Annotated in this window: 46 protein-coding genes and 1 tRNA gene (2 of these 47 only partly in view); 32 read left to right on the top strand and 15 right to left on the bottom strand. The window is 66.4% G+C overall.

Annotated elements, in window-relative coordinates:
- Positions 1 to 506, bottom strand: partial view of a carbonic anhydrase gene (locus WHH00_RS12910; RefSeq protein ID WP_406633321.1) — the 5' portion only. It extends 109 nt beyond the left edge of the window; 506 of the gene's 615 nt are visible here — the first part of the coding sequence; its start codon is at positions 504 to 506; its stop codon lies off the left edge, out of view.
- Positions 507 to 515: 9 nt separating this feature from the next.
- On the bottom strand, positions 516 to 1,196 hold the full coding sequence (locus WHH00_RS12905) for a DUF4245 domain-containing protein (protein WP_406633319.1): 681 nt from the start codon (positions 1,194 to 1,196) through the stop codon (positions 516 to 518).
- Positions 1,197 to 1,420: 224 nt separating this feature from the next.
- On the opposite strand from WHH00_RS12905, the gene glpX reads away from it, so the two are divergent.
- Together glpX and WHH00_RS12895 are read left to right on the top strand one after the other, a co-directional pair.
- Positions 1,421 to 2,443, top strand: coding sequence for a class II fructose-bisphosphatase (gene glpX / locus WHH00_RS12900; protein ID WP_174175542.1), 1,023 nt, complete (start codon positions 1,421 to 1,423; stop codon positions 2,441 to 2,443).
- Positions 2,444 to 2,532: 89 nt separating this feature from the next.
- On the top strand, positions 2,533 to 3,588 hold the full coding sequence (locus WHH00_RS12895; protein WP_350003809.1) for a peptidoglycan bridge formation glycyltransferase FemA/FemB family protein: 1,056 nt from the start codon (positions 2,533 to 2,535) through the stop codon (positions 3,586 to 3,588).
- Positions 3,589 to 3,684: 96 nt separating this feature from the next.
- Here the strand turns inward: WHH00_RS12895 and manA are convergent, their stop codons facing one another.
- The 4 genes from manA to WHH00_RS12875 are packed head-to-tail and all read right to left on the bottom strand — an operon-like array spanning position 3,685 to position 8,407.
- Positions 3,685 to 4,932 carry a mannose-6-phosphate isomerase, class I gene (manA, locus tag WHH00_RS12890; RefSeq protein ID WP_406633316.1) on the bottom strand — a complete coding sequence of 416 codons (1,248 nt, stop codon included), beginning with the start codon at positions 4,930 to 4,932 and terminating at the stop codon, positions 3,685 to 3,687.
- A gap of 41 nt (positions 4,933 to 4,973) precedes the next feature.
- A complete protein-coding gene (locus WHH00_RS12885) occupies positions 4,974 to 6,620 on the bottom strand; it encodes an LCP family protein (RefSeq protein ID WP_406633314.1) in 1,647 nt (548 codons plus the stop codon).
- 9 nt (positions 6,621 to 6,629) lie between these two features.
- The gene (gene purE, locus WHH00_RS12880) at positions 6,630 to 7,214 is read right to left on the bottom strand and encodes a 5-(carboxyamino)imidazole ribonucleotide mutase (RefSeq protein WP_231457274.1); all 585 of its coding nucleotides are present in this window, start codon (positions 7,212 to 7,214) and stop codon (positions 6,630 to 6,632) included.
- Positions 7,211 to 8,407 carry a 5-(carboxyamino)imidazole ribonucleotide synthase gene (locus tag WHH00_RS12875; protein ID WP_406633312.1) on the bottom strand — a complete coding sequence of 399 codons (1,197 nt, stop codon included), beginning with the start codon at positions 8,405 to 8,407 and terminating at the stop codon, positions 7,211 to 7,213. The genes purE and WHH00_RS12875 overlap by 4 nt, the downstream gene beginning before the upstream one ends.
- 173 nt (positions 8,408 to 8,580) lie before the next feature.
- On the opposite strand from WHH00_RS12875, the gene WHH00_RS12870 reads away from it, so the two are divergent.
- The gene (locus WHH00_RS12870; protein WP_350003805.1) at positions 8,581 to 9,150 is read left to right on the top strand and encodes a GtrA family protein; all 570 of its coding nucleotides are present in this window, start codon (positions 8,581 to 8,583) and stop codon (positions 9,148 to 9,150) included.
- A 47-nt stretch (positions 9,151 to 9,197) separates the two neighbouring features.
- Here WHH00_RS12870 and WHH00_RS12865 read toward each other — a convergent pair whose 3' ends face one another.
- The gene (locus WHH00_RS12865; RefSeq protein ID WP_406633309.1) at positions 9,198 to 9,896 is read right to left on the bottom strand and encodes a TIGR03089 family protein; all 699 of its coding nucleotides are present in this window, start codon (positions 9,894 to 9,896) and stop codon (positions 9,198 to 9,200) included.
- Between the two features lie 417 nt (positions 9,897 to 10,313).
- On the opposite strand from WHH00_RS12865, the gene WHH00_RS12860 reads away from it, so the two are divergent.
- Genes WHH00_RS12860 through WHH00_RS12850 form a run of 3 tightly spaced genes read left to right on the top strand, consistent with a single transcriptional unit; the run spans position 10,314 to position 15,938 of the window.
- On the top strand, positions 10,314 to 10,847 hold the full coding sequence (locus WHH00_RS12860; protein ID WP_350003803.1) for a WhiB family transcriptional regulator: 534 nt from the start codon (positions 10,314 to 10,316) through the stop codon (positions 10,845 to 10,847).
- Between the two features lie 29 nt (positions 10,848 to 10,876).
- Positions 10,877 to 14,254, top strand: a complete 3,378-nt coding sequence (locus tag WHH00_RS12855) for a glycosyltransferase family 2 protein (RefSeq protein ID WP_406633307.1) — start codon at positions 10,877 to 10,879, stop codon at positions 14,252 to 14,254.
- Positions 14,247 to 15,938: a DUF5719 family protein gene (locus WHH00_RS12850; protein ID WP_406633305.1), complete on the top strand. Its 1,692-nt coding sequence runs from the start codon at positions 14,247 to 14,249 to the stop codon at positions 15,936 to 15,938. Before WHH00_RS12855 ends, WHH00_RS12850 begins: the two co-directional genes overlap by 8 nt.
- A gap of 43 nt (positions 15,939 to 15,981) precedes the next feature.
- Here the strand turns inward: WHH00_RS12850 and WHH00_RS12845 are convergent, their stop codons facing one another.
- Entirely contained in the window at positions 15,982 to 16,494 is a 513-nt protein-coding gene (locus WHH00_RS12845; protein ID WP_231457268.1) for a metallopeptidase family protein, read from the bottom strand.
- A 118-nt stretch (positions 16,495 to 16,612) separates the two neighbouring features.
- On the opposite strand from WHH00_RS12845, the gene WHH00_RS12840 reads away from it, so the two are divergent.
- The 4 genes from WHH00_RS12840 (at position 16,613) to WHH00_RS12825 (ending at position 20,194) form a co-directional block, all read left to right on the top strand.
- Entirely contained in the window at positions 16,613 to 17,002 is a 390-nt protein-coding gene (locus WHH00_RS12840; RefSeq protein WP_231457267.1) for a DUF3499 domain-containing protein, read from the top strand.
- A gap of 76 nt (positions 17,003 to 17,078) precedes the next feature.
- Entirely contained in the window at positions 17,079 to 17,315 is a 237-nt protein-coding gene (locus WHH00_RS12835) for a hypothetical protein (protein ID WP_350003800.1), read from the top strand.
- 98 nt (positions 17,316 to 17,413) lie between these two features.
- Positions 17,414 to 18,892, top strand: coding sequence for an adenosylhomocysteinase (gene ahcY, locus WHH00_RS12830; protein ID WP_406633302.1), 1,479 nt, complete (start codon positions 17,414 to 17,416; stop codon positions 18,890 to 18,892).
- 63 nt (positions 18,893 to 18,955) lie between these two features.
- Positions 18,956 to 20,194 carry an Ig-like domain-containing protein gene (locus tag WHH00_RS12825; protein ID WP_406633300.1) on the top strand — a complete coding sequence of 413 codons (1,239 nt, stop codon included), beginning with the start codon at positions 18,956 to 18,958 and terminating at the stop codon, positions 20,192 to 20,194.
- Position 20,195: 1 nt separating this feature from the next.
- On the opposite strand, the gene WHH00_RS12820 is transcribed toward WHH00_RS12825, so the two are convergent.
- On the bottom strand, positions 20,196 to 20,996 hold the full coding sequence (locus tag WHH00_RS12820) for an RDD family protein (RefSeq protein ID WP_406633298.1): 801 nt from the start codon (positions 20,994 to 20,996) through the stop codon (positions 20,196 to 20,198).
- Between the two features lie 71 nt (positions 20,997 to 21,067).
- Between WHH00_RS12820 and WHH00_RS12815 the strand changes: the two genes are divergently transcribed.
- Positions 21,068 to 22,060, top strand: coding sequence for a stage II sporulation protein M (locus tag WHH00_RS12815; RefSeq protein ID WP_406633296.1), 993 nt, complete (start codon positions 21,068 to 21,070; stop codon positions 22,058 to 22,060).
- Between the two features lie 124 nt (positions 22,061 to 22,184).
- On the top strand, positions 22,185 to 23,387 hold the full coding sequence (locus WHH00_RS12810; protein ID WP_406633294.1) for a TIGR01906 family membrane protein: 1,203 nt from the start codon (positions 22,185 to 22,187) through the stop codon (positions 23,385 to 23,387).
- Between the two features lie 69 nt (positions 23,388 to 23,456).
- On the opposite strand, the gene WHH00_RS12805 is transcribed toward WHH00_RS12810, so the two are convergent.
- On the bottom strand, positions 23,457 to 25,286 hold the full coding sequence (locus WHH00_RS12805) for an AMP-dependent synthetase/ligase (protein WP_406633292.1): 1,830 nt from the start codon (positions 25,284 to 25,286) through the stop codon (positions 23,457 to 23,459).
- Positions 25,287 to 25,352: 66 nt separating this feature from the next.
- Positions 25,353 to 27,071 (bottom strand): dolichyl-phosphate-mannose--protein mannosyltransferase, encoded by a 1,719-nt coding sequence (locus tag WHH00_RS12800; protein ID WP_406633290.1) that lies wholly within the window; start codon positions 27,069 to 27,071, stop codon positions 25,353 to 25,355.
- A gap of 54 nt (positions 27,072 to 27,125) precedes the next feature.
- On the opposite strand from WHH00_RS12800, the gene rsmI reads away from it, so the two are divergent.
- Together rsmI and WHH00_RS12790 are read left to right on the top strand one after the other, a co-directional pair.
- Positions 27,126 to 28,001, top strand: a complete 876-nt coding sequence (gene rsmI, locus WHH00_RS12795; protein WP_406633288.1) for a 16S rRNA (cytidine(1402)-2'-O)-methyltransferase — start codon at positions 27,126 to 27,128, stop codon at positions 27,999 to 28,001.
- 184 nt (positions 28,002 to 28,185) lie between these two features.
- A complete protein-coding gene (locus tag WHH00_RS12790) occupies positions 28,186 to 29,685 on the top strand; it encodes an NAD-dependent succinate-semialdehyde dehydrogenase (protein WP_231457256.1) in 1,500 nt (499 codons plus the stop codon).
- A 15-nt stretch (positions 29,686 to 29,700) separates the two neighbouring features.
- Here the strand turns inward: WHH00_RS12790 and WHH00_RS12785 are convergent, their stop codons facing one another.
- Genes WHH00_RS12785 through WHH00_RS12775 form a run of 3 tightly spaced genes read right to left on the bottom strand, consistent with a single transcriptional unit; the run spans position 29,701 to position 34,802 of the window.
- Positions 29,701 to 32,223, bottom strand: coding sequence for a transglutaminaseTgpA domain-containing protein (locus tag WHH00_RS12785; protein WP_406633285.1), 2,523 nt, complete (start codon positions 32,221 to 32,223; stop codon positions 29,701 to 29,703).
- On the bottom strand, positions 32,220 to 33,665 hold the full coding sequence (locus WHH00_RS12780) for a DUF58 domain-containing protein (protein WP_406633283.1): 1,446 nt from the start codon (positions 33,663 to 33,665) through the stop codon (positions 32,220 to 32,222). Before WHH00_RS12780 ends, WHH00_RS12785 begins: the two co-directional genes overlap by 4 nt.
- Positions 33,666 to 33,674: 9 nt before the next feature.
- Positions 33,675 to 34,802, bottom strand: coding sequence for an AAA family ATPase (locus WHH00_RS12775; RefSeq protein WP_406633281.1), 1,128 nt, complete (start codon positions 34,800 to 34,802; stop codon positions 33,675 to 33,677).
- A 162-nt stretch (positions 34,803 to 34,964) separates the two neighbouring features.
- Between WHH00_RS12775 and WHH00_RS12770 the strand changes: the two genes are divergently transcribed.
- The 5 genes from WHH00_RS12770 (at position 34,965) to WHH00_RS12750 (ending at position 41,266) form a co-directional block, all read left to right on the top strand.
- Positions 34,965 to 35,870, top strand: coding sequence for a TatD family hydrolase (locus WHH00_RS12770; RefSeq protein WP_406633279.1), 906 nt, complete (start codon positions 34,965 to 34,967; stop codon positions 35,868 to 35,870).
- Between the two features lie 279 nt (positions 35,871 to 36,149).
- Positions 36,150 to 37,328: a transglycosylase family protein gene (locus WHH00_RS12765; RefSeq protein ID WP_406633277.1), complete on the top strand. Its 1,179-nt coding sequence runs from the start codon at positions 36,150 to 36,152 to the stop codon at positions 37,326 to 37,328.
- A gap of 240 nt (positions 37,329 to 37,568) precedes the next feature.
- Entirely contained in the window at positions 37,569 to 38,438 is an 870-nt protein-coding gene (gene rsmA, locus WHH00_RS12760) for a 16S rRNA (adenine(1518)-N(6)/adenine(1519)-N(6))-dimethyltransferase RsmA (RefSeq protein WP_406633275.1), read from the top strand.
- Positions 38,435 to 39,397, top strand: coding sequence for a 4-(cytidine 5'-diphospho)-2-C-methyl-D-erythritol kinase (locus tag WHH00_RS12755; protein WP_406633273.1), 963 nt, complete (start codon positions 38,435 to 38,437; stop codon positions 39,395 to 39,397). Before rsmA ends, WHH00_RS12755 begins: the two co-directional genes overlap by 4 nt.
- Positions 39,398 to 39,436: 39 nt before the next feature.
- Positions 39,437 to 41,266 (top strand): ABC-F family ATP-binding cassette domain-containing protein, encoded by a 1,830-nt coding sequence (locus WHH00_RS12750; RefSeq protein ID WP_350003783.1) that lies wholly within the window; start codon positions 39,437 to 39,439, stop codon positions 41,264 to 41,266.
- 534 nt (positions 41,267 to 41,800) lie between these two features.
- Here the strand turns inward: WHH00_RS12750 and WHH00_RS12745 are convergent.
- A complete protein-coding gene (locus tag WHH00_RS12745) occupies positions 41,801 to 42,427 on the bottom strand; it encodes a TetR/AcrR family transcriptional regulator (RefSeq protein WP_231457522.1) in 627 nt (208 codons plus the stop codon).
- A 9-nt stretch (positions 42,428 to 42,436) separates the two neighbouring features.
- Here WHH00_RS12745 and WHH00_RS12740 point away from each other — a divergent pair, with 9 nt between their 5' ends.
- From WHH00_RS12740 to WHH00_RS12680, 13 genes are all read left to right on the top strand, one after another.
- Entirely contained in the window at positions 42,437 to 42,562 is a 126-nt protein-coding gene (locus WHH00_RS12740; protein WP_406633271.1) for a hypothetical protein, read from the top strand.
- 32 nt (positions 42,563 to 42,594) lie between these two features.
- Positions 42,595 to 42,666 (top strand) — tRNA-Gln (locus WHH00_RS12735).
- 100 nt (positions 42,667 to 42,766) lie between these two features.
- Complete coding sequence (glmU, locus tag WHH00_RS12730; protein WP_406633269.1) at positions 42,767 to 44,251, top strand: bifunctional UDP-N-acetylglucosamine diphosphorylase/glucosamine-1-phosphate N-acetyltransferase GlmU; 1,485 nt, start codon at positions 42,767 to 42,769, stop codon at positions 44,249 to 44,251.
- Positions 44,248 to 45,228 (top strand): ribose-phosphate diphosphokinase, encoded by a 981-nt coding sequence (locus WHH00_RS12725; protein ID WP_104185336.1) that lies wholly within the window; start codon positions 44,248 to 44,250, stop codon positions 45,226 to 45,228. Before glmU ends, WHH00_RS12725 begins: the two co-directional genes overlap by 4 nt.
- A 247-nt stretch (positions 45,229 to 45,475) precedes the next feature.
- Positions 45,476 to 46,096, top strand: a complete 621-nt coding sequence (locus WHH00_RS12720) for a 50S ribosomal protein L25/general stress protein Ctc (RefSeq protein WP_231457526.1) — start codon at positions 45,476 to 45,478, stop codon at positions 46,094 to 46,096.
- A gap of 111 nt (positions 46,097 to 46,207) precedes the next feature.
- The gene (gene pth, locus WHH00_RS12715) at positions 46,208 to 46,798 is read left to right on the top strand and encodes an aminoacyl-tRNA hydrolase (protein ID WP_406633266.1); all 591 of its coding nucleotides are present in this window, start codon (positions 46,208 to 46,210) and stop codon (positions 46,796 to 46,798) included.
- 122 nt (positions 46,799 to 46,920) lie between these two features.
- The gene (locus WHH00_RS12710) at positions 46,921 to 49,656 is read left to right on the top strand and encodes a LuxR C-terminal-related transcriptional regulator (protein ID WP_406633264.1); all 2,736 of its coding nucleotides are present in this window, start codon (positions 46,921 to 46,923) and stop codon (positions 49,654 to 49,656) included.
- A gap of 70 nt (positions 49,657 to 49,726) precedes the next feature.
- On the top strand, positions 49,727 to 52,303 hold the full coding sequence (locus tag WHH00_RS12705) for a LuxR C-terminal-related transcriptional regulator (protein ID WP_406633262.1): 2,577 nt from the start codon (positions 49,727 to 49,729) through the stop codon (positions 52,301 to 52,303).
- A gap of 467 nt (positions 52,304 to 52,770) precedes the next feature.
- A complete protein-coding gene (locus WHH00_RS12700; protein ID WP_406633260.1) occupies positions 52,771 to 54,096 on the top strand; it encodes a SufS family cysteine desulfurase in 1,326 nt (441 codons plus the stop codon).
- Between the two features lie 23 nt (positions 54,097 to 54,119).
- Positions 54,120 to 54,569 (top strand): Fe-S cluster assembly sulfur transfer protein SufU, encoded by a 450-nt coding sequence (gene sufU / locus WHH00_RS12695; protein WP_406633258.1) that lies wholly within the window; start codon positions 54,120 to 54,122, stop codon positions 54,567 to 54,569.
- Positions 54,570 to 55,090: 521 nt separating this feature from the next.
- Positions 55,091 to 55,594, top strand: a complete 504-nt coding sequence (locus WHH00_RS12690) for an adenylyltransferase/cytidyltransferase family protein (protein ID WP_406633256.1) — start codon at positions 55,091 to 55,093, stop codon at positions 55,592 to 55,594.
- Entirely contained in the window at positions 55,581 to 56,399 is an 819-nt protein-coding gene (locus WHH00_RS12685; RefSeq protein ID WP_406633254.1) for a WecB/TagA/CpsF family glycosyltransferase, read from the top strand. Before WHH00_RS12690 ends, WHH00_RS12685 begins: the two co-directional genes overlap by 14 nt.
- Positions 56,400 to 56,509: 110 nt before the next feature.
- On the top strand, positions 56,510 to 57,671 hold the 5' portion of the coding sequence (locus WHH00_RS12680) for a hypothetical protein (protein ID WP_406633252.1). Its footprint extends 77 nt past the window's final position; the window shows 1,162 of its 1,239 coding nt (coding positions 1-1,162); the start codon lies at positions 56,510 to 56,512; its stop codon lies beyond the right edge, outside the window.

The raw sequence follows: 57,671 nt of genomic DNA, 5'->3' as shown, positions 1-57,671 counted from the left end.
GAGCTGTCCACCAGCCGTTCAGAGGTCTGCTTGACGTGCTCCACCACCATGTCGTTGACATCGGTTTGGTCGTTGCGCAGGGACGTCAGGACGGAGGGCGTGATGCGTTCCACGAGGTCCCGGATGAAGCCTGCCGGCATCTGTCCCGTCTCCACGGCTGACTTTGTGGCAGAGACGGCGCCGCAGCTGTCGTGCCCGAGGATGACGATCAGCGGCACCCCCAGAACGCCGATGCTGTATTCGAGGGACCCCAGGACGGCGTCGTCGATCACCTGGCCAGCAGTCCTGACCACGAAGACGTCGCCCAGGCCGACGTCGAAAATGATTTCCGCGGCGAGCCGGGAATCGGAGCACCCGAAGATCACGGCGAAAGGGTGCTGGTTTTCCACCAGCGAAGACCGGCGTGAGGCATCCTGGTTGGGGTGCGAGGTCTCACCGTTGACAAAACGTTCATTGCCTTCGCGCAGCCGGCGCCAGGCAAGTGCTGGGGTCAGGTAGGTAGTCACGCGCCTACCTTACGGGGCCGCGGCGGGGGAGGGCGAAACTGTGACAGCCGGGTTGCTCTCCAGGGATTTGACGACGGCGTCAGCGAGGGCTGCGAACTCGTCCAGCTGGGCTTCCCCGGACAAAACGACGGTGGTCCCGCGGTAGTCCAGCACCATGGACTTCTCGCCTTTGCCGGTGTCCCGAAGCTCCCATTCCTGCCCGCCGGCGTTCCGGGAACCGGTGACAGCTGCGTTGCGCGTCTGCTGAAGCAGCCAGGTGGGGTTCGCGTTCCTGGTCTGGACCAGGCCGATGAAGGACTCCTTGGGGGTCAGGTAACCAACTTCCCAGGTGGGTACGCCGTTGCCGGTTCCGGCCTCCCACCGGGCGTAGTTGGGGCGGAAGCTGTTGCCGGTCTCCGGCGCGACGGGTGTGAATCCTGCCACATCCGTGGCATTGCGCGAGACGGCCGCGACGTCGATGTCCGGGCGGTAGCCGTCGCTCTTGGGCAGCGGATTCATGAGGATGATGGGCAGGAACGCGGCAATGCTCACCACCAGGGCGATGATCATTCCGATGACCGAGGCGTTGGCGCGTTTGGCTGCGGCAGCCGGAATGACAGGCTTTACCGGCCCATTTCCTGCCGCGCCGCTGGACCCGCCGCTGCCCTCGGATCCGGCCGGCTCGGGGCTGGGACTGGTCTTTTCCTGCATGTCATTCACCCCTCTATAGTCGCCCATCCCGGCAGTCAACTTCCATTTGGGCCCCGCCGGCTCCTGCCGCCGTCGCCCGGTACATTGCGCGGGCGCGTCATCCGCCGCCCCGTTGAGCGGCTCGCGACTATGATCGGTAGCAGAGGAATCACCGCGCTGCTGCACCGGCGGGGCGGGTTTAATGATCGCCACTCGAAGAAGAGGTTCACGTGTCACCAGCGTCCATGACCCAGAAGTACTCCACGATTTCCCCGTCGCTTGCCGTAGGCATTGACGAGCCGGACCGCAACCTCGCCCTCGAGCTTGTCCGCGTGACCGAAGCCGCAGCTATTGCCGGGGGCCACTGGGTGGGCTTCGGCGACAAGAACAAGGCCGACGGCGCCGCGGTTGACGCCATGCGCTCCTTCCTGCAGACCGTCCACTTCAACGGCGTCGTGGTCATCGGTGAAGGCGAGAAGGACGAAGCTCCCATGCTCTTCAACGGGGAGCGCGTAGGTGACGGCACCGGCCCCGAGTGCGACGTCGCCGTCGACCCCATCGACGGAACCCGCCTGACTGCCCTGGGCATCAACAACGCCCTGGCCGTCCTCGCCGTGGCCGAGCGCGGCTCCATGTTTGATCCTTCCGCCGTGTTCTACATGGAGAAGCTTGTCACCGGTCCCGAAGCCGCGGACATGGTGGACCTCCGCCTCCCGGTCAAGCAGAACCTGCACCTCATCGCCAAGGCCAAGGGCGTCAAGGTCAACCAGCTCAACGTCATGATCCTCGACCGCGACCGCCACAAGCCGCTGGTGGAGGAAATCCGTGAAGCCGGCGCGCGCACCAAGTTCATCATGGACGGCGACGTCGCCGGCGCCATCGCTGCGGCCCGTACCGGGACGGGCGTCGACGCGCTGATGGGCATCGGCGGCACCCCCGAGGGCATCGTGGCGGCATGCGCCATCAAGTCCCTGGGCGGTGTCATCCAGGGCCGCCTCTGGCCCACGAGCGACGAAGAGAAGCAGAAAGCCATCGACGCCGGCCACGACCTGGAGCGGGTCCTCTCCACCAACGACCTCGTCTCCAGCGACAACTGCTACTTCGCGGCCACGGGCATCACCGACGGCGACCTGCTGAAGGGCGTGCGGTACTCCAAGGACAAGGTCCTCACCCAGTCCATCGTCATGCGCTCCAAGTCCGGCACCATCCGCTTCGTTGACGGCGAGCACCGCGCTGACAAGTGGGAAGGCTACGCCCGCAAGAGCTGACGCCCGGCGCGCTTTGAATGTCAGGCCCCCGGAGTGCGCAGCGCTCTCCGGGGGCCTGGCGTTTAAGCCGTTGGTATAGGGTTGAAGCCATGATTCCTGCTGTTGTGCCCTGTACTGACCGCGCCCTCTGGGACGACCACGTTGACCGGTTCCAGGGACATCCGCAACAGTTGTGGGGCTGGGGCGAAACCAAGGCCATGCATGGCTGGTCCGTGGACCGCGTGCTGATCAACGACGCCGGCAGCACGATCGGCTGCGCCCAGTTGCTGGTCCGCCGCCTTCCGCTTCCCTTCCGGGCTTTGGTCTACATTCCGCGCGGCCCCATGTGCGCCCCGGAACACGCGCAGGCTGTCCTGAACAGCCTGGCCGAGCATGCGGCTGTCCGCCACCGTGGAGTTGCCCTGAGCATCGAGCCCGACTGGGACCAGGACTCCGTCTTCGCGGGAGCCGTGGCTGCCGCGGGATTCCGTCCGTCCGCCAATACGGTGCTGATCCCGCGCACGCTGATCCTTGACCTCACCAGGAACGACGACGAGCTCATGGCGGACATGTCCAAGTCCACGCGTGCCAACATCCGCAAGGCGATGCGCAGCGACGTGGAGTTCCGCAAGGTGAAGAACGACACTGAACTGGAGCAGGTGCTCGCGATCTACCACGAGACCGCTGAACGCGCCGGGTTCGGGATCCACGAGGACCAGTACTACCGGGACATTTTCCGGAACATGGGGGACGGCTCACCCATCATCGGGGCGTTCGACGGCGAACAGCTCCTGGCGTTCGTCTGGCTCGCCAGGAGCGGCTCCACTGCCTTTGAGCTCTACGGCGGCGTGTCCGCGGAGGGACAGAAACAGCGCGTCAACTACGGCGTGAAATGGGCGGCGCTCCAGGCGATGCGGGAGGACGGCTGCCGCCGGTATGACTTCAACGGACTCCTGAACGACGGCATCTCCGACTTCAAAAAGCAGTTCGCCAAGCACGAAAACATGCTCCTGGGAACCTGGGAGAAGCCGCTTTCGCCGCTTTACCCCGCCTATGCCCAGGCCATGCCCCTGGCGCGCCGGGGACTGCAGACCGGGCGGCGCGTCCTGAAGGCCGCTGCCGGCCGGGTGCAGCCTGTGCTTCAGCGGCTGCGCCCCGGCAGCTAGCTGCACCCACCAGCTGCGCTGTGCAATGGGCGACGGCGGCACCCGCCGGGGTGCCGCCGTCGCCCTTTGCCGTTGCTGCCTGAAGCGCGCCGGCTGCTAAAGGCCGGTGGTCACGGCGAAAGCGAGTGCAGGCTCCGTGCTTCCGGCCACGGGGTGGACGTTGACCGGAGCTTCGGCGGCGGCCAGGAAGGCGCTGCCGCCGCGGGAGAGCTGCAGGTCGCCCTTGGGCGAGTCCAGGTAGATATCTCCGGCCACAACGATGACCACGGCCGCCCCGGACTGTGCCAGCGGAACGGGGGCTGCCCCAGGCGCGAGGTCGATGCGCTGGAGCTGGAATTCCTCGAACGGCGGGCGGAACACTTCCTGGTCCAGGACAGTCCGCTCGGCGGCAAGCCTGGGCACCGCAACAGGCTGGAAATCAACGGTGCGGAGCAGTTCGGGTACATCCACGAACTTGGGGGTAAGACCGCCGCGCAGGACGTTGTCCGAGGACGCCATCACCTCTACGCCGAGGCCGTGCAGGTAGGCATGGACATTTCCGGCCGGCAGGTACACCGCTTCGCCCGGTGCCAGTGAGACGCGGTTCAGCAGCAGGGAAATCAGGACACCTGGATCGCCGGGGTACTTCTCGTTGAGGCTAATGACGGTTTTCAGCTCGGACTCATAAGGGGCAAGGCCGGGCGCGGACAGGAGTGCTGCCACCACCAGCGCCGTATCATCGGCCACGGACTGGCCTCCGGTGATCAGGCGCTCGAAGGCCCTCCGGATGCCCTGGCCCTCATCGGCTGCATCAAGGTCCTCCTGCAGCGCTCCGACCAGGGCCGGAACCCCGGCTTCGCTGGAGCCGCATGCCGAGGCCACGTGTGCCAGGATCTGCCGCGTTTCCGGAGCCGGGCGGAACCCGCACAGCGCCTCAAACGGGGTCAGGGCGAGAATCATCTCGGGTTTGTGGTTGTCGTCCCGGTAATTGCGGTTCGGGGCGCCAGCCGGCACACCTTCCGCGTTTTCGCGGGCAAAACCGGCCCGCGCCTGTTCCAGGCTGGGGTGTACCTGCAGGGAGAGTGGCTGGGCTGCGGCGAGGATCTTGGCAAGGAACGGAAGCCTGGGGCCAAAGCGGGCCACTGATTCCGCTCCGAGGAAATGGCCCGGATCGCGGGAGATCAGGGCATCCAGCGGCGTCGCCGCTCCGTCCCCGGGGATGCGGGCGGTGGACGGTGAATCGGGGTGCGCGCCGATCCACAGTTCGGCTTCCGGGCGGCCGGACTCGGGCCGTCCCAGGAGGGCCGCGATGGCCGTCGTCGAACCCCAGGCATAGTCGCGCAGGACGTTCTCAATCTCGTACAAAACCGGTTCCGTTCCCTAGGTCTGCTGGATAATGTGTGCGGCTACAGCGGCGCGCACTGGCCGTTGGTTGCCACGAGCTCGGCGATTGCCTGCTCGTTGCCCTCGAGCTTGAGCTGGGTCAGCATCTCTTCGGTGATCAGCTCGCCATCCGGCGTGGTGGTTACCGGAGTGAAGTCCGACGGCGCGGGCGACTGCTGTGCCCGAACGGCGCCGGCAAGGGGGAAGACGCCGGAGGCCCTGGCTGCCGCGGCCTGGACACGGCCCGGTGCGGTGCCCGTTTCCACCATGGTGTCGTCCTGCACGCCCGCCTGGGGCGAGGACGCGGAGGCCAACAGCTGGTCCACGCGCTCGTGGATCTCATCGAAGTTCGGAACCGTGGAGAACGAGGCGTCAAAGTCCGGCGGGCCGATGGTGAGCCGTCGGACCTCCTGGCCCTTGGCCTTCATGGCAAGGTCCACGAAGCTGCCAAGCTGCGAGGAGGAAATGTTGGAGTCCACCACCTTGGTGCCGGCGTCGGCGATGTCCTCGAACTTGGCCAGCAGGGTGGCCGGGTCCAGCTGCTTGAGCATGGCCTGCTGCACGCACTGCTGGCGCTGGATGCGCGAATAGTCGTCCACATACTCCCGCGACCTTCCGTACCACAGTGCCTGGTTGCCGTCGAGGGTTTGTTCACCGGCCGGAATCCAGCCCAGCGGCATGCCGTGGGTCTGGCTGAAATCGTCGAAGTAGCCGCTCATGGGAACCCAGCCGCCGGCTTTGATCCTGATGCCGCCCATCGCGTCGATGAGCCGGGAGAAACCGTCCATGTCCACCAGGACGTAAGCCTGCACCGTGATTCCAAGCGTCCCGGAAACTGCCTCCAGGGTGGCCTGCGCCCCGGGGTCGGCCACGCCGGGGTAGAGGTCGGCGTACTCGTTCGTCACTTCGGTGTTGATGGCGTTGATCAAGCACTCATCACCGCAGTCGTAGCCGTCGGGGTAGATCGCCCGCATGGGGGAGTCCTCACTGAACTGGGCATTCTGGAGGTTCCGGGGCACTGAGATGATGGCGGTCTGCCCCGACTCGGCGTCCACGCTGAGGACGGAAAGGCTGTCCGGGCGCCTGCCCGTGCGGTCCTCGCCTGCATCCCCTCCCATCATCAGGAAGTTGTAGCGGCCTTCCACGGGATCAATGCTGGGGCCGGAGGAGAAGATGCTGCCGATGGCGTTGCGCCCCACGTTGAGCAGGTAGGCAGCATAACCAAGGGACCCGCTGCCCAGGACCATGGCCAGTACCAGGGCTATGCCGACTGCCGGCCGTGCCCGGGGTGCCAGCAGTATGGGGCGGATGAGCCGGAGGGTGTTGAGGAACAGCAATGCCCAGGCCACGGCCAGGGCTGCCAGCAGGACGACGATGACCAGTGAAGCGAAGGGGCTGGTGATGAGGTTGATCAGCAGGGTCCGGTTGAAGAGCAGCAGGAGCACGGCGGCAGCCACTGCCGCCCAGACGACTAGCGTTACGCGCAAAGCGGCGCGCCCGAGTCTGCGGTCGCCGGCCACGATCTGGGCGCTGCCCGGAACCAGGAGGGTCAGGAGGATCAGGACAAAGGCCCGTTTTGTGCGTACCGGGGAGGAAGCGCTGGCAGGGTAACGGACCGGGTCCGTCATGGACGTGCCGGGGGCGGTCTGCTGCACTTTGCTGCTGGACATACGCGCCGCCTAGCGGCCGCCCCGCAGGGCGCCGTTGCCGTCCGCAAACACCTCGGTGACTTTCTGGCGCAGGTTGGCACCCTTGCGGGCCGCAACCGCGTTGAGGTCTGCTGCAAAATCAAGGAGGTCCGCGCGAAGCGACGCTGCGAGCTCGTCCGTGCCCGCAGCGAGTATCCGCACGGCCAGGAGCCCGGCGTTGCGGGCCCCGGCGATGGACACGGTGGCCACCGGAACGCCGGCGGGCATCTGGACGATCGACAGCAGGGAGTCCATTCCGTCCAGGGTTTTGAGGGGAACGGGGACGCCGATGACCGGGAGCGGGGTGACACTGGCCAGCATGCCCGGCAGGTGGGCTGCGCCGCCGGCCCCGGCGATGATGACCCGCAGCCCGCGCTCATGGGCCGTCTGCCCGTAGCGGATCATTTCGGTGGGCATCCGGTGGGCTGATACGACGTCGGCCTCGAAGGGAATGCCGAACTCCGCCAGCGCATCCGCCGCGGCTTCCATGACGGGCCAGTCCGAGTCTGATCCCATGACCAGTCCAACCAGCGGTGCGGCCTCCGAGGCGGCGGCGGGAGTGGTTTGGTCGCTCATGGCTTCTCCTCGAAAGTGCTTGGCAGTTCTTCTGCCGGTCCCCGGCCGTCGCGGATGATGCTTGCAACCATCGTGGCACGGCGGCGGACGGAATCAACGTCTGCGGTGGACGAACCCACCAGGTTCACGTGGCCGATCTTGCGGCCCGGGCGGACGGACTTGCCGTAGCAGTGCACCTTTGCGGCAGGTTCACTGGCAAGCGCCATCGGGTACGCGGAGAACAGGTCCTGGTTGTCGCCGCCCAGGAAGTTCTTCATCACCACCACGGGGCCCAGGACGTCGGTGGCGCCCAGGGGAAGGTTCAGTACCGCCCTCAGGTGCTGCTCGAACTGGCTTGTCACCGAACCGTCCTGCGTCCAATGCCCTGTGTTGTGGGGTCGCATGGCAAGTTCGTTGATCAGGAACCCTGCGCCCACGCCGGGGGTCTCGAACAGCTCAACGGCCAGCACTCCCGTAACGCCAAGCTCGCCGGCGATCCGGAGGGCAGCGTCCTCTGCGGCAGCAGCGACCTCCACCGGGATATCCAGGGCAGGAGCAATCACTTCATCACAGACACCATCCACCTGGATGGTGTGCACCACCGGCCAGGCGCGGGCTTCGCCGTCGGGCGTCCTGGCAACGAGTGCCGAAAGCTCCCGGGTGAATTCCACCTTGGCCTCGGCGAGGAGGGGGCTCATGGCCTCAAACCACTCGGTAGTGTCAGCGGCTTCTTCCGCCGAGGCGACGATCCTGACGCCCTTGCCGTCGTAGCCGCCGCGCGGCATCTTCAGCACAACCGGCCACCCTGTCTCCTCGCCGAAGCTGACCAGGGCAGCGACGTCGGGGATGGAGGCCCATGCAGGGTTGGGAAGCTCCAGACGGTCGATGGCAGCGCGCATGACCAGTTTGTCCTGGGCGTTCACGAGTGCATCAGGCCCGGGCTGGACGTTGACGCCGGCGTCCTGCAGTGCGCGGAGGTGGTCCGTCGGGACGTGTTCGTGGTCGAAAGTCATAACGTCCAGGCCTTGGGCAAAGTCCAGGAGCGTCTGCAGGTCCTTGTAGTCGCCCACCGGAGAGGAGGGCACTGCCGATACGGCGGAGACGTCCTCCCCTTCGACGAGGACACGGAGTTCGAAGCCGAGTGCTGTTGCGGCCGGGGCCATCATTCGGGCAAGCTGGCCGCCGCCAACAACGCCTATTACTGGAAAAGTCACGTAGGCCAGCCTACCGAAGACCGTCCGGTATCCCGCGTTCCGGTCCGGCGGGCCGGGAGTATTTCGGCGCCTCGAGTACCCCTGTAAGGCCGTTGGGACGGCCCGCTCACAGGTTTGGGGGCTAAAATAGCCTGTGGCCCAATGGCCCACAGTTCACACAGCCATGGAGGGCCATGTTCACCACACTTGCAGACCGTATCCGGGGGCTCGCCTCGCTGTTTTGGCGCGAAGTGGCCAAGTTCGGAGCCGTGGGCGGTGTGGCCTTCGTGATCGACAACGGACTCACGTACTACCTGATGCACGGCCCGATGACCGACAGTGAGGCCAAGGCGCGGTTTGTCGGCGCCTCCGTGGCCACGGTCTTCTCCTGGATCGCCAACCGGCTCTGGACGTTCCGGCACCGCCGGCAGGCCAACGTCCTCCGGGAATTCCTGATGTTCGTCCTCATCAACGGAATAGGCATCGGTATCTCCACGGGCTTCACCGCCCTCGCGAAATACGGGCTGGGCGTCACGGACAAGAACATGCTGTTCCTGGCCGGCGTGGCAGGCATTCTTGTGGCTACCGTGGTCCGCTTCTTCGCGTACCGGTTCCTGGTTTTTAACCAGGAACTGGACCAGGAGCCGGAGTTCTCGCACGACCACGAGCTCATCGAGCTTCACCACCACCACAAGGAGCAGGGCCCGGGGGTGGAGCGCGAAGCGGAGCGTGCACCTTCGAGGGACGGCCGCGCCAAGCCATAGCTGGACAGCTCAAGGCGGACAGGTTGGCCGCAGTGGGCCCCGCTTTCTTAGCTGCCGTGGATCCGCTCCGCTGCGAGCAGCTTGTCAGTCAGTTCCACATCCGGATGCGTCATGACCACCGATCCATCGTGCCGCCACGCGCCCAAAGCATTGGACAGCGCCCCTTCCAGCCCATTCCCGGCCGGTACATGAAGGCGGACGCCTTCGTCGTGGCGCGCGGCGAAGCCATTGAGCAGGTCCTGGTGGGAGTACGCGCGGCCGTTTCCGGCCACCACCGCGCACCCCGACGGGTCCGGTTCGGCGTGCGCCATGAAGACGTCCCCGTGCGAGCGGACTTCCGCAGCATAGTCCAGGAAGCCGGCAGCAAGCGTACCCGGCCACCGCATCGCCAGTGCGGGCAGGGCGACGGCGATGACGGCGTCGTAATTCCCCTCAGCTGACTCCGGATCGGCGGTAACCATGTAGTCCGCTGCACCGTCATCAAGCACGGTTTGCATCCCCACCTGCCAGGCAGCCAGCGCCCAGACCATGGATTTCCAGTGGGCGGGCAGTTCCATGCGCAGGCGCATGCCGGGGGCCGCGTCCAACTCGTCCTGAAGCAGGTTGGACGTTTTGGCGACCCAGTTGTCCAGGACCCTGCCGGAGAGCTCCACCCGTTCAGCGTCGGGGCCATACCAGGTGAGCCGGGGAGCCGTTGAATTGCCCGAACGGAGCGTTGACATCAGATCAGATAGCGGGTTGCCCATGGCACCATCCTGCCACCGGCGCCGGTGGCAGTCACCGTTGACTCCGGACCGTCGTTTCCGGACAGTCGTTGAGGGAGGAAACAGCAGTACACGCCGGAGTGAGATATATCACAATAGATACTCAGCCTGCTTGCTATTTAGGGTCTTTGCAGGTATTTTCCCCGCCGTTGGGGGCGATCCGAGCGGTACCCGGTCGCGATTCCGATGTCCCGGTGAGCCACGCCGTGCATCCGTAATAAATTCCCGGGCGTGGCGTACGCGGCCTTCGCCGTCCGGAGTGATTATTATCCGGCGGCGGCTTGACTCGCCCAAGTTACACACGTGTAATTAGAGATAACTAAAGGCAACTGCGTAAATGCCGGCACACAACCGAGTGCCGCGTATCCAGGCAGTTGCTGCAAATCAGGAGGGTCGCCGATGGGGCAAGCAGAGCGTATCCAGGAAGATGCCGTCGTAGCCGGTCAGGCAACGGCAAAGTACCGTGCCAGGGGGGTACCGAGCGATTGGTACGTGGACCCCGCCGATCCTGATGCTGCCGACCGGTACAACAAAAATGCGGATGGGCTTCTTGAAGACCAGGCCACTGCCTTCCTCGCCGCCCACGAGGCACTTCTTGACGGTGGCGCGGAGTCGGAGGATGACCTCGACCCGCCCATGGAACTGGCTGCGGGCGGCGCAAGCCAGCCTGTGTGGATAGGGCTTCCCTTCCAGCAGGATTTCGACGACGAAGGCGAACTGGGCTGGCAGACAGACGCCCTGTGCGCCCAGACGGACCCCGAGGCTTTTTTCCCTGAAAAGGGCGGCTCCACGCGGGATGCGAAAAAAGTCTGCGGGGCCTGCAACGTGCGCTCCCAGTGCCTTGAATACGCTCTGGCAAACGATGAACGGTTCGGCATTTGGGGAGGCCTTTCCGAGCGTGAGCGCCGGCGGCTGAGGAAGCGAGCAATCTAATTCACCAGGAAGTTCATGTCACTGCCGTTGTGGTCGCCCACAACGGCAGTGCCTATCTGCCCAGAACACTTGCCGCCCTGGCGTCCCAGACCAGGCCTGCCGACTACGCCATCGGTATTGATGCCGGGTCCCTGGATGACTCCAAGGTCCTCCTGGAGCGGGCCTTGGGCGAACCAAACGTCACCAGCCAGCCGCGCGGCAAGGGCGGTATGGGCGCAGCTGTTTCCGCCGTACTGGCGGAGCTGGCCCCATGGCGGGGGACCGCGGCCCCGGACAGGGCGGAGTGGATCTGGCTGCTGCACGATGATGCAGCACCGGCTCCGCAAGCACTCGCCGAACTGCTCAGCGCCGTTGAACGGGCGCCGTCGGTCACTGTCGCAGGGTGCAAACAGCTGGACTGGCACGCGGAACGCAAGCTCATCGACGTCGGCCTGTCCACCAGCCGGTGGGCAGAACGGCTCACCCTGATCGATGCCGACGAGCTCGACCAGGGGCAGTACGACGGCCGCAGCGATACCTTCGCCGTCAACTCCGCCGGCATGCTTGTCCGCCGTGACATCTGGGAGCAACTGGGCGGCTTCGATCCCGCATTGCCGGGCAGCGGCGACGACGTCGACTTTTGCTGGCGCAACCGGCTGGCGGGGCACCGCGTCGTCGTGGTGCCTGCAGCGCGCATGTTCCACGTTGCCCACAGGCCACACGCCCTGGGCAACGCGGCGGCGGCCCGGAAAGCCCAGGTCCATCTGCGCCTGAAGCATTCCACGCCATGGATGGTGCCGGTCCATGGAGCCGGGGCGCTCCTGGGCAGCCTCTTCAAACTGGTGCTGAGCATCCTGGTTAAGGATCCTGCGCACGGCCTGTCACAGCTGGTTGCCACCTGCGCGGCTCTCGGAAGGCCGCGCGCAGTGGCTAAGGCGCGCCGCAGTGCCCGCCGGACCCGCCGCATCCGCCGGTCGGTGATCCGTAAGCTCCAAACCCCCAGGCGCGAGGTTTGGAGCCACAGGCGGTCCCTGATGGAAGCGCTCGGCTCGGACAATTCGCCATCGGACGAGCTTGAACAGGATCCTTTGGCGCACCAGCCCACTGGCGACGCATCGGACGATTTCGCGGCTTTGGCCACCACAAAACGTGGATGGGTGGGCAGCGGAGCCCTTGCCGTGGTCATTGTTGCATCCGTGGCGTCGCTGCTGGCCCTGACAGGTCTCTTCCGGGCCGACGCCGTTTCCGGCGGTGCACTCATTCCTGTCGCTGCAAGCCTCGGCGACATCTGGCACCACGCTTCCAGCTGGTGGATCACCCTGGGGGCAGGGCTGCCCGGGCGGGGAGACCCCTTCGGATACGTCCTGTGGATCCTGGGAGTCCTGGGCGGAGGTGACGCCAACCCGGCCATGGCCTGGCTGCTGCTGCTCGCCACGCCGCTGTCCGGACTCACGGCATGGTTCGCCGCCGGGGGGCTGACCGTCCGCCGCCGGCTCCGGCTTGCCGCGGCCCTCCTGTGGGCCGCCGCGCCCGCACTCCAGGTTGCGCTCAACCAGGGCAGGGCCGGAGCACTGATTGCGCACATCATGCTTCCCCTGGTGGCCCTGGCGCTGCTGCGGGCCACCGGCTCCGCAGTGGGACACGGCCGTTATACGTTGCCTTCCCCTGCCGAAGGCCGTCCCGGCGAGAGGCCCCCCATCAGGCCCGGTATCAACGGCACGCCGTCCTGGACCGCCGCGGCCGCAGCCGGCCTTGCGCTGGCGGTTGTTGTTGCGTCGGCACCCTCACTCCTCGTGCCGGCCGTCGTGGTGGTCGTGCTCTGCGGCTTCCTGCCCGGACGCCGCGGCCGCACGGTCTGGTGGGCCCTGCTTCCCACAGCGGCCCTGTTCATTCCCTTCGGCCTCTCCGTCCTCGACAGGCCGAGGTCATTACTGGCCGACCCCGGCCTGCCGCTTGCCTTTGAAGCGGCTCCGCTGTGGCAGCAGTTGCTGGGACAGCCGTTGCGGTTCGATCCGCAAGGGGGACTCGCAGGACTTCCCGCTTTTGCCGGCGGAAGTGCACCGTGGGCGTTGCTGCTGGCACTCCTGGTCGCTGCACCGGTACTGGCACTGGCTGTCGCCGGACTCGCCGTGCCCGGGCACCGCGCCGCCATGGCGAGGGTTTTTTGGGTGTCCGCCGTGCTTGTCCTTGCAGGCGGCTGGCTGGCCGGCCACGTGGCCAGTGGATTGAACGCCCAAAAGCTCGTGACCCCGTTTTCCGGGCCGGCAGTGTCTGCTGCGGCCTTCGCCCTCCTGGCGGCAGGCATCCTGGGAGCGGAACATCTCCTGGCCATGGCGCACAGGGGAGCGGCCACCGGCAGCGCCAAGCGCCGGGCTGCCCTCCAATCCGCCACCGCCGTGGGAATGGCCATCCTGCTCGCGGGGCCCCTGGCCGGTATGGCTGCCTGGTCAGCCCAAAACCTGCTGCGCCCTGCCACGGCCTCCGCCGCCACAGGTGCCGCCACGCCGGGCGCCGAGACCGCGGGCACAGCCACCCCCGATGACGACGCCGGCTCACTTGGTACGCCCCGGCTGGTGGAGCCCGCCAACCCGCGCACCCTGCCTGCCACGGCCATTGACCGCGGCACCGGGCCTGAGCAAACACGCACGCTGCTGATTGGCACCCGGGACAACGGGACGTTTGACGCCTCCCTGATGCGCGGTGCCGGAACCACGCTGGACAGCCTCTCCACGATTGCTTCCGCGCGGAACATCATCGGAAGCCCGGGCGCCGAATCCATCCGCGACGACGACGATGTCACCGCTGCCGTCCGTCGCGTGGTTGCCACAATCGTCGCCGGCCAGGGCGTTGACCCCCGGAACGATCTCGAACAGCTGGGCGTGGGCTTTGTTGTCCTCCGCTCCGCTGATACCGCGGCCCAGCTGACGGCCAGCCGGGTGGACGCAGTACCGGGCCTTGTTGCCGTGGGCCAGACCGATGTGGGCTGGCTCTGGCGGATCACTCCGCTGAACCAGCCGGCGCTGCAGGCTGCAGACATTGCGCACCGCGTGCGGATCGTCGATGGAAGCGGTGCTGCCATCGGGCTGGTTCCCTCCGGCTACAGCGACGTGGATGCCCCCGTTCCGGCCGGTCCTGAGGGCCGCCTTGTGGTGCTGGCCGAACGAGCGGACGCCGGCTGGACCGCCTGGCTTGACGGCCGCAAACTGACTGCAACTACTTCCGGCTGGTCGCAGGCCTTCACGCTTCCCGCATCAGGAGGCCAGCTCACCATCCGCTACGAGAACCCCTGGGCCTTGGGGGCGGCCATTGCACAGATCACGGTGATCGGCCTGACAGTCCTGCTCGCCATACCGATGCCGGCCAGGAGGCCACGGACGGGCATCTCCCGGGATGAGGGCTCCCTGCGTAAGGAACACCAGAATGCATGAGCACACCACGCCGTCGCCAGCGCCGCAGATCAAGTCCTCCGGCGACGCCGGCAAACCGCTGGACGACGCAAACACAGTGCGCCCGGACACCGGGGATTCCGGGCAGCGGCCCCAGCGGCAGGGACGCAAAACCACGTTCGTGGGGCTCGCGTCCGCTGCAATGATCCTCGCCGGCGCAGGGGCGGTCGTGGCAGGGGGATCACTGTTGCCACCGCCGGAATCGAGCCGTGAGGTAGCCGCAGCCGCGGCAGCCGTCCCTGCCGGGGCCAGCCTGGGCGTTTGTCCTGGCCCTGCCCGGCTGCTGGAGGGCACCGAAGCCGGCGTGGACCCCCAGTTCAGCCCGGTATCAGCCACCGCGGCCAGCGCCGTGACGGGCGCGGTCCTCGGCGCGGCAGGAATACTGCCGGCCAGCCGGCTGTCCCAGCTGGACGGGACAACCGCCGTCGAAATCTCCGAAGGGCCCGGCCAGGGCACTTCTGCCGGGGCGCCCCAGGAACTCCTGGCAGGCGTTGTGGCGGCCCGTCCCGTGCAGCAGGTGAGCGTGCTGAGCGCCGACGCACTGGCAAACCAAAAAGCCTCGGCTGCTGCGGCGATGAAGTTTACCGCCACTGACGGGGATCTTCAGGGCACCGCAGCATCCAACTGCCACCAGCCCTCGAACGACCAGTGGATCGCGGGGGCAAGCACCACCGTGGGCCGGGCGTCAGTACTGCTGTTAACCAACGCCTCCAGCACCCCCGCCACCGTCAGCCTGGAGCTCTTCGGTGCACAGGGCCAGATCCAGGCACCCGGCAGCAGGGGGCTGCTGGTTGCGCCGGGCAGTTCGCGGGCCGTGGTCCTCGCTGGGCTGGCGCCGGGGGAGGAGCAGCTGAGCGTCCGCGTCCGGAGTGCCGGCGGGCCCGTTGCCGCGGTCATCCAGCAGAGCGTCCTGCGGGGCCTCACGCCCGGAGGCGTTGACTTCATAGCCCCGGGAGCGGCTCCGGCCGTGCGGCAGGTCATGACAGGAGTGGATATCCAGGACCCCGCCGGGCTGTCCCAGTTAACCGGAAAGCCGGGATATGGGGACGGTGGACCGGCACTGCACCTGACAGTTCCGGGTCCATCGGATGCGGTGGTGGAAGTCCGGATTTACGGCCGGGACGGGCAGGTTGCCCTTCCCTCGGGCGGGGTCATCACTGCAAAGGCGGGAGCCGTCACCGAAATCTCCCTCGCGGGTGTCCCGGCCGGGCAGTACACGGTGGCGGCATCCTCGGACGTTTCGTTCGTCGCCGCGACCCGGGTCACCCGCGGGCTCCAGGATGGCCAGCCAACGGATGTTGCCTGGGCCGCGTCCGGAGTGCGGCTGGGCAGCCAGCACGTCGTTCCGGTGCCGCAGGGCGGGATCCGCAGCCTGGTGTTCGGTGCCCTGGATACCAGGGCAACCATCACGTACGCCGCCATTACGTCGGACGGGAAAGTCCGGGCACCGGCCACCGCCGATATCGCAGGCGGAACCACGTCCTCGATCGCTGTTCCGGAGAAGGAGGGTGACGCCGACGTGGTGGGATACGTGGTGTCCGCGTCAGGGGATGCCGCCTACGGTGCCGTCCTGATCCAGCAGGATGGCAGGAGCGACGTCTCAACCCTGGCGTTCCTGGCAGCGGCGGCGGGCCAGGAGACTGTGCCCGTTACCCTGAGCCACTAGGAGCCCTCAGCCGCTGGTTTGACCCCCGGTAAACCCCGGAAGGTCAGTACCTGCGGCGGTAGACCGGGTCCAGGGTTTCGGGAGCCACTCCCAGCATCTCAGCGGTGTGCTCCACCACAACGTCATGGACCAGGTCCTGGAGCTCTTCGGGGCCGGGGCAGCCCTGCTCCACCACGCGCCGGTACACCGTGATCATTGGCCCTTCGCCGTCCGCGGCTGGAGTGTAGGAGCCCATCGGCGCCGACGCGGAGTTGGCTGCAAGCTGTTCGAGGTCGGGAGGGATTTCATCGACGCCGAACCGCACGCCGTCCAGCGTCTTGCCCCAAATGTCGTGCAGCCTCTGTGCGGAGTCCATCACCATGTCATCAAAGCGGTCCGAGCGTGTCCGGTAGCCGGGGTGCGTGGGGAGCATGACCTCCCCGCGGAGTCCGCGTCCGTGGCGGTTCCGGCGGCGCATCATGAAGCTTTTGCCGGAGGAGCCGGTACCCGGATTACCGGGGGCATCCGGACCAGCCAACCGGACCGTGAAACCTGATTTCTGGTTCGATGACTGCATACATCGACTCTAAACCCGGGGGAACATTTATGCGATACATTCCCCCGTCGGCCGGGACGCGTCGGGTCGGGCGGGCAATGCAGGGTTTTGGTGCGGACACGGAGTAGTCTGTGATGTCGTGGGAGCTATCCGTCAGTGTTCAAGATCTGCCTGCCGCCAGTCAGCGGTGGCTACCCTGACGTATGTCTACGCAGATTCCACCGCGGTCCTTGGCCCGCTGGCTACCTTTGCGGAGCCGCATTGCTACGACCTGTGCGAGCAGCACGCCGACTCACTGACCGTTCCCCGCGGCTGGGAAGTCCTGCGGCTGGCCATGCCGACAACACCGCAGCAGCCGGGCCCCGACGACCTCCTGGCCCTCGCCAATGCGGTGCGGGACGCAGCGGCCCTGCCGGCCCAGGGCCAGCAGCCGCCTGCGCAGCGCGCGCCCCATTCGGCGCTGGAAGCACCGGCCGGCGCCGAGGGTACACGCAGGGGACACCTGCGCGTCCTGCGTGAACCCTCCTGACATCCTCTGGCGGTAGGCTGGTAACTGCACACCAGTCCGCTACCGGCGCGAGCGCGCCCGCCAGGGAGCACCAAAAATGCCACATGTCAGTCCTGAGCTGCTGTCCGTCCTCCGCTGTCCCGTGACGGGTTCAGCCCTGGTGCAGGAAGGCGAGGAACTGGTGGCGGCCGTTGCCGGGGACTCCGGAGTGAAGCCGCGCTACGCCATCGAGGACGGCATACCGCTCCTCCTGCCGCCCGAGCTGCTGGCAGCGGCCACCGCGGCAGGTTCGGACCAGCACGATTCAGCCCGCGGAACGGGCCAGACCGCATAGCAGCGCTGCCCGCCCGGACGCAGGCGCCACGGCCGCCGTCGAACTTTACACAGCAGAACCGAAGGCACAGCACTTTCGGACAGGACGAAGGACTACCCATGACTTTTGATTACAAGGTTGCCGACATCACCCTGGCGGAAGCCGGGCGGCACCAGATCCGCCTTGCCGAACACGAGATGCCGGGCCTGATGTCGCTCCGCGCCGAGTTTGGCCCCACGCAGCCGCTCAAGGGCGCCCGGATCGCCGGATCCCTGCATATGACCGTGCAGACCGCGGTGCTGATCGAGACGCTCACGGCGCTTGGCGCCGAGGTCCGCTGGGCCTCCTGCAACATCTTCTCCACCCAGGACGAGGCCGCCGCGGCCGTAGTGGTCGGAAACGGAACCGTCGAGGACCCCCAGGGCGTTCCCGTGTTTGCCTGGAAGGGTGAGACGTTGGATGAATACTGGTGGACTGCCGAGCAGATCCTCACGTGGCCCGGCGCGGACACTAACCCGGACCTCGGCCCGAACATGATCCTCGACGACGGCGGAGACGCCACCATGCTGGTCCACAAGGGCGCCGAATTCGAAGCCCTTGGTGCCGTCCCGGCAGCCGCCGACGACGAGTCCGAGGAAGGCCGCGTCTTCCTCGAGGTGCTGCGCGCTTCGCTGCAGGCGGATCCGCAGAAGTGGACCCGGATCGGGTCCCGCCTGCTGGGCGTCACGGAGGAAACCACCACCGGCGTGCACCGCCTCTACCAGCTCGCGGAGCAGGGCAAGCTGCTGTTCCCGGCCATCAACGTCAACGACTCCGTCACCAAGAGCAAGTTCGACAACAAGTACGGCATCCGGCACTCCCTGCCGGACGGCATCAACCGCGCAACGGATGTCCTGATGGGCGGCAAGATCGCCGTCGTCTGCGGTTACGGCGACGTGGGCAAGGGTGCAGCGGAGGCTTTCCGTGGACAGGGCTCCCGCGTCATCGTCACGGAAATCGATCCCATCTGCGCGCTCCAGGCAGCGATGGACGGCTACCAGGTGGCAAAACTGGAATCCGTCCTCAGCGAGGGCCACATCTTCATCACCACTACCGGCAACAAGGACGTCATCCTGGCCGAGCATATGGCCGGGATGCGGGACAAGGCGATCGTTGGCAACATCGGTCACTTCGACAACGAGATCGACATGGCGGGACTGGCCCGCATCCCCGGCATCAAGAAGATCGAAATCAAGCCGCAGGTGCACGAGTGGGTACTCGACGAGGGAACAGACCGGGAGCGCTCCCTCATCGTGCTGTCCGAAGGACGCCTGCTGAACCTCGGAAACGCGACCGGACACCCGTCATTCGTGATGAGCAACTCCTTCGCCAACCAGACGATCGCGCAGATCGAGCTCTTCACCAAGAGCAACCAGCCGGAAGGGGAACGGGAGTACGGGAACCAGGTGTACGTGCTGCCCAAGATCCTCGACGAGAAGGTCGCCCGGCTGCACCTCGACGCCCTCGGCGTGGAACTGACCGAGCTGTCAAAGGAGCAGGCTGCGTACCTCGACCTCGACGTCGCCGGTCCCTACAAGCCCGAGCACTATCGTTACTAAGAAGTAAAGTGCCCGGGTGCCCAGCGCGCCCGGGCCGTTACTTTCTGCGCCTAGGATCAAAATATGGAGCCTGAAGTCCCGTCCCGCCGTCCCGGTCGAATGAAGAAGGTCCTTGTGGTGGCCGCCGTCTGCCTCCTCGCTGCCGTGGGAGGCGTCTTCGCCGCTGTGGCGCCGGACATCGCCCGCGGTGCCATCGAATCCGAGGCCAGCTCCGCGGTGAGGACGTCCCCGGGCATCGCAGCTCCGGTGGTGGCTCCGGTAACCTTCGACGCCGCACCGGCAGACGGCGCGAAGCAGGTCAATCCTGCAGCGCCGGTGTCCCTGAAGGTCGCTAACGGGACCATCGAACGCGTCACCCTCACCAGCACCGGCGGCGAGACCGTGGAGGGCTCCATCGATTCCCAGGGAACCGGCTGGACCGCCGCCGGCCCCTTGAAGTTCAACACTGACTACAGCTACACATACGTGGTCAAGGACGGCGCGGGACGGGAGAGCAGTACCACGCAGTCCTTCAGTACCGTCTCCAGCTCCCATGAGGCCGACGCCGCCATCTACCCCCTGGACGGCATGAAAGTCGGCGTGGGCCAGCCGTTGCAGGTCATTTTCAGCGAGCCCGTGGTCAACCGCGAGGCCGTGGAGAAAGCCATCAGCATTACGAGCAGTGCAGGCCAGACGGGCGCCTTCCACTGGCACAGCGACACCATGGTCAGGTACCGGCCGGAGAACTTCTGGGCGGCCAACTCCACGATTGCCATGGACATGAAGCTGTTCGGGGTTGACCTCGGCAATGGGCAGATCGCCAACTTCAACAAGAAGGTGAACATCTCCATCGGGGACAAGAAGGTGGCGGTGGCGGATTCCGCCGCGCACACGTTTACGCTGAGCGTCAATGACCAGGTGGTCAAGACACTCCCCGTCAGCATGGGGGACAAGCGCTTCCCGTCAGCCCGCGGCTACGGGGTACTGATGGAAAAGAAGCGCTACGACCACTTCCGGGCCTCAAGCATCGGGCTCAAGCCGGACGATCCTGCCTACTACGGGGATGTTGACGTGGAATACACCATCCGCCTCACCCTCAGCGGCGCCTACATCCACCAGGCGCTTGAGTCTGCCTATCCGTTTATCGGCAACGCGAACGTCTCGCATGGCTGCATTGGGTTCGCTCCCGACGGCGCTGCCTGGGTCTTCGACAACATGGGCACCGGCGACGTTGTGCAGATCGTGAACACCGAGGGCGACTACGCCGCCCATGATGACGGGTTCGGCGACTGGAACATCCCGTGGAGCGAGTACGACAACTAGCTCAGCTGCCGAACGGAAGCCGCTGCAGCCGCTCACCGATATCGGTGTTGCGCCGGCGTGCTTCCATCAGCCGGGCCAGTTCCCGGCTTCGGCGTTCAGCAACGACGGCGGCAAGGAAGTCGTCCGCGCTGGTTCCCGCCGGCGGGGGAGGGGCCACATGGGCGGACAGTTCCGTGGCGATCGATGCGGCCATCTCTGACCGGGACGCCGGCGCCATCCGCCCCGCCTGCCGGAGGAACTGGGAAGCCCTGCGCGCCGTCGGGTCGGGAATCCGTCCAATGTCCGCGGCGGCAGCCCAGGCGCGGAGCCGCGGCGGTACAAACACCGGAACCGGCTGCTCCACGGGCACGCGGGTGCGGACCGCGTAGGTTCCGGCCATCAGGTCTCCGAGCCGCCGCGACCTGTCATTGAACAGCGCAACGGTCAGCGCCACCCCGCCGAAGGTAAGGTAGATCTCCAGGAATCCGGTCAGTCCCCGGATGACGGCGTGGCGGAAACGGATAGCACCGCCGTCGTCCCTGACCACCCGAAGGCCGGTGGCCAGCTTCCCCAGGGAGCGGCCGCGGCTCAGCGTTTCAACTGCTACGGGGACGATGACCAGGCAGAAGACCACGCTGGCCAGGGTTAGGGCACGGGCAGCAGCCCCATCCAGGTCCGCTCCCGCAGCGGCAAGCCCGATCAGGATCGCAATAAGCAGGATGATGTTGAAGGCGACATCCAGGACCAGCCCAAGGGCGCGGGCCGCGAAAGATGCCGGCCGCAGCTCCAGGACCACGGCCTCGCCTGTGATGATCGAACTCACTGTTCTTCCCCATTCCGCCGCCCCTCCGGTGCGTCGCTCAAAGTCTAGTGCGGTGGCGCTAGGCTGGTCGCGTGGATATGGACGCCTTTTCCGCAGCCAACGCGGACAAATGGGCACGGCTGCACGAGCTCGCCGCCAAGGGCAGGCTCTCCGGCCGCGAGGCCGATGAGCTGCTGGCGCTGTACCAGTCCACGTCCGCCCATCTCTCCCTGATCAGGTCAGTTGCGCCCGAGAGCGGGCTTTCCGCCTCGCTGTCCGCCACCCTGGCGCAGGCCCGGACCCGCTTCACCGGGGCCAGGTCCAACGTGCCTGCGGACCTGGCACGGTTTTTTGTGGTGGCCCTTCCGGCGGCGTTTTACCGGTTGACGTGGCTCACGCTGGCCTGCGGAGCTGCCTTCATCCTCATAGGCGCGGCCTACGCACTGTGGATCGGCACGTCCCCCGAGGCGCTGCGGGCAGTGGCCACCGAGGCAGCGGCCAGGCAGTACGTCGAGGAAGACTTCATCGATTACTACTCTGAAAACCCCGCGGCGTCTTTTGCCGGTGCCGTGTGGACCAACAACGCCTGGATCAGCGCCCAGGCTGTAGCCCTGGGGATTACGGGGTTCTGGGTACCGATGATCCTGTTCAGCAACGCGCAGGGCGTGGGCATCGCGGCCGGAATTTTCGCCGCCGCGGGCAAAAGCGACGTCTTCTTCAGCTACATCCTGCCGCACGGCCTGATGGAACTCACGGCCGTGTTCATCGCCTGCGCGGCCGGCCTTCGGATCTTCTGGGCCATGGTGTCGCCGGGCCGGATGACCAGGGGACGGGCTGTTGCGGAGGAGGGCAGGTCCCTGATCACTGTTGCCCTGGGCCTTGTCCTTGTGCTGTTTGTTTCGGGCCTGGTTGAAGGATTCGTGACCCCCAGCGCGCTGCCGGTGTGGGCCAAGATCGGGATCGGAGCCGCTGTCCTGGCGGCGTACTGGTTCTATGTGCTGAGGTGGGGCAGGCCCGCCTACCTCGCGGGAGAACGCGGGGATCTTCGGCGCGAGGACGCGGGCTACACCGAAATCGCTGCCTGAATCGTTGTAATTCCGCCGGGGTGGTTCCTCGTCCAGCCCAAGGCCCGGACGGTAGGCTCGACACCAGATAAGTGCGCCGGCTGAGCCCGGCCCGGCGCAGGAACACGACGGAAGTGACGCTGCTGTGAAAGACGAAAAACCGGCCCGCGCCAAGAGCGCCGAGCCGCAGCCGGAACCTCATCTGGACACGTCCGGGGACTCCGACGAGCCCGCGTTTTCCTGGCTGACCCCCGCAGGGAAGGGCTCCAGCACAGCAGCGGGGTCCTCCGCCGCGCCTGCTGTTTCCGCCCCGCCTGCTGCTTCCTCCTCTGAGGACAGCTCGGCCGCTGGCTCTTCCACCGTTGACGGCGAACCCTCACGCCAGGGCGCTGGCGCTCCTTCCGCAGCTGCGCGGAGCTCTGCCGTTGCGGGGGGCGCAGGAACCGCCCCGGCCCACCGGGACGGGTCCCTCCAGCCGGAGAGCAGGGCCGACCGAAAAGCCGCTGAAGCTGCCGCTGAGGCTCCCGGGGAGGACAGTTCGCCGGTCTTCAAGGAACCGCTCCCTACCTCCGCGCTGCAGGTCCGCCCGCCGGAGGAAGAGGTTGAACGCCGCAACGCCCAGCGGGAGAGCGCCGCCAACGCCAAACCAGTGGCGCCCCGGGTTATGCAGGTCCTGCTCGCCATCTTTTTCCCGCTGGTCTTGCTGATCCTGGCTGTCCGGGCGGTGACCAGCCCGCTGTTCCTCTGGGTGGAGTACAACCGGCCGGGGTTCCCCGGCGACGGGTACGGCTTCAGCACGGATGACCGGATGACTTACGGCTCCTACGCCGTGGATTACCTGAGCAACTGGTCCGGCCCGCGCTACCTCGGGGACCTGGTGCACCGCGGCGGCGACAAGCTGTTCAAGGACGGCGAGGTCAGCCACATGGCGGACGTCAAACTGGTGATCCTGTCCACGTTCGGCGCCGGTCTCGTGCTGGTCCTGTTCAGCATTATCGCCATCCTTTACCTCCGGAAGCGAAGCACCGGCGGAGTCCGGAGGGGCCTTTTCGCGGGTTCCATCATCACCCTGGTGACCATCCTCGGCCTGGGCACGCTGGCCGTCCTGGGCTGGCAGCAGTTCTTTACCGAGTTCCACCGCATTTTCTTCGCCGACGGGTCCTGGACGTTCAGCCTGGACGACACCCTCATCCGGTTGTTCCCCGGCCAGTTCTGGATTGATGCCGGCATCGTGATTGCGGGCCTGGTGCTGCTGGCCGCACTCGTGACACTGGTCCTCACCTGGCCCACCCGCCGGCGGCGCGGCCTGGCCAAGGACGGGGAGGCACCCGCCACAGGCACGGAATAGGGCGGGGAGGCACCCGCCGCCGGCACGGAATAAGGCACGAAACGTGCCAGGCAGCCGGGGGACTGCGCCCTAGGCGTACAGTTCGGTGATCTCCTCGGCGTAGTCGCGCACGACGGCGGCCCGCTTCAGTTTGAGGGACGGCGTCAGATGGCCTGACTCCACAGTGAACTGGGCGTCCAGGAGCGAGAAGCTGCGGATGGACTCCGCCTTGGACACGAGCAGGTTGGCGTGGTCCACCGCTTCCTGGACCGCCGCGAGGACGTCCGGATCGCCGACCGCTTCGCCCACTGCAAGGGCGGGCAGGCCCCGTTCGGAGCGCCAGTTGTCCACGCCTTCCGGGTCCAGGGTCACCAGCGCCGAGACGAAGGGCTTGCCGTCGCCCACCACCACGGCATGGCCTACAAGCTGGTGGGCGCGGATCTTTTCCTCGAGCGGACCCGGCGCCACGTTCTTGCCGCCCGCGGTGACCAGCAGGTCCTTCTTGCGCCCGGTGACGGTGAGGAACCCCTGCGCGTCAAGTTCCCCGAGGTCGCCGGTCCGGAAGAATCCGTCTACAAAGGCCTCTGCGTTCGCGGCCGGGTTGTTGTGGTAGCCCTTGAACACCCCGATCCCCTTGACCAGGATCTCGCCGTCCCCTGCCACCCGGATGGTGGTGCCCGGGACCGGTATGCCCACTGAGCCAACGCGGGTCCGGGCAGGGGTGTTGGCCGTGCACGGTGCCGTGGTTTCGGTCAGGCCGTAGCCCTCCAGCACGGGTATCCCCACGCCACGGAAAAAGTGGGCGTCATCGGGGGACAGGGGGCTGGCACCGGATACGGTGTACCCCACCTGCCCGCCCAGGGCCTGCCGAAGCCGGGGATACAGGAGCCGGTCAAAGAGCGCGTGCCGGGCGCGGCAGAGCAGCCCCGGCCCGTCGCCCTGGCCGCGGTTGCGCCGGTCCTCCTCCCGCGAGTACTCAATCGCGGCGTTTGATGCCGCCGTGAAAAGCCGTGCCTTGCCCGCCAGCGCCGCCTTGTGGGCGGCGGTGGCCCGGACTTTTTCGAAGATCCGCGGCACCACCAGCAGGAACGTGGGCCGGAAGGTTCCCAGGTCCTCCAGGAGCTGGGCCGCTCCCGGCGTGTGGCCCAGGGTGGCCCCGGCGGTAAGGCAGACCACCTGCACAGCGCGGGCCAGCACGTGTGCCAGCGGCAGGAACATCAGGGTGCGCGCCTGGTCCTGCAGCAGCAGCTCCGGAAGGAACGCCACGATGTTCTTTGCCACCAAGGCGAAATTCCCGTGGGTGATCTCGCAGCCCTTGGGATTGCCCGTGGTGCCTGAGGTGTAAACCAGGGAGGCAATGTCATCCAGCCCGGCCTGGCTGCGGTGCCGCTCAAGCTCCGCGTCCGTGACCCCGGCGCCGGCGGCGGCGAGGCTGGCAAGGTCGGGCGCGTCGCCGTCGTAATCCATCCTCACAACGTTGACCAGCCGGTCCCGAAGGACGTCGGACCCGGCCACGACACCTGTTACCAGGGCGGCAAGGCCGCGGTCCCCGGCGAAGACGCGGCGCACCCCCGCGTCCTGGATGATCCATTCCACCTGCCGCGCGGAGGACGTTTCGTAGATGGGGACCGTCACCCCGCCGGCGAACCAGATGGCGAAGTCCACCAGGGTCCACTCATAGGAGGTGGGGGACATGACCGCCACCTTGTCGCCGGGCTCGATGCCGCCGGCGATCAGGCCCTTGGCCAGGGCGCTGACGTCCTGCAGGAATTTTGCGGCCGTGACGTCCACCCAGCCGTTCGGCCCCTTCCGCCGGTAGAGGGCATGGGCCGGGTTGGCGGCATGCTGCTCCAGCAGCAGGTCAGTGACGTTGCTGGCGGCGTCAAGCTCAACCAGCAGTTCCGTGCTCGCTTCTCTCACAGCAGGTCTCCGTTCCGCTGCCACGCCGCGGCAGCGGCTCTGTTGGGGGTCTGATGCCATCCTGCCCTAGATCCAGGACGGCATCCACATCCGGACTTTCCAGGCGTCGTAGGGAATCGTTTCGGCCGCCCAGACAGGATAGAAGAAGGCGGACAGCAGGATGGCGGCAGCAACGAACAGTGCTACCAGGTACAGCCCCGACCTGCGGCGCCAGGGCGGGTCGGAGGCCCTGCCCAGGACGAGGCCCAGGCAGTACACGAGCGCCAGGATGAGGAAAGGCTCGAAGGAGACTGCGTAGAAGTAGAACATGGTCCGCTCGGGGTACAGGAACCACGGCAGGTAGCCTGCACCCACACCGGCCAGAATGGCGCCGGCGCGCCAGTCCCGCCGTCCGGCCCACCAGAACAACAGGACCACCAGGGAAATGACGGCGCCCCACCAGATCAGCGGATTTCCCACGGACAGGATCGCGGAGGTGCATTTTTCCACCGCGCAGCCCGGGCTGCCCTGCGGCGGCGTTTCGTAGAAGAACGACGTCGGCCTGCCGAGTACCAGCCAGCTCCAGGCGCTCGCCTCATACGGGTGGTCCGATCCAAGGCCCTGGTGGAAGGTGTAGGCCTCCCGGTGATAGTGGGCCAGCGAGCGCACAGCGTCCGGCAGCCAGCCCCACTGGGCCGACGGGTTGCTTTCCGCCCAGCTGCGGAAGTACGCGTTTTCGGACCGGAACCAGCCTGTCCACGATGCCGCGTACACGAGCGCAGCCACCGGCACCATGCTCAGGAACGCGGGGACTCCGTCCTTGATGACGCCGCCGCTGATCCAGCCGCGGATGCCCGCAACACGCCGGGCGTTGAGGTCCCACAAAACCGTGAGGAGCCCGAAGCCGGCAAGGAAGAAGAGCCCCGACCATTTGGTTCCGACGGCAAACCCCAGGCACACCCCCGCTGCCACGCGCCACCAGCGGATGCCCAGCCAGGGACCGGACAGCAGCTGGACCGCCGTCGGACGCCCCCCGTTGTCCGCGGCGGCCCGTGCCAGCCGCAGGGCCAGCCGCCGCCGGCCGCTGTCCCGGTCCAGCAGCAGGGCCCCGAACGCGGCCAGGACCCAGAACATCAGGAAGATATCCAGCAGCGACGTGCGGGACATGACCAGGTGGTGGCCGTCCACCGCCAGGAGGAGTCCGGCGGCCCCTGCCAGGGGCAGCGACCGGAAGAGCTTCAGGGCGATCAGGGACAGGAGCAGGATGGACAGTGTTCCGGTCAGTGCTGCAGCGAACCGCCAGCCAAAAGGGTTCTCCGGGCCGAAGAGTCCCATGCCGGCGGCAATCATCCACTTGCCCACGGGCGGATGGACTACATACTCGGGGGAGTCCAGCAGCACCCCGGGGTTTCCGGCGTTGAACGCGTCATTGGCTTTGTCCGGCCAGCCGCGCTCATAACCGCTGACCAGGTAGGAGTAAGCGTCCTTGACGTAATACGTTTCGTCGAAGACAAGTTTGGGCGGCGCCTCAAGCCGGACGAACCTGAGGATCCCGCCGGTGACGGCGGTCAGGACGGGGACCAGAAGGAACCACAGCCTCAGCGACGGCGGGTAGTCACGCCATCCGCGGGCGTTGCCCACGAGCCGTGCCAGCAGGGCTTCGAGGGTGAAGGCCTCGGCGGGGCGGCTGACCCAGGGCCGCAGGGGGGAAGCGCCCGAACCGATAGCTGTCCCCCCGGTTTCATCGCCGGATGCCGCGGGGGCGGCCTGTCCGGCCCCGCCCGGCCGCGTCGAGGTCTGCGTCACCAGCCCATGCTACCGTTTGCGGCCGGCGGTCCCCGGCAGCAGTAGGCTGGTGGCGTGGACCCTAACCCCAGCACCCTTCCTGATTCCGGCCCGGCACCTGCGGGGCGCATCGTGCTTGCCGCCACCCCGATCGGAAACACCGGTGACGCTTCCGCGCGGCTGGTGGAACTGCTGGGAACCGCCGACATCGTGGCTGCCGAGGACACCCGCCGCCTGCATCGGCTGGTCCAGAGCCTGGGCGTCACCGTGGCCGGGCGGGTCATCAGCTACCACGAGCACAATGAGGCCACCAAGACGGCCGAGCTGCTGGCACAGGTGCAGGCAGGAAGCACCCTGGTAATGGTCACCGACGCCGGGATGCCCTCAGTCTCGGATCCGGGTTTCCGCCTGGTTGAAGGGGCGGTCGCGGCCGGGCTCACCGTAACGGCGGTCCCGGGGCCGTCAGCGGTGCTCACCGCCCTGGCATTATCCGGCCTGCCGACGGACCGCTTCTGCTTTGAGGGATTCCTTCCGCGGAAGGCCGGTGAGCGGGCGTCACGGCTGGCCGAGCTTGCCGGGGAGCGCAGGACCACGGTGTTCTTCGAGGCGCCGCACCGGCTGGAGGTGATGCTCCGGGCACTGCGCGAACGGTTCGGGCCGGACCGTCCCGTTGCCGTATGCCGTGAGCTGACCAAGACGTATGAAGAGGTCATCCGCGGCACCCTCAGTGAGCTTCTGGTGTGGGCGGAAAGCACGGAGATCAGGGGCGAGATCGCTGTTGTCCTGGGCGGGGCGCCGGAAAAGGCGGCCGGGACGCCGGAGGACCATGTGGCAGCGGTGAACGAACTCGTGGCCCAGGGCATCCGGCTCAAGGAGGCAGTGGCAGCGGTGGCCGAGGATGTCCGGGTGAGCAAGCGGGAGCTCTACTCCGCCGTCCTGGCGGCCCGCTGACGTTCGCGCGCAACGTGCCGGACCGCTGTGCAGCTGCACAGCAACGCCATGACGCGGCAGTGCGCAACGGCGTAGACCTGCCGGAAGCCGCCGCAGTAGTCTGGCAGTAATTCAGCCTGTATGGGCCCGGTCACTCCGGCCGCCGCCAAAGGGCTGCACCAACCCTACTGACGAGGGAGTCATCGTGACTGTCACTGCACAGCCGGCCGTTTCCGCAGACCGCGAAAGCGCCCTTCTGGCCTCTGTCCCCACTGGCCTGCTGATCAACGGCGAATGGCGGGATGCCATTTCCGGGAAGACCTTCGACGTCGAGGATCCGGCCACCGGCAAGGTCCTGCTCAGCATCGCCGACGCCGGTGCCGAGGACGGTGCGGCCGCGCTGGATGCCGCCGCTGCGGCGCAGGAGTCGTGGGCGAAGGTCCCGCCGCGTGAACGGGGCGAGATCCTGCGCCGGGCGTTTGACCTCGTGACCGAGCGGGCCGAGGACTTCGCGCTGCTGATGACGATGGAAATGGGCAAGCCGCTGGCCGAGGCCCGCGGTGAGGTCACCTATGGTGCCGAGTTCCTGCGCTGGTTCTCCGAGGAAGCCGTCCGCGCCTTTGGCCGCTACTCGGTATCCCCGGACGGCAAGTCCCGGCTGCTGGTGACCAAGAAGCCGGTGGGCCCGTGCCTGCTGATCACGCCGTGGAACTTCCCCCTGGCCATGGCAACCCGCAAGATCGCCCCGGCCGTCGCCGCAGGCTGCACCATGGTCCTGAAGTCCGCGAACCTGACCCCGTTGACCTCGCAGCTGTTCGCCGCCGTCATGATGGAAGCCGGCCTGCCCGCCGGTGTCCTGAACGTCATCCCCACCTCCACCGCGGGCGCCACCACCGGGCCGCTGATCAAGGACTCCCGGCTGCGGAAGCTCTCCTTCACCGGCTCCACCGAGGTAGGCCGCCGGCTGCTCTCGGACGCGTCCGAAACGGTCCTGCGCACCTCCATGGAACTGGGCGGGAACGCCCCGTTCCTCGTCTTCGAGGACGCTGACCTGGACGCCGCTGTCGCCGGTGCGATGCTCGCCAAGCTCCGGAACATGGGCGAGGCCTGCACCGCGGCGAACCGGTTCATCGTCCACGAGTCCGTCGCGGCCGAGTTCGCCGAGAAGTTCGCCGCGAAGATGAAGGACATGACCACCGCCCGCGGCACCGAGCCCGAATCCAAGGTGGGCCCGCTGATTGATGCCAAGAGCCGGGACAAGGTCCACGAACTGGTCTCTGACGCCGTCGCCTCCGGCGCCAAAGCCGTCCTGGGCGGCGGGCCGGTGGACGGGCCGGGCTACTTCTACCAGCCCACCATCCTCTCCGGCGTCACCGAAGGCACCCGCATCCTGTCCGAGGAAATCTTCGGACCCGTGGCCCCGATCATCACCTTCAGCACCGAAGACGACGCCGTGCGCCTGGCCAACAACACCGAATATGGTTTGGTGGCTTACGTCTTCACCAAGGACCTGAACCGCGGGATCCGGATGGGCGAAAAACTCGAAACCGGCATGCTCGGCCTGAACGCCGGGGTCATCTCCAACGCCGCGGCACCCTTCGGCGGCGTCAAGCAGTCCGGCCTCGGACGCGAAGGCGGCCTCGAAGGCATCGAGGAATACCTCTACACCCAGTACATCGGCATCGCCGACCCCTACGCCGGATAACTCCGGCAGCGGCAATCAGCTGCCGCTCTGCCTCCGGACGCCGTCGCGCGCTCCCTGCCTGGAAAGTCCAAGGCGGGAGTGCGCGGCGGCTTTTGCCGTCCTGCGCAGGATCCGGCCCGTGGCCAGGAACGGTGCAGCAAGCAGCCTGCCCAGCCGTCCCATGACCGACGGCGGGAGCCAGGCTGCCTGAAGCCGGCGCGCCAACCCCGCGTTGGCATGCAGCGACGATTCCACCGCCGCGACCTGCGCCGCCACGGTGCCGCCGGTGCCGCGCGCGGAACCGGGCTGTCCGCCGTCGGCCGCCCCTTCAGGGAGGGCACCGGACGGAGGGCCATAGCTGTGGCGTTCGAAGCCGGCCGTAAGTGCCACGACGGCCTGGTGTGCCGCCTGGTCCAGGCCGCCGGCATCGCCCAGCAGTCCGCCGCGCAGCCGGGCTGAGTAAGCGCGCGGCGTTTCACTCGATCCAGGGGCAAGGCCATAATCGGTGCCGAGGTCCAGCAGCTCACGCCAGCCCAGGGGCAAGGCGCTGCCAGGGTCCCGGGGCCGCAGCCGCCGGGCCCTGATGCCCGCACGGATGAGCCGGGGCGTGGCCAGCAAAAGCGCTATCCCCAGGACTCCTGCCGTCCCCAGCAGCCACGGCAGGAGTTGCACACCCGAATCGGCACTTCCGCCGCCGCCGGGGGCAGGGGCCGCGCTGGCGCTCGGCGCGGGGGTGGGAGCCGGGGTGGCATCGGGCAGCAGGTCTTCATTGTTGTCCAGCACGTCGGGGGCGGCGGAGGTGGATGACTCCGTGGCGTAGTCGGGAACCACGCCGCGGGAGGGTGTGGGTTCGAAAGGCACCCAGCCCAGGCCCTGGAAGTAGAGTTCCGGCCAGGCGTGGGCGTCGCGCGCGTCCACCTCATATTCCGGCAGTGCTCCCTGACCGGCCACCGACACCGTGGCACCGGTGAGCCTGCCGGGTGCGTAGCCCACCGCGATGCGGCTGGGGATGCCTTCGAGCCTCGCCATAACAGCCATCGCGGACGCGTAGTGGATGCAGTAGCCGCTCTTTTGCTCCAGGAAGTCGGCCAGGACCGACAGGCCGTTGCCGTCGTAGCCGCCCTGCACCGGAGACTGCAGGGAATAGGTGAACTCCGCCGAACGGAGGTACTTCTGGATGGCCATCGCCTTCGCATAGGGGGTGCCCGTCCCCGCAACGGTATCGGCGGTGCTGCGGACAATGTCCGGAACGTTGCCGGGAATCCTGGTGAAGTCCTCCGGGATGCCCTGGACGGCGGAAGAGGACTGTGCCAGGAGCCCTGCAGTCAGCCTGGGGATGGTGGACGTGACCAGGTACTCCTGGCGCCGCGACGTGGTGGTGTCCGAACCTTTGATGCTCAGGGTTGCCGGGTCCCAGGTCCACCGCCCGTTGAGTCCGCGGACTGATTCCGGGGCATAAGGAGCAGGAAGGTAGGGGCTGCTGAAGGTGCCGGCGTCGATGGCGGTGACCAGACGTTGCTGTTCGTCCGCCAGGACCGTGTAACCGGGATCAATGCGGCCGCCCAGGGGCAGCCGGGAAGCGTCACGGTCGTCCGGGCCCCAGGAGTCGCCGTCGAAGTGGTCCACGGTGACCGAGCGCAGGTACAACGGGGTGGACGCATTCGTGGCGTACGTGATCCGGCCGCTGCCGTCCGGTGTCCGCAGGCTGTTACCCAGGGTGATCATGGGGTTCAGGCCAGTGGACGTGCCCCATGGGTTGAGCCGGGAACCTTGCGGAAATGTTCCCTGGTCAAAGCCGGGAATTGCCATGGGCACCACCAGGGTGGCGGCGAGGGCCACAGATCCCGTCAGCACAGCGCGCTTCAGCTGGCCCGGACTCCTGGCGGAATCCGTCTGGAACCGGACGCCGGGGGCGAAGTACTGGCTGCAGGCGAGGATCGCCAGGTATCCAGCCACCGTGAAGGCGAATCCCCAGAATCCCACGCTTTGCGGCTTGATCATGGCCGGCACCACCAGGATGGCCAGCAGCCCCACTCCGGCAGCAGCGGGTATTCCGAGCGGCACTGCCAAGGCGTCCACCAGGATCACCGCCAGGCCCAGGACAGCGCAGATGACCATGACGATTCCCACGTTGGGTGCCACGGGCGCCGTCTCGGAAAGTACGGTTTCGCTGGCCCTTCGGATGAGGCGGTCCAGCTCCACCAGGGTTCCGCCGGTGGGGATGAATCCGGCGACGCTGGAGCCGCGGAAAAATGTCAGGGTCAGGATGGTGGCCAGCGAGATGAATCCCCCGGCCGTCACCAGCAGGGGCTGGGCCCGCACGGAGCGAAGGGCAGCCAGTGTCAGGCTGACCACCAGCACGGTGGTCAGGACAGGCCAGTACCAGCCCCAGCCGCGGAGCACCCCGTTCAGTGAAAGGGCGGCACCGCAGACAGCCAGGGCGATGGCGCCCGCCATGGCCCAGGGGTACGCGCCAACCCGGCGCCGGGCGGTGGTTTTCTCCTGCCGGCTGCCGGATTGCCGGCTGGCTCCCGGGCTGCGTGTTGGTGCCGCGGTCACCGCGCGGCCCCGGTTCCGCGGCGGACCTCCGCTGAGGGAGCGGGCACTGCCACGTCCTGGTCGAACTGGCTCCAGGCTGACGCCACGGGGACAGCGGGCGCAACGGCCACCGCACGCCAGCCTCCCTGCCGGAGGACTTCCAGGACCTCCGCAGCCTCGCCGGGCTTTTCCGTGACGATGACGGCGAAAGCATTGGTGGCGTAGCCGGCGGCCGGGGCAAGGGCTAGGGCTTCCATGCGCGAGAGTATTCCGAGGACCGCGATCACCGGCCCCCTCATCCGGTGTGCGGAAAGTTTGTCCATGAGCAGGTCATCAAACGCCTCAGGTCCCGCGTCGAGGGCGCTGGGGTCGCTGGCTCCGTTGACCCTGCCCGCCCACGGGCGAAGAACATTGTCACGGTGTGTATGGCGTGGGCCGGTCAGCTGGATGGCGGCAAGGCTTTCGGCGATGGACTGGAGACCGGCTGCGCCGATGTATTCCTCGGCCTCAGGCTCCGGAGCAGACGGTGAGTGCAGGAAGGCGGGTCCGCCCCTGGTGTCCAGCAGCCGAAGGGCATAGTTCCGTTCCGCCAGGTGTGCGCTGATGGACATGACCGCCACGACCGACCATTCGAAGGTTCCGCTGCTGGCCATGGGGTGCCCGTCCGGGCCCGCCTGCCCGTCTGGCCGGCTGCCCGAACCTCCGGAATACGCAGCATACCTGTGGTCCATGATGACCGTGGCTTCCGGTGTGGTGACGGATTCCTCCTGGCGCACCATGAGGTTTCCGTGGCGTGCCGTGGCGGCCCAGTGCACCCGCCGCATCGGGTCGCCGTGGCGGTACTCGCGGGTCATCACATCGTCGTCGCTGGGATTGGCGCGGATCCTGGTTGCCGTCACGCCGTCGTTGCCCCGCGCGCCGGCCAGTCCCGTGAGGGGAAGGACGACGGCGGCAGGCGTCACGGTGAGGATGTCGCCGTCGTCTATCGCCTGCCGGTGCAGTGACAAGCCGAAGGGATCCGTGAATTCTGCGGTCACCGGGCCAATGAGGAACTGGCCGCGCCGGGCTGAACGGAGGTGGTACTCATAGCGGCTGGTGCCCCCGGTGGCAGCCCGGGAAGGGAACCGGAAAGCCGGCGACTCGCCAAAACGGGCAGGCAGTTGCTCCTCCATGGTGGCGCTGCCGCTGCCGCTGCCCGTCCGTGCCACTGCGAGGCGCACGGTGGTGGGTGCGGACGTTTCCACGGGAGACGGAGTGAATTCGCGGTATACCCGGAACCGGGGCTTGACCAGCCGGATCCCGGCGAGGGAAACCAGGGGGAGGACAACCAGCAGTACGCCCAGGGTCAGCAGGTCCCTGCGGCCCATGACATATGCGGCGCCCACCGCGGCACCGCCGGCGGCGATCATGCCCCACCCGCGTTGGGTGAAGAGATGCCGCGGCACCCTGTCCAGCAGCGCCATGGGCACCGCCTACTGGTTCCTGCTCAGCCCGGTGACCGGGGTGGCCGTCCTGCCGGCAGGTGCCGTATTCCTGGCACCGGTTCCGGCGGCCTCAGAAGCTATGGGCAGGCGCGACAGGATGCCCCTCAGGACGCTGTGCGGGGTTTCCCCCGACCCTGCAGCCTTGCGGTCCAGGATGATCCGGTGCGCCAGGACGGCTTCGGCAACATGAACGACGTCGTCCGGCAGGACGAAGTCCCGGGCGTCAAGGGCTGCGGTGGCTTTCGCTGCCCGCAGCAGCTGCAGCATGGACCGGGGGCTGGCGCCGAGCCGGAGCAGCGGACTTTCCCTGGTGGCCCGGCCGAGCGATACGGTGTACTCCTTGACGGCCTGGGACACGTAAACCTGCTGGACAGTGGTGATCATGGCAGCCACCTCCGCCGAGGTGACCACGGCGGAGACCTTGGCCAGGGGCGAGGTGGCCTGATGCGTTTCGAGCATCTCTATCTCGGCGTCCTTGTCCGGGTAGCCCATGGAGATCCGGGCCATGAACCGGTCCCGCTGGGCCTCGGGCAGCGGGTACGTCCCTTCCATCTCGATTGGATTCTGGGTGGCAACCACCATGAACGGCTCATCGAGCCGGTATGAGGTGCCGTCAACAGTGACCTGGTGCTCTTCCATGCATTCGAGCAGCGCTGACTGGGTCTTGGCGGACGCCCGGTTGATTTCATCGCCGATGACGATGTTGGCAAAGACCGCCCCGGGCCTGAACTCGAACAGCCGGGAGGACTGGTTGTAGATGGACACGCCCGTTACGTCAGACGGCAGCAGGTCCGGGGTGAACTGGATCCGGTTAACAGTGCAGTCAATGGTGCGGGCCAGGGTCTTTGCCAGCAGTGTTTTTCCCACTCCGGGCACGTCTTCGAGCAGCAGGTGCCCCTGGGCCAGCAGGACGGTCAGCGCCAGCCTGGCGGCGTCGGATTTCCCATCGATGACGGTGTTAACAGACGTAAGGATGCGCTGCGTTGCCGCATGGAAGCCGGCTGCGTCCATGGCCGCCGGGCGGTGCCCGTTCAGGTGGCTGACGGGATCAGCGAGCCCCGCCAGAGTGCGGTTCGCAGCGCTCACATCGTTGGCAGTGCGTCGGTGGGATTCCATCGGCAACCTTTCAGCCCGGGGTTTCACCTGGACGGGACAACAAGCCTGCCGTCGCCCGTCGGTGGGCGTTCGCATGTGTTCGTACCAGACTACTAACACAACTGCCGCAGCTGACAGAGAGTTCCGACAAAAATAGGGAGGGCCCGCAGCTAGGCTGGATGGATGTGCACGTCGCTTCCTCCTGCCGCTTACCGGGACCCCGCCACCGAAGACGCGCCGGAGCCGAGCAGTTCCCGGCAGAAAGCCTTCCCTCCGGCTCCTGAGCCCCTGCCGGTGCCGGTGATGGACAACCACACCCACCTGGACTTCCCGGATGGCAAGGCTCCCGTTGGGATATCGGCAGCGCTCGATGCCGCCGCAGCAGTGGGTGTCCAGGGCGCGGTCCAGGTGGGTTGCGATCTTGAATCGTCACGGTTTACGGTCCAGGCGGTGGACCTGGACCGGCGGTTGCTGGGGGCTGTTGCGCTGCATCCCAATGATGCTCCCCGCTACGCCGCCCGCGGCCAGCTCGAGGAGGCGCTCGCGGAAATTGAACAGCTGGCCGGCCATCCGCGGATCCGGGCCATCGGAGAGACCGGCCTGGACTTCTACCGCACCGAGGGGGACGGCCTGGCGCACCAGCGCCACTCCTTCCGCCGCCACATCGACATCGCCAAAAGACTGGACCTGACGCTACAGATCCACGACCGGGATGCACACGACGACGTCGTCCAGGTGCTCCGCGAAGAAGGCGCACCGGAACGGGTGGTCTTCCACTGCTTCTCCGGTGATGAGGAACTGGCAAGAACCTGCAACCAGGAGGGCTGGTGGATGTCTTTTGCCGGAACGCTGACCTTCCGCAACGCCGGCAACCTGCGCGCTGCGCTCGCGGTGGCGGACCCTGGGCTGGTCCTGGTGGAAACCGATGCGCCGTTCCTTACCCCGCATCCGCACCGGGGCCGGCCCAATGCCAGCTACATGGTCCCTTACACGGTCCGGGCGATGGCCGAATTGACAGGCATGGACCTGGCCGGGCTCTGTGCAGGAATTGCCGCCAATACCGTGCAGGCATACGGAAGCTGGGACTAAGAAGCCGTTTTGCGGGCGTTATAATTTGGATACCCGGTATGCACATTTCTTGGTGCCTTTATAACGCTACGGTTACAGTGGACATTTATTAGCCGGGGTCGGGGAAGGCCAACGGGTAATTTCACTTCTTTCTGCAGCAGGATTGCTGGGCGTTGTCCCGGCTTGCCCGTTGCGCGGAGTGTGGCGGCGCAACGGTGCCCGGACTGCCATTGCTGGTGGTACCGGGCCTTTTACTGCGCGATTCCCCGTGCCCGGACAGACCTAAAGTTACGGGCAAACGTGAGCAAGTTTTTCACATCGGACGGCAAGTTCAGCTTCGTCAAGGTTGGCGCCCAGCTTCTGGTGCTGTGTGCGCTCGTCGTGGGCCTCGTAGCCTTCGTCGGCAATAACAAAACCATCACACTCAACGTTGATGGGAAGGTCTCGTCCGTGCAGACCTTCGGCGGAACCGTGGGGCAGGTGGTCAAGAGCGCCAACCTGGAGCTGAACCCTGCCGACCGCGTGTCGCCGTCGGTTGATGCCTCGGTCCAGGACGGCACCGTTATCAACGTCAATAAGGCCAAGGAAGTCAAGGTCAGCCTCGACGGTTCCGAGAAGACGGTCAATACCACCGCGCAGGACGTCGCCGGGCTGGTCACCGAACTTGGCGTTGCCAGCGCTTCTTCGGTGTCCGTGCCCAAGGACGCCCAACTTTCCATTGCCGGATCCTACGTCTCCATCTCCACCCCCAAGACCGTCAGCCTCGTTGCGGACGGCAAGGTGGATACCGCCACCACAACGGCTGCCACGGTGGGCAAGGTGCTCGAAGATGCCGGCCTGGTACTGGGAGCCAACGACCGCTCCTCGCAGCCCGTCAACGCCCACGTGGTTAACAACATGGTCATCAAGGTCTCACGCGTTGACACCGGCCAGACCGCAGTCACCACCGAGGACGTTCCGTTCGAGACCGTGACGAGTGAGAGCGGCGAACTGCTCAAGGGCGAAAAGGAAGTTACCCAGAAGGGCGCCGCAGGCAAGCTGGAGAAGACCTTCAAGCTGGTGCTGGTTGACGGCCGTGAAGCCTCGCGCACCTTGGTGTCAGAGACGGTTACAGTGCAGCCCGTGGCCGAGAAAGTCACCGTGGGAACCAAGCCGAAGCCGGTTGCCCAGGCTGCCCCCGCAGCAACTGCTTCAAGTGCGGGCACCAACACCGGTGCTGCCGCTCCGGCCATGATGAACGAAGCCATGTGGGACAAGATCGCCCAGTGCGAGTCCACCGGAAACTGGAGCATCAACAGCGGTAACGGCTATTACGGCGGCCTCCAGTTCGACATCCGGACCTGGATCGGCGCAGGCGGCGGGGCCTACGCCCCGAACGCCAGCCTTGCCACCAAGGCCCAGCAGATCGACATTGCCAACCGGGTATACGCCCAGCGCGGCCTTCAGCCGTGGGGTTGCGGCTGGGCTGCCACCAGCTGACCATAACGATTGCGTGCCCGTCAGGGCGCTGCGGCCGGGTACGGACCTCCGTGCCCGGCCGCAGCCTTTAACGGGTACGCCTGTCCCGGCCGTTGAATCAGCTGGGTCGCCGGCTGTTTGCCGCCTGATTTTTCCACCTGCCGCTCCCTGATCCGTGGCTGCCCTTTCCCAGGTTTTTACTCGTTTCGCACTCGTTTTCGCCTGTGGGGAGCCGTGCGCGGCGCGGGATAGGATACCTAGGTGACTGAACCAATCCCCGCGCCCGCACCGCTGTTTGGTGCATCCGACATTCGCCGGCTCGCGGAGGAGATCGGGATCCGCCCCACCAAGACCCTCGGCCAGAACTTTGTGATTGACGGAAACACCATCCGCCGGATCGTGGCCGCCGCAAGTGTTGGACCGGAGGAGACGGTGCTGGAGGTGGGCCCGGGGCTGGGATCCCTGACCCTGGGACTGCTCGATGCCGCCGCGTCCGTGGTGGCAGTGGAAATTGACCCCGTGCTGGCCGCCAAACTCCCGGCAACGGTCAAGGAGTGGAGGCCATCGGCTGCAGCCCGCTTCCACCTGGTGCACGCCGATGCCATGAAAGTCACTGAGCTCCCGGTGCAGCCCACCGCGCTGGTGGCCAACCTGCCCTACAACGTGGCGGTCCCCGTGGTGCTGCACCTGCTGCAGCATTTCCCCAGCCTCCAGCACGGGCTGGTGATGGTCCAGGACGAGGTGGCTGACCGGCTGGCCGCAGGCCCAGGGTCCAAGACGTACGGTGTGCCATCCGTCAAAGCCGCCTGGTACAGCCAGATGCGCAAGGCCGGCGTCATCGGAATGAACGTGTTCTGGCCCGCGCCGAAAATCCACTCCGGGCTGGTGGCCTTTACGCGGCGCGAGCCTCCCGCCACCACAGCCACCCGGGAACAGGTCTTCGCCGTGGTGGACGCCGCCTTCGCCCAGCGCCGCAAAACCCTCAGGGCGGCCCTTGCCGGGTGGGCAGGAGGCGCGCCGGAAGCTGAACGCTGCCTGGTTGCTGCCGGCGTCGACCCGACTGCCAGGGGCGAGGTCATAGACATCCATGCCTTCGCCAGGATCGCAGAAGCCAAGCAGGCGCCGGCATGAACGCCCTGCCAGGCCGGTTTGCCGCCAGGACGGTCCGTGTCAAGGCCCCCGGCAAAGTTAACGTCTCCCTTGAGGTAGGGCCGCTCCGCCCCGACGGCTACCACTCCGTCGCGAGCGTGTATCTCGCAGTGTCCCTCTACGAGGAAGTCGCAGCCACCAGCACCGAAGCGCCGGGGATCACCATCAGCCTGAGCCGGGCGAGCACCGTTGATCTGGACGCCGCCGACATTCCCCTGGACGGAAACAATCTGGCCTACAAGGCCGCAGCCATCATGGCCGACGTCTCCGAACGCCCTACCGGGGTCCACCTTGAGATCACCAAGCGGGTCCCCGTGGCCGGCGGCATGGGCGGCGGATCGGCCGATGCTGCCGCAACCCTCCTGGCCTGCGACGCCCTGTGGAACAGCGGCCTTTCCCGCGAGGAACTCGCACACCTGGCCGCGGAACTGGGCGCCGACGTCCCGTTTTCCCTCCTGGGCGGCACGGCCGTGGGCCTGGGCGTAGGCGACGAACTCTCCCCGGCGCTGGCCAAGGCACAGACCCACTGGGTTCTCGTCACGGCGGACTACGGCCTTCCCACTCCTGAGGTGTACCGGACCCTGGACCGCATCAGGGACGCCGGCGGCATCCAGGCGGCCGAACCCACCGGAGTTGACCCCAAGATCCTCACCGCCCTCCGCGGCGGAGACGCCGAAGCGCTGGGCCGGGTCCTGGTCAACGACCTCCAGCGTGCATCCATTGAACTGGCACCGGCCCTGCGCGATACGCTGGGTATCGGGGAGTCGCACGGAGCCATCGCGGGCATCGTCTCCGGGTCCGGGCCCACAGTGGCCCTGCTGGCCGACGACCCGGTGGCGGCGGAAGGCCTGGCCGCCGACCTGCGGCATTACGGCCTCACATCCCTCGCCGTCCACGGCCCGGTACCGGGCGCGCGCATCATCTCCGACACGCACCTCTAAGTCTTCAAATCCTCCCTCAGCAGCAGAAAGCAGTTCCTTGTGGCACACCTTCTTGGCGGCGAGAACCTGACGGTCTCCTACGCAACACGCACCGTCCTGGACGGCATCACCCTGGGACTGGAGGAAGGTGACAGGATCGGCATGGTAGGCCGCAACGGTGACGGCAAGTCCACGTTGATGCGCCTGCTTGCCCTGCGTTCAACCCCCGATTCGGGCCGGGTCACCAAACGGGGCGACGTCAACGTGGGGTACCTGGACCAAAGCGACGTGCTCGACGGCGACCTGACGGTGGGTGCGGCGATCGTGGGGGACCAGGCGGACTACGAATGGGCCCGCAACCCCCAGATCCGCGAAGTCATGGGCGGGCTGGTTTCCGACGTCGACTGGCACGCCAACGTCCATGCCCTGTCCGGCGGACAGAAGCGGCGCGTGGCCCTGGCCAAGCTCCTGATCGAGGACCACGACGTCATCATGCTCGACGAACCGACCAACCACCTCGACGTCGAGGGCGTGGCGTGGCTGTCCCGGCACCTGAAGACCCGGTGGCGCGCCAACCAGGGTGCATTCCTGGTGGTCACCCACGACCGGTGGTTCCTCGATGAAGTCTGCAACAAGACCTGGGAAGTCCACGACGGCATCGTTGACCCTTTCGAAGGCGGATACGCGGCCTACGTGCTAGCCCGCGCCGAGCGTGACCGCTCCGCATCCGTCATGGAAGGCAAGCGGCAGCAGCTGGTTAAAAAGGAGCTCGCCTGGCTCCGCCGCGGCGCTCCTGCCCGGACCGCAAAGCCGAAGTTCCGCATCGAGGCCGCCAACGCCCTCATCGCCGACGTGCCCGCCCCCCGCGACTCGATGGCCCTCAGTAAGATGGCCACCGCACGCCAGGGCAAGGACGTGCTGGATCTGGAGAATGTCTCGCTCGACTTCCAGGGCGGCGAGGACGGGCGGAAGCTCTTCGACAACATCACCCTGCGGCTGGCCCCCGGCGAACGCCTGGGACTGGTGGGCGTCAACGGCGCCGGCAAGACCACCCTGCTGAAACTCCTCAACGGCGAGATCACCCCCGACGCCGGGAAGGTCAAGCGGGGCAAGACAGTGGTCACCGCGGTCCTCAGCCAGGAGGTCAAAGAGCTCGACGACGTCTCGGACCTGCGCGTCATCGAAGTCATTGAACGCGAAAAGCGTTCCTTCAACGTTGGCGGCAAGGAGTTCAGCGCCGGCCAGCTGGTTGAACAGCTTGGCTTCACCAACGAGAAACAGTGGACCCCGGTCAAGGACCTCTCCGGCGGCGAGCGGCGCCGCCTGCAGCTCCTGCGGCTGCTGGTGGGGGAGCCCAACGTCCTGATGCTCGACGAGCCCACGAACGACCTCGACACCGATACCCTCGCGGCCGTGGAGGATGTGCTGGACGGCTGGCCGGGAACCCTGGTGGTTGTCAGCCACGACCGGTACCTCCTGGAGCGCGTCACCGACCACCAGATGGCGCTCCTCGGCGATGGAAAGCTCCGCGGCCTGCCCGGCGGTGTTGACCAGTACCTCGAGCTGCGCGAGTCCGCCCTGGCAGGATCCACGGTCACCGGCGGCGGCAACCCCGTCACCAGTGCCGGGTCCGCGCCGGCTTCCGCTGCTGCCTCCGGCGCCTCGGAGGCCGAAAAGCGCGACGCCCGGAAAGCCAAGAACCGCATCGAGCGCCAGCTGGGCAAGCTCGAACAGCAGGAGAAGAAAGTCCACGACCAGATGGTCAAAAGCACCGAGCAGTCGGACTTCGACGCCCTGGCCGAACAGAACAAAAAGCTCAAGGACCTCGCAGGAGAACGCGAAGCCCTAGAGCTCGAATGGCTAGAGGCACTCGAGGTCCTCGGCGAGTAGTCCCGCTGCCCTGCGGCGGTGCTCTGGTTGGGTGCCGGAGCCGGCCCTTCGACGTCGCTTAGACACAGGACATAGGGAGCGTTCCGGTCGCTGGGCGACCTCCACGCTCCGATGTCCCGCGATGCGCTCCTTTTCGAAGGACCGCCTCCGGCGAGGGCACGTCACCTGGGTGCCGGGAAGAGCAGGCAACCCGCACGGAACCTTCGGCAGGTGAATGAGGGGGTGGGCGCGGGGCGACTCCCGAACGGAACCTTCGGCAGGTGGGCGGGAGACAACGCCGACGCAACTCACAGCTCGTATGGGACCCTACGCTGGACGAAACGTTCGCACTAGTGGTGCAGGGGGCCTTCGCGTAGGAGCGCATCGCGGGCCATCGGGCCGTGAAGGTCGCCCAGCGACCGGTGGGCCCTTTTGGCCCGTGTCTAAGCGACGGCGAAGGTCGCCTGCGCCGCGAACCTGGCCAACGGCCGACGGCGAAAGTCTCCTGCGCCGCGAAGGTGACCACGAGCGGTACCACCGGAGGCGACCAGAAAACTAGCTCTCGGACATCAGTTCCGGGTCTTTTTTGAGGCCGGTGAGGCCGTTCCAGGCGAGGTTGACCAGGTGTGCGGCGACGGTGTGCTTGTCCGGCTGGCGGCTGTCCTGCCACCATTGGCCGGTCATTGCCACCATGCCCACGAGCATCTGGGCGTACATGGCCCCGTCCTCGCCGCTGAGGCCGCGGCGGGAGAACTCGTCGGAGAGGATGTGCTCCACGCGGGCGGTGACGTGGGAGAGCAGCGTGGAAAAGGCGCCCTCGGGCTGCGACGGCGGTGCGTCGCGCATCAGGATCCGGAACCCTTCCGTTCGGTCCTCGATGTAGGTCAACAATGCCAGGGCCGCCCGTTCCACGAGGACCCTTGGCTTCGCCTCTTCGGTCAGGGCGGCGCTGATGGCGTCGAGGAGGAGCCGGAACTCGTGGTCGACCACCTGGGTGTACAAGCCTTCCTTGGAACCGAAGTGCTCGTAGATCACCGGCTTGGACACCCCGGCGCACGCCGCGATCTCCTCGATAGTGGTCCCGTCCAGGCCCCTTGCGGCGAAAAGTCCGCGCCCGACGTCGATCAGCTGGCTCCGCCGCTGCAGGCCGGTCATGCGTGTCCGCGGAGGGTTGTTGCTCACATTTCCATCATGCACCACTGGTCACCGGCAGGACTGCAGCAGGACGGCAGGCGGACCGCGGTCCGCGAAACCGGAGTGGCGGAGCGGGTGGGACCGTCCCGTGTCGCGCAGCGCCCCGAACCCGTGGCAAAATAACTACTTGTGCCCGGCTGCGTGCCACGGCACGGTCCGCTCTGGTGTAATGGCAGCACCCCGGCCTTTGGAGCCGTGGAGTATAGGTTCGAATCCTATGGGCGGAACTGCTGCGCATGGAGCGTTCAGTAGCATGACATACGGTGCCGCCCGCAAAGCGGCCGGACACCGTCAGCGCCAGCATAACTAAGCAAGGAGAGCCCGTACGTGATCCCCGAGAACACCGGCCCGGCCGCAGTCATCGTCCTGGCGGCAGGCGCCGGTACCCGGATGAAGTCGCGTACCCCCAAGATCCTGCATGAGATCGGCGGCAGGTCCATGGTGGCCCACGCTCTCATGGCGGCCCGCAGCGTCAACCCCCGGCAACTGGCCATCGTGGTCCGCCATGAACGCGACCTCGTGGCGCGCCACCTCGCGGACGTGGACCCGGCGGCGGTGATCGTGGACCAGGATGACATCCCGGGCACCGGCCGTGCCGTGGAAGTGGCCCTCCAGGCCCTCGACGCCACCCAGCCCCTGGCGGGCACAGTGGTGGTGACCTACGGCGACGTGCCGCTGCTCTCCGGTGCCCTGCTTGCTGAACTCGTGGCCACCCACGAGAAGGAGGCCAACGCCGTCACCGTGCTGACGGCCGTCCTGGACGACGCCACAGGCTACGGCAGAATCCTCCGCGGTGAGGATGGAACGGTCACCGGCATCCGTGAGCACAAGGACTCCTCTGAGGCAGAGCGGCTCATCCGGGAGGTCAATTCAGGCATCTACGCTTTCGACGCAGCAGTCCTCCGCGATGCCCTGGCCCACGTGACCACGGACAATTCACAGGGCGAAAAGTACCTGACGGATGTGCTGGGCCTGGCCCGCGAGTCGGGTGGCCGCGTGGCCGCCGTGGTCACCGCGGACCGCTGGCAAGTGGAAGGCGCCAATGACCGCGTCCAGCTCTCCGCCCTCGGCGCCGAGCTGAACCGCCGCACGGTGGAGGCCTGGATGCGTGCCGGCGTCACGGTAGTGGACCCCGCAACCACCTGGATCGACTCGTCGGTGACCCTTGACGAGGATGTCCGCATCCTCCCCAATACGCAGCTTCACGGCACCACCACCGTGGCCCGGGACGCCGTCGTCGGACCCGATACCACCCTGACGGACGTCACCATCGGTGAGGGCGCCACCGTGACCCGCACCCATGGTTCCGGGGCTGTCATCGGCGCGGACGCCGCCGTCGGGCCTTTCACCTACCTTCGCCCCGGCACGGTGCTGGGTGAGACCGGCAAGATCGGCGCCTTCTACGAAACCAAGAATGTGACCATCGGGCGCGGCTCCAAGCTCTCGCACCTGGGGTACGCCGGTGACGCCGAAATCGGCGATGACACCAACATCGGCTGCGGAAACATCACGGCAAATTACGACGGCGAGAAGAAGCACCGCACGGTCATCGGCTCGGGCGTCCGCACGGGTTCCAACACAGTATTCGTTGCCCCGGTCACCGTGGGGGACGGCGCCTACAGCGGCGCCGGCGCGGTGATCCGCAAGGACGTGCCCGCGGGAGCGCTCGCGCTTACTGTCGCAGCGCAGCGCAACACGGAGGGCTGGGTGGCGGCGAACCGCCCCGGAACCCGCTCCGCTGAACTGGCGCAGGCAGCCACCAAAGATTCCTCAAGTACCCCGGCATCTACAGAAGAGGGCAACCAACCATGAGCGAAATTACGGCGCGCGGCGAAAAGAAGCTGGTGCTCGCCACCGGGCGGGCCCACCCCGAGCTGGCCCGGGAAATCGCCAAGGAACTGGGTACCGAGCTGCTGCCGGTGGACGCCTACGACTTCGCCAACGGCGAGATCTACGTCCGCGCCGGCGAGAGCGTCCGCGGCACCGATGCGTTCGTCATCCAGGCCCACCCGGCACCGCTGAACAACTGGCTGATGGAACAGCTGATCATGATCGATTCCCTGAAGCGCGCCTCCGCCAAGCGCATCACCGTGGTCTCGCCGTTCTACCCCTACGCCCGCCAGGACAAGAAGGGACGCGGCCGCGAACCCATCTCGGCCCGTCTGGTTGCAGACCTGTACAAGACGGCAGGCGCAGACCGCATCATGAGCGTGGACCTGCACACCTCGCAGATCCAGGGATTCTTCGACGGTCCGGTGGACCACCTCATGGCCATCCCGCTCCTCGCTGACTACATCCGCACCCGGGTGGACGCCGAGAACGTCACCGTGGTCTCCCCGGACACCGGACGTGTGCGGGTGGCGGAGCAGTGGGCAGAGCGCCTGGGCGGCGCACCGCTCGCGTTCGTGCACAAGATGCGTGACCTTACGGTGCCCAACCAGGCTGTTTCCAAGACTGTGGTGGGCCAGATCGAGGGGCGCACCTGCGTCCTGATCGACGACATGATCGACACCGGCGGAACCATTTCCGGTGCCGTCCAGGTGCTGAAGAACGCCGGCGCAAAAGATGTCATCATCGCCGCCACCCACGCTGTCTTCTCCGATCCCGCCGCCAAGCGGCTCTCGGAGTCCGGCGCCCGCGAGGTAGTGGTCACCAACACCCTTCCGCTCACCGGATCCCAGCGGTTCCCCCAGCTGACGGTGCTTTCCATCGCGCCGCTGATTGCCCGCGCCGTTCGTGAGGTCTTCGACGACGGCTCGGTCACCAGCCTCTTCGACGGCAACGCCTAAGGCTTGCCGGCCGCCGGCGCCGGTCCCGTTTTCAATAAACAGGACCGGCGCTGGTAAGCTTGTCAGCGATACCTTGGCGAGGGAGAGCGCCGGTCACCGTGTATGCGGTCACCGGAGTGCAGGTCTCCGTTATCGACTGGGTCTGAATCTCCCTTCGAAGATGGGCATGGCTCCGGCCGCCTGGCGTTGAAGGTCGCGACAGACCTCCGCCCTTGCTGAACACCGTTTAGTTTTCAAGGAGATTTCCATGTCTGAGCAGAAGCTCGCAGCAGAAGTACGCACCGAATTCGGCAAGGGCTACGCCCGCCGCGCACGGATGGCCAACCTCATCCCCGCCGTCATCTACGGCCATGGCGCAGACCCCATCCACATCACCCTGCCGGCAAAGGCCACCACCCTGGCCGTCCGCACCGCCAACGCCCTGCTGTCCCTGGACATCAACGGCGAAGGCCACCTGGCCCTGGTGAAGGACGTCCAGCGCGATCCCATCAAGCAGATCATCGAGCACATCGACCTCCTGACCGTCCGCCAGGGCGAGAAGGTGACCGTTGACGTTCCCGTCCACGTTTCCGGCGAAACCGCCCCCGGCACCGTGCACAACCTCGAGCTCACCGTGGTGTCCCTCGAGGCCGAGGCCACCCACCTGCCCGAGTCCGTTGAGGTCAGCATCGAAGGCCGCGCAGCCGGCGAGCACATCCACGCTTCCGACCTGGTGCTGCCGAAGGGCTCCGTCCTGCTCACCGACGCCGAGGCGCTCGTGGTGAACATCTCGGAAGCTGTCGAGATCGCCGAAGAAGAAGCCGGCGAAAGCACCGAAGCCGCTGCCGAAGAGGCTCCCGCAGCCTCCGAGGAAGCAGCAGCCGAGTAATCAGCCGCATTCCCCGCCAGTGGCCGGACTCCTGTGGGGGTCCGGCCACTGGCATGTCTACTGCCCTTCACCGGCGCCGGGCGCGGCAAAACCCCACCCTAGGATTGATTCATGACTGATACCTGGCTCATCATTGGCCTCGGAAACCCGGGGGCGCAGTATCAAGGCAACAGGCACAATGTCGGCCAGATGGTGCTCGATGAACTTGCGGCCCGGATGGGTGCCGGTTTCAAGAGCCACAAGGCCCGCGCCCAGGTCCTGGAAGGACGCCTGGGCATTGGCGGACCCCGCGTGGTGCTGGCGAAACCCATGAGCTACATGAATGTCTCCGGCGGCCCAACAGCGGCGCTGGCAAATTTCTACGGCATCACCCCTGACCATGTGGTGGCTGTCCATGACGAAATCGACATCCCGTTCAATACGGTGAAACTCAAGACCGGCGGGGGAGAGGGCGGCCATAACGGGCTGCGGGACATCTCCAAGGCCCTGGCCACCAAGGACTACCTTCGTGTCAGGGTAGGGGTGGGACGGCCCCCGGGGCGCATGGAAACGGCCGACTATGTCCTGCGCGACTTCGGCACTGCCGAACTCAAGGAACTCCCCTTCCTGCTGGACGAAGCGGCGGACGCAGTGGAGATCCTGGTGCGTGATGGCCTGACCGCAGCGCAACAGAAGTTCCACCCCGCGAAGTCCGAACGTTAGCAACATGAAAACTTAAAGGCCCTTGGCCCTGTCTCGTTGTCTGTGCCCCGGGGTAGTCTTCTTCCTATGCGGGGGAGCAATGGGGCTACATCCCGCTATCGCGGGATGTAGGGGAAAAGTTCATGTCAATCGAGCCACTCAGCTGGGGACGTGGGTCAACACCTCACGACGTTGGGCTGAACAGGGATACCTCCGGCAAGCGGGAGGGTCAGCCCTGGTCTGCCCCTGCCCGCGGCGCAAACCTCGAATCTGTCCGTACCGCCCTCACCAGCGCCGATTCCCTTGGCGTGGTCATCACCGGGGGACGCGGCGTGGGAAAATCCTCGCTTGCCCGGGCAGCGGTCATGGAGCTGGGCCCGGACGTGTGGTCACTCCAGCTCCGCAGCGGCCCAGCCGGATCCACCACGCCCTACGGCTGCCTCTCCTTCCTCCTGGCCCGGCTCCCGCAGGCCTACATGGGATCCCCTACGGCAATTCTCCGCGGCATTACATCCCTGATCCGCAGCGATGCCGCCGGCAGGCCCTGCGTGATCACCCTGGACACCTCCGGAAGCATTGACGAGATGAGCGCGGGGGTACTGCTGAACGTACTCCTGACCGGCACGGCGAAGATCATCGCCGTGGCGCCCAAGATCAGTGACCTCCCGGCGGACTTCCACTGGCTGCTGACGGACCGCCGCCTCGCAGAAATCCGGCTCAGCAACCTCAACGAGCTGCAGACCCGCCAGGTTCTGCTGTCGCTCCTGGGCCACCGGGTGTCCGCATCGCTGGTCAGTACCTACCACCACATGGTGGGCGGCAACCCGCTGCTGCTGAAGGCTCTCGTCACCGAACAGCAGCTGTCCGGGAACCTCGTCCTGTCCGATTCCGTCTGGACGCTGCGGGACAAAGTGGTGCTCGACGGCGCTGCCAGCCTTGACGACATTGTCCGGTCCCGCTGGTCCAGGGAGACTCCCGAAATCCGGGAAGTCATCGAGATGCTGTCCTGCGCCCGCCGTGTGGAACTCTCCAGGCTCACCGCCATCTACAGCGCCGAAGTGGTGGCGGACATGGAGGACGGCGGGCTGCTGGAGATCGATGCCTCGGACCACCGCTGGGTGTCGCTGCGTGAAAAATACATTGGGGATGTGGTTCGGACCTGGCTGAGCATTGCCCGGCGCCGGGAACTGCGGAGCGTGCTCCTGGGCGGCACGGAACCCGATCCTGCCGGAATGACGGTTGAGGAACTGATGGCTTTCGCCGCGTGGACCCACGAGTGCGAGGCGGACCTGAGTCCCGCCCTTGCACTCGCGGCCGCAGACGCCGCCGTCCAGCTGTTCGATCCACGGTTTGCCCTGACCTACGCGGAGATGCTTCGCCGGACGGATCGGGAGTGGGTCGCCGGGCAGCGCCAGAAGGCCGCCGCCTACCTTCAGCTGGACATGCCCGTCCAGGCCATGGCCGCTCTTGATGACATCTCCCAGCCGGAGCTGGACAGCCTCGACGCCGGGGAGTACGCCCACGTCATAGCGGCCAAGTCGCAGGTCATGATGTGGCTGCCGGAGGCAGCAGCCAGGGTGCCGGACCTGCTGGCTGAAGCCAGGCAACGGCTTGAGCAGGCGCCGAACCGCACTGCGTGGCCGGAGCCTGGTGCTGCGGCTGTTCACCGGGTGGAACTGAGTGAGTTCGAATACCGGGCCTTCGTGGGCGACTACGCCGCCATCATTCCCGCCCTTGAAAGGGCCTCGGACCCAGCGCTGAACCCGGATACCGAGCACCGTATGAATGCAGCCATCCTGCTGATGACCGCGCTGGCCATGACGGGGCGCGAGATGGATGCGCTCAGCGTCATGCGGCAGCTGGGAGGCCAGATCAGCGACGCCTCCCATATCGTCGGCCTCCGCGAGCGGTACACCAAGGAGGCCTATCTGGTGCTGCTGATCGCGGGCCAGTGGCGGCGGTGCATCGACCTCCTGGGCCCGCAGGCCACCGACGAGCCGCACAGCCTTCCCTTCCGGAGCGCTGCTACAGAGCTGGTGGCCGGCATCGCCTACGTCTACTCGGGCCGTGGAGCCGCTGCCCTGGACCCCCTGATCTCCGCGGCAGCGCAGCTGGAGCTCCAGCCCGTCCAGGCCGCCCTCCGCTGCGCCTACGCAGCCATTGCACTGGCCCATGCCCAGACCGGCAATGCTGCGCAGGCACGCAAATACCTGGCCAAAGTTCAGAGGACATCCGGGAAGTCCAGCTTCATCGCCGAAAGCATTGCTGAGTTCTGCGCGCTCGTGGCGGGCCGGTGGCTGGGCGATCCTGACGCCGTTGCCGGGCTGAAGCAGTCCGCCCGGCAGCACATGGAGGCAGGGCGCTTCACCCTGGCCGGAATCAGCCTGCTTGCCGCCACCGTGAACGGCAGCGATGCGGATTTCCGCCTGCTCGAGGAGATTGCAGGCCACCGCCAAGGGCCCCTGGCCGAGATCTCCCGGCTGGTCGCCGTAGGCACCAGGACCAAGGACGCCAAGACCCTCCTCGCGGGCGGCGAGCTGGCCGCCACCCTGGAACTGGATGCCGTGGAAGCCCGGTGCATGGCCCTTGCAGTGGATTTCGCACGCCAGGACGGCGACTCCCTCACAGCACGGACAGCACAGGCGCGGCTCGATATCCTGGCAGCCACCGTGGCCAACCTCCCCATCGTGCCCAGCAGCGGAAGCCCGCTGCTGACCAGCAGGGAGCGCCAGATTGCCCGGCTGGCAGGACGCGGCGCTTCCAACCGTGACATCGCCCTGGAGATGGGCGTATCAGTCCGTACCGTTGAAGGCCACCTCTACCAGGTCTTCACCAAACTCGGCGTAACTTCCAGGGGTGATCTGACTGGACTCGTCTAACGGGCACAAGCCCAACACCACGCAGCGTTTCCTCACCGGGCGGAAAGAACCGCTGGACCGGATCTGCAACATGGTCCGGAACCGCAGCAGCCAGGCGGTTTTCATCATGGCAGGCCCCGGCATCGGAAAATCCTCACTCACGGAGGCCATTGCCGAGCGGGTTACCGGGGAAATGAATGTGCTGCAGATGCATGGCAGCTCCGCCCTCGCCGCGGTCCCGTTCGGTGTCCTCACCCCGTACACCGGTGACCTGACCGCCGAGGATTCGGTCTCTCCTGTCGCCGTCCTGCGGTCCATGTGGAGCTATTTCGAGGAAGTGAAGGCCGGCAACGGGGCGCCCGTCCTGCTCATCGTTGATGATGCGCATTACCTGGACGAGGATTCCGCCGGCGTGGTGGCTGAGCTGATTTCAGCCGGCTGGGCAACAGTGGTGGCGGCGGCGAGGCCGCGTCCGGGCCTGCCACAACCGCTGGACCAGCTCTGGTACGACGGCCTGGCCGAACGCGTGGACCTGCGCCCGCTGAACCGGGAACAGATCGAGGAAGTTCTGGCCCACGTCCTGGACGGCACCGTCCCTGACGCCACAGTGGACGCCGTCTGGAGCGCCTCCGGAGGCAATCCGCGCGTCCTGGATGCCCTGCTGCATGACGCCGCGGAGTCCGGGATACTGGCCAAACGGAATGGAATCTGGGTCCTGCTGGGCTCCTTGCCAACGGACGGGGTCCGCCTCACGGCTGTGGTCACCAAGGACCACCTCCGGCGGCGGCCGGAGGAACAGGAAGCCCTGAAATTCATCGCCCTCGCCGGACCTGTGGGCCGGAAAGTGATCGAAGACATTTGCGGGGCGGCAGTTGTCCGCTTCCTGCTGGACCAACAGATGGTTGTCGAAAACTCCGGCGTCCCCTCCGAACTCACCATCTGGAACGGGCTGTTCGCAAAGGCCATCAGGAACACCATTTCCGTGTCCCGGAGCCTGCAGCTGCTGGAAAAAATCCGGGAGCACCAGGACCCTGCCAGCCTCCGCGGGGAAGGCCGGCTGCGGTTTGTGGAATGGTCGCTTGAGTGCGGCCTGCGCGTGTCCGACGCCGACATGCTGGATGCCGCACGCGAGGCACTGGCCCGCTTCCGGAACCACAGTGCGCGAACCATCGCTGCCAAGGTGCAGGACGGCGAACTTGTGCACCGTGCGCACGCTGTGCAGGCGCGCGCCCTGTACAACGAGGGCGCCTACGCCGAAGCTGCCGCGCTGCTTGACGGCAGCTGGCTGCAGCTGGCCGAAGACTCCCAAGGTCCTTCGGTCCTGCTGCTGCGGGCATCGGCCCACCAGGCAGCAGGCCGTCCTCTGGCTGCGCTGGCAGAGGACGTGCGGGAGCACAACCAGGGGTTGCCGGAGGCAACACGTGAAGGGCAGGAAGATCTGTTGCAGCTGCTGCAGTCCGGCGCGGACGTCAACGTGCCGGCCCTTTGCAGCCGGGTGGCGGACCCCAGGAGCCGAAGCTCCACGGGAAAAACCGGCGAGCCTTTGAAAGCCATTGGCGAGGCGCTCCTGGCGCACGCCCTTGCCGCCGCCGGCCGGCCCTCGGAAGGGCTCGACGCCGCGCTGCTTGCAGCTTCCGAGCTGCCGACACTTGAGGACGACCTGTTCTTCTACTCCGAATTCGTCCTGGGGCGGCTGGTCATTGGCTACCTTGCCATGGGCGAGTGGGAATCCGCGGAGCGTGAACTCGAAAGCTACGCGGCGGGACATGCCGCCGGCACCGGGACGTTCAACGGCAGCCTGCAGGTGTTGCGCGGCTACTCAATGCTGCGGCAGGGCCGGATGGAGCGGGCCTACCAGCTGTTGCTGCCAGCGGTGGAAGCGCTCAGGCTCAGCGATCCACTGCAGCTTTTCCGCTTCGGTTCGGCCCTCGGCTTCTACGTAGCCGCACGGCTCGGTGACACTGCCCAGGCAAAGCGGCTGGAACAGGACTGCAAGGACGCGGTGGCAGGAGGCCCCGCCCATGACCTTCTGGCGGGCGCCTACGGTGCGGCCGCTTCGGAGTACCTGGCCCGCGACGGCAAGGGCCTCGCCGCGCTCCACACCCTGGCGACCACCACGGAGGCCTCGTCAAGGGCCGGCACCCTGCTGGAGCTCCTGTCACTGCTCTGGGACCTGGGGGATGCATCGGTGATACCCATGGTGCAGAACGCGGCCCGCGCCGTGGAGGGCCGCTGGGCCGCGGCAATGCTGAAGCTGGCTACCGACTGGGAGGCAGCGGACGGGGATGCCCTGATGGGTACGGCCGCTACGCTGGAGGAATCCGGCTTCGTAAACCTTGCCCGCGAGGCCTATGCCCGTGCCAGCACGGTGCTGGAGCAGGCGGGGGAGCGGCGGCGCTCCCGGCAGGCCGTTGCCCAGCGCGAAAAGTGTGACCACGAACTCGGCGAGCGGTTCCGGGAGGGCCGGTTCATTGCCGCAGCCCCCGCAGTCCATCTCACCCGCCGTGAACAGGACATCGTTGAGCTCGCCGTGCAGGGGCTCACCGACCGCGAGATCGCCCAGCGGCTCATGGTTTCCGTCAGGACCGTGGAGGGACACCTGTACCGCACCTACGTGAAGCTCGGCGTGCGCAGCCGGGACGAGCTGGACTCGGCGCTTCCCAAGTAGCAGGGCCAGCACACGCCCGCTCCGGGCTGCTCGGCGGACGCAGCCACCTCCTTCCTGCCCTTTGGGGCCGTTGCTCACGGCTGCCGGCGGTTCGCCTGAAAGCCCCACCGGGTATCAGCCCCCGGTCCCGGTAGTACCCCGCCATGGAATTCGAGTACTCCCTACTCGTGTATGTCCGGGCCCCGCAGGCTTTACTTAAGGAAGTGAAGAAAGCGGCCGCAAAGAGGCCGCAAACCACTCCTGAGAAGTTCAAGGTCTCGCAAGCTTCCGGTCAAGGTGACCGGGCCAGACGGGGCCGGCGACGTCAGAGTCTTCTGAGACCGAGACTCTCCCCCCAGCCGTCGCCGGCCCTCCAATCCGCGGGGCTGAAGCCCGGAGCGGACGTGGCGGCTGCCCCTCCCGGGCGGCCGCCACAGCCGTGCTGTGGGACAATTGAGTGTCATGGTTGGCATCTCAAGGAGTACGTCTTGGCCGTAGTATCAACGCCGCCCACGCTGGAGCGCGCCCTGCCGGTCATGGATAACGCCGAGGTGCTCCGCATCCGCAACGACTTCCCGGTCCTGAACCAACTGGTCAATGGCCGGCCGCTGGTCTACCTCGATTCCGGAGCTACCTCCCAGAACCCCCTGAGCGTCATTGAAGCCGAGCAGGAATTCTATGAGCAGCGCAATGCGGCGGTGCACCGGGGCGCACACCATCTTGCCGTGGAGGCCACCGAGGTGTTCGAGGACGCCCGGCAGACCGTCGCGGACTTTATCGGCGCTGACTATGCGGAAACCATCTGGACCTCGAATGCCACCGAGGGCTTGAACCTGATCAGCTATGCGTTGTCCAACGCAGGCCTGTGGGCTGCCCAGGGCAGGGGTGACGCCGGGCTGAAGGAGCTTGCCCTGAACCCTGGCGATGAAATTGTGGTGACGGAGATGGAGCACCACGCCAACCTGATTCCCTGGCAGGAACTGGCGTTCCGCACCGGGGCCACCCTGCGCTACATCCCCGTCGATGACGCCGGATCACTCCGCATGGACCTGGCCGGGGACATCATCGGAAGCCGGACCCGGGTGCTGGCGTTCACCCACGCTTCGAACGTCCTGGGGACCATCAACCCAGTAGCCGAGCTCGTGGGACTGGCCCGGAAAGCCGGCGCGCTGGTGGTCCTGGACGCGTGCCAGTCAGCCCCGCACCTTCCCCTGGATGTCAAGGGACTCGGCGTCGACTTTGCTGTGTTTTCCGGCCATAAAATGCTTGCCCCCACAGGAATCGGGGTCCTGTACGGTAAGCAGGAACTGCTGGACATCCTGCCGCCCTTCCTCACCGGGGGCTCCATGATCACCACCGTCACCATGGAACGCGCTGAGTACCTTCCCGCACCCCAGCGCTTCGAAGCCGGTACGCAGCGGATTTCCCAGGCGGTGGCGCTGGCCGCAGCAGCGAACTACCTGACGGAGACGGGCCTGGACCGGATCCACCAGTGGGAGTCCGGGCTCGGCCAGCGCATGGTTGCCGGGCTGGAGTCGATTCCGGGAATCCGGGTCTTGGGCCCCGCCGCGGGCCAGGAGCGGATCGGGCTTGCCGCCTTCGACGTCGAGGGTGTCCATGCCCACGACGTGGGGCAGTTCCTTGACTCGCGGGGAATCGCCGTGCGCGTGGGCCACCACTGCGCCCAGCCGCTGCACCGCAGGCTGGGGCTGACCGCCACCACCAGGGCCAGCGCCTACCTGTACAACACCACGGACGACGTCGACCAGTTCCTGGATGCCGTCTCCGGCGTGCGGGCCTATTTCCGCGCCTAGCAGGGAAGACCGAAGGTAACACCATGAGCCTTGACCAGCTGTACCAGCAGATTATCCTGGACCACTCCAAGGCCCGGCACGGCAGCGGCCTTGCGGGCACAGACGCGCCTGAGGGCGCCACCACCGGCCAGTCGCACCAGCTCAACCCGGTGTGCGGGGACGAAGTCACCCTGAGGGTCGCCGTCGAGAACGGAAAAGTGGCCCAGGTCTCGTGGGACGGGGCGGGCTGCTCCATCTCCATGGCGTCTGCTTCGGTGCTCAGTGAAATGGCCGAGGGGATGACGGTGGCGGAGCTGCACAAGGCGATCGACAGCTTCCGCGAAGTCCTGCGCTCACGCGGGAAGGTTGCCGCGGATCCTGACCTGCTGGGGGACGCAGCGGCGTTTGAAGGGGTGGCCCGCTATGCGGCCCGCGTCAAGTGCGCCATGATTTCCTGGGTCGCCGCGGAGGACGCGCTCAACCAGGCTGCCTAGCGGTACCCCCGCTACCAGGTCACTTCCCGAACGGGAGCTGGTTTCCGTCGTAGTACGTGAAAGTAGCTACGTTTGTAAGGTTCCGCTCTTTCTTGAAGGGCGCCCGCCCGTTTCCACCAAGTGGGAACGGCCCTCCTTGCGTTCAAATCTGCAGGAAGGCTGTAGGAGAACGCGCCGTTGCCGAGTTGTAACACCAGTAGATGGCCCTGTTTGATCCGAGTACAAACACGTAACGGCTGCATCGAAAACAGGTAACGACTACCGGTGCACCTTCTGGACTTGGACGCTTGACTGTTCCCAGTCGAGGAACCACAACAGAAGAGGTCTCAGGATGGATACGGTTACCCGTTTGGCCGCGCCGGAAATCATGTTCGGCGGCAGACCCACAGGCACTCATCTTTTCACCTGCTGCGTGTTCACCTTCTCAAACCATTCTCTCTGGCCGTAACGATGGCTTCGCCGTGATTTTTATATACGGCTGATACAGGCAGTAATGGGCGGAAATGGGAAGGAGGCAGACGATGGAACACAGGATCGGCTACGCGCCAGGCGCCTTTGATTTATTTCATGTAGGGCACCTCAACATTCTTAAACACGCAAAATCGAAGTGCGATTATCTGATTGCCGGCGTGGTCTCTGACGAAAATCTGGAGAAGGTTAAGGGCCGCCGGCCAGTTGTACCACTTGCCGAACGCCTTGAGATCGTTGGCCATATCAGCTACGTGGACATGGCGTATGCGGAGGAAATGCCGGACAAGCTGCAGGTGTGGGAGGAACTTCGGTTCAACCTTTTTTTCAAGGGGGATGACTGGCGCGGAACGCCGGAAGGGCAGCGCCTCGAGGTGGCTTTCGGCCAGGTGGGCGTGGAGGTCATCTATTTTCCGTACACCGTCCATACCTCCAGCAGCCTTTTGCGGCGAGCCCTGGGACTGGTGACCGAATCCGAACATGGCATGACGCCTGCTGGCCTTGCTAACTCCTCAACCCGTCTCTTTTCAAGGGAGCCCCAACGTGGCATTACATGAGCACTCTATTTCCGGCAACGGCGCTGGTCTTGGGGGTGCCGCTCATCGTGTGGACATCCTCGGGGTGGGGGTCAGCGCAGTCAACATGGAGCAAGCTCTGCAGAAATTAGTCCAGCACATCGAGGCCGGAGAACGGGGCTATGTCTGCGTGACGGACGTTAACGCCTTGCTTCACGCGAGTAGGGATCCGGAACTGTGCAACATTTTCAACAGGTCTACGATGACTGTCCCGGACGGCGTGCCGCTGGTGTGGGCGGGCAGAAGTGCCGGGGCCGAATGGATGGACCGGGTCTGCGGACCCGACCTGATGCCCGCACTCTTGAGCGTGGCAGCGGAGCAAAAATGGTCATCGTATTTTCTGGGAGGCGCTCCATCTGTTGCAGAAGAAATGATCGAAAGTTTCAAGCGGACCATACCTGATCTTCAAATTGCCGGGTGGCAATCACCGCCTTTTCGCGAGTTGAGCTGCCAGGAAGAAACGGCGATGGTCCAGGAGATTAACGATTCCGGTGCCCAGATTGTGTGGGTAGGTCTGGGCGCTCCCAAGCAGGAACGCTGGATGGACCAATATCGGAGCAAGTTGACTGCGTCGCTTCTTGTAGGAGTCGGCGGGGCCTTCGATATGCATGCCGGGAGGGTCAGGCGCGCGCCGCGTTGGATGCAGCGCAGCGGCCTTGAATGGGCATTCCGGCTGGCGCAAGAGCCCGTCCGGTTGTCTGGACGCTACTCCCGGACCATCCCCGCCTTCGCCCTCGGCATGTTGCGGCACGCTCCCAGGCTTGTGATTGGCAGGGAACAGCCGTGAAGGCACCTGCTGACTCCATCAATGCGGCCGGCCGAGGACCGGTAAAGGTGGAGCGACGGGGCGCGATGAGGCGGGTCGGTTGGGGCCTGGCGGACCAGGCTCTGAGCAGCATGACCAACTTCGCGGTGGGCATATTTGTTGCCCGTTCTGTCAGCGTCTCAGATTTCGGAGCCTATGCCCTTGCCTTTTCGGCTTACTGCCTAGCACTGGGCGTGTCCCGGGCGCTCTCAGCTGAACCCTTCGCCGTGCGGTTCGTCACAAACGAGCCGGAATCCCTCAAGCAGGCACGTGCTGGTGTCTTCGGCGTGGCCTTGGCAACCGGACTGGCATCCGTCGCCTTAGCCGCTTTGCTTAGCCTGGTGATACCTGCAGAGCATCGATCGCTCGTCTTGTGCCTAGGCTTTGTTCTCCCAGGGTTGCTGGTTCAGGATAACGCCAGGCAGGTCCTGTTTACGGCGGGACGTGGCCGCTCCGCGTTCAATAACGATCTTTTATGGGCCCTTCTGCTGATTCCAGCCTTCGCCGCCGTCTTTTTCGCTGGCGCAGTGACCGCCGCCACCCTGATCCTGGCCTGGGGAGCAGCAGCAACAGTGGCGGGCGTCGTTGGTTGCTGGCAATGCCGGACGGTGCCCAGCCTTAAGCAAGTACCGTCTTGGCTTCATTCCCAGCGCCGTCTGTGGCCGCGCTACCTGGTGGAAGGGGCAGCGATCAACGGCTCCCAGCAGGCTACTTACTTTGTGGTCGGAGCTGTTGCCGGCCTCGCCGCAGTGGGCGAACTGAAGCTAGTTCTTGTTCTCTTAGGACCGGTGAATGTTCTTGTCCAGGGAGTGGGCGTTGTTGCGGTTCCAGAGGCAACGAGGGCCATAGCTGCGGGTCGAAAGAGGTTCGTCCGAGTTATGGCGATGTTCTCAGTTCTTGTCGGATTTGGAGCCTTTCTCTGGGGCCTGAGCGTCTCTGCCCTCCCGGTGTCATGGGGAGTTGCAGTTGTTGGCCAGGGCTGGCTGACTGCGTCAGTCCTGGTATTGCCCCTGTTCCTCGTTCAAGTGCTTAACGGGATAAAAACGGGCTCTGCCGTTGGACTTCGCGGCATGTGTGCGGCAAGCACAAGCATGTGGACGCGTGTGGCCGCGTCTCTTATCAGTGTGGCCTCCTCAGTTATCGGTGCGGCGACTGCAGGAGTACAAGGGGCAGCGTGGGGGCTTGTCGCGGCAGCGGCTATCAACGCGGCCCTCTGGCAGGTGCAGTTCAGACGCGTCCTTGCGACACATTCAT

The organism is Pseudarthrobacter quantipunctorum (genome assembly GCF_045291495.1).
Lineage (GTDB): Bacteria > Actinomycetota > Actinomycetes > Actinomycetales > Micrococcaceae > Arthrobacter > Arthrobacter quantipunctorum.
The sequence above is the reverse complement of the archived record's forward strand: the minus strand, read 5'-3'. Positions and strand labels throughout refer to the sequence as shown.

What these genes read in the sequence shown, in the direction of transcription:
- WHH00_RS12905 (WP_406633319.1), bottom strand. Translation starts at nt 1,196, where the DNA reads ATGCAGGAAAAGACCAGTCCCAGCCCCGAGCCGGCCGGATCCGAGGGC.
- glpX (WP_174175542.1), top strand. Translation starts at nt 1,421, where the DNA reads ATGACCCAGAAGTACTCCACGATTTCCCCGTCGCTTGCCGTAGGCATT.
- WHH00_RS12895 (WP_350003809.1), top strand. Translation starts at nt 2,533, where the DNA reads ATGATTCCTGCTGTTGTGCCCTGTACTGACCGCGCCCTCTGGGACGAC.
- WHH00_RS12885 (WP_406633314.1), bottom strand. Translation starts at nt 6,620, where the DNA reads ATGTCCAGCAGCAAAGTGCAGCAGACCGCCCCCGGCACGTCCATGACG.
- purE (WP_231457274.1), bottom strand. Translation starts at nt 7,214, where the DNA reads ATGAGCGACCAAACCACTCCCGCCGCCGCCTCGGAGGCCGCACCGCTG.
- WHH00_RS12870 (WP_350003805.1), top strand. Translation starts at nt 8,581, where the DNA reads ATGTTCACCACACTTGCAGACCGTATCCGGGGGCTCGCCTCGCTGTTT.
- WHH00_RS12865 (WP_406633309.1), bottom strand. Translation starts at nt 9,896, where the DNA reads ATGGGCAACCCGCTATCTGATCTGATGTCAACGCTCCGTTCGGGCAAT.
- WHH00_RS12860 (WP_350003803.1), top strand. Translation starts at nt 10,314, where the DNA reads ATGGGGCAAGCAGAGCGTATCCAGGAAGATGCCGTCGTAGCCGGTCAG.
- WHH00_RS12850 (WP_406633305.1), top strand. Translation starts at nt 14,247, where the DNA reads ATGCATGAGCACACCACGCCGTCGCCAGCGCCGCAGATCAAGTCCTCC.
- WHH00_RS12845 (WP_231457268.1), bottom strand. Translation starts at nt 16,494, where the DNA reads ATGCAGTCATCGAACCAGAAATCAGGTTTCACGGTCCGGTTGGCTGGT.
- WHH00_RS12835 (WP_350003800.1), top strand. Translation starts at nt 17,079, where the DNA reads ATGCCACATGTCAGTCCTGAGCTGCTGTCCGTCCTCCGCTGTCCCGTG.
- ahcY (WP_406633302.1), top strand. Translation starts at nt 17,414, where the DNA reads ATGACTTTTGATTACAAGGTTGCCGACATCACCCTGGCGGAAGCCGGG.
- WHH00_RS12825 (WP_406633300.1), top strand. Translation starts at nt 18,956, where the DNA reads ATGGAGCCTGAAGTCCCGTCCCGCCGTCCCGGTCGAATGAAGAAGGTC.
- WHH00_RS12780 (WP_406633283.1), bottom strand. Translation starts at nt 33,665, where the DNA reads ATGGCGCTGCTGGACAGGGTGCCGCGGCATCTCTTCACCCAACGCGGG.
- WHH00_RS12775 (WP_406633281.1), bottom strand. Translation starts at nt 34,802, where the DNA reads ATGGAATCCCACCGACGCACTGCCAACGATGTGAGCGCTGCGAACCGC.
- WHH00_RS12770 (WP_406633279.1), top strand. Translation starts at nt 34,965, where the DNA reads ATGTGCACGTCGCTTCCTCCTGCCGCTTACCGGGACCCCGCCACCGAA.
- WHH00_RS12755 (WP_406633273.1), top strand. Translation starts at nt 38,435, where the DNA reads ATGAACGCCCTGCCAGGCCGGTTTGCCGCCAGGACGGTCCGTGTCAAG.
- WHH00_RS12740 (WP_406633271.1), top strand. Translation starts at nt 42,437, where the DNA reads ATGCACCACTGGTCACCGGCAGGACTGCAGCAGGACGGCAGGCGGACC.
- WHH00_RS12725 (WP_104185336.1), top strand. Translation starts at nt 44,248, where the DNA reads ATGAGCGAAATTACGGCGCGCGGCGAAAAGAAGCTGGTGCTCGCCACC.
- WHH00_RS12720 (WP_231457526.1), top strand. Translation starts at nt 45,476, where the DNA reads ATGTCTGAGCAGAAGCTCGCAGCAGAAGTACGCACCGAATTCGGCAAG.
- pth (WP_406633266.1), top strand. Translation starts at nt 46,208, where the DNA reads ATGACTGATACCTGGCTCATCATTGGCCTCGGAAACCCGGGGGCGCAG.
- WHH00_RS12710 (WP_406633264.1), top strand. Translation starts at nt 46,921, where the DNA reads ATGTCAATCGAGCCACTCAGCTGGGGACGTGGGTCAACACCTCACGAC.
- WHH00_RS12705 (WP_406633262.1), top strand. Translation starts at nt 49,727, where the DNA reads ATGGTCCGGAACCGCAGCAGCCAGGCGGTTTTCATCATGGCAGGCCCC.
- sufU (WP_406633258.1), top strand. Translation starts at nt 54,120, where the DNA reads ATGAGCCTTGACCAGCTGTACCAGCAGATTATCCTGGACCACTCCAAG.
- WHH00_RS12690 (WP_406633256.1), top strand. Translation starts at nt 55,091, where the DNA reads ATGGAACACAGGATCGGCTACGCGCCAGGCGCCTTTGATTTATTTCAT.